General features: G+C 56.8%; 47 protein-coding genes, 3 tRNA genes and 1 pseudogene (2 of these 51 cut by a window edge). 17 read left to right on the forward strand and 34 right to left on the reverse strand.

From position 1 onward, the window contains the following. The 3 genes in view from der to THISIDRAFT_RS06970 are tightly spaced (at most 45 nt apart) and all read left to right on the forward strand, a layout consistent with a single transcriptional unit that may run on beyond the window. Nucleotides 1-1,176, forward strand: the 3' portion of a protein-coding gene (gene der, locus THISIDRAFT_RS06960) for a ribosome biogenesis GTPase Der (RefSeq protein ID WP_006786773.1). Its footprint begins 228 nt before the window's first position; the window shows 1,176 of its 1,404 coding nt (coding positions 229-1,404); the start codon falls outside the window, past its left edge; the stop codon is at nt 1,174-1,176. 45 nt (nt 1,177-1,221) lie between these two features. Beyond that, a complete protein-coding gene (locus tag THISIDRAFT_RS06965; RefSeq protein WP_006786774.1) occupies nt 1,222-1,770 on the forward strand; it encodes a lipocalin family protein in 549 nt (182 codons plus the stop codon). A gap of 37 nt (nt 1,771-1,807) precedes the next feature. Then, nucleotides 1,808-3,772 carry a diguanylate cyclase gene (locus THISIDRAFT_RS06970; RefSeq protein ID WP_006786775.1) on the forward strand — a complete coding sequence of 655 codons (1,965 nt, stop codon included), beginning with the start codon at nt 1,808-1,810 and terminating at the stop codon, nt 3,770-3,772. Between the two features lie 456 nt (nt 3,773-4,228). Here the strand turns inward: THISIDRAFT_RS06970 and THISIDRAFT_RS06975 are convergent. The 9 genes from THISIDRAFT_RS06975 to THISIDRAFT_RS07015 all read right to left on the reverse strand — a co-directional run bounded on the left by THISIDRAFT_RS06975 (nt 4,229) and on the right by THISIDRAFT_RS07015 (nt 11,564). Beyond that, nucleotides 4,229-4,305 (reverse strand) — tRNA-Asp (locus tag THISIDRAFT_RS06975). A gap of 17 nt (nt 4,306-4,322) precedes the next feature. After that, nucleotides 4,323-4,398 (reverse strand) — tRNA-Val (locus THISIDRAFT_RS06980). A 31-nt stretch (nt 4,399-4,429) separates the two neighbouring features. Then, nucleotides 4,430-4,744 (reverse strand): HU family DNA-binding protein, encoded by a 315-nt coding sequence (locus THISIDRAFT_RS06985; protein ID WP_006786777.1) that lies wholly within the window; start codon nt 4,742-4,744, stop codon nt 4,430-4,432. Nucleotides 4,745-4,750: 6 nt separating this feature from the next. Then, entirely contained in the window at nt 4,751-5,044 is a 294-nt protein-coding gene (locus tag THISIDRAFT_RS06990; RefSeq protein WP_040851725.1) for a hypothetical protein, read from the reverse strand. A 50-nt stretch (nt 5,045-5,094) separates the two neighbouring features. After that, nucleotides 5,095-7,545, reverse strand: a complete 2,451-nt coding sequence (gene lon / locus THISIDRAFT_RS06995; RefSeq protein ID WP_006786778.1) for an endopeptidase La — start codon at nt 7,543-7,545, stop codon at nt 5,095-5,097. A gap of 41 nt (nt 7,546-7,586) precedes the next feature. Continuing rightward, nucleotides 7,587-8,870: an ATP-dependent Clp protease ATP-binding subunit ClpX gene (clpX, locus tag THISIDRAFT_RS07000; RefSeq protein WP_006786779.1), complete on the reverse strand. Its 1,284-nt coding sequence runs from the start codon at nt 8,868-8,870 to the stop codon at nt 7,587-7,589. 233 nt (nt 8,871-9,103) lie between these two features. Further along, a complete protein-coding gene (clpP, locus tag THISIDRAFT_RS07005) occupies nt 9,104-9,748 on the reverse strand; it encodes an ATP-dependent Clp endopeptidase proteolytic subunit ClpP (protein WP_006786780.1) in 645 nt (214 codons plus the stop codon). Between the two features lie 273 nt (nt 9,749-10,021). Next, nucleotides 10,022-11,344: a trigger factor gene (gene tig / locus THISIDRAFT_RS07010; RefSeq protein ID WP_006786781.1), complete on the reverse strand. Its 1,323-nt coding sequence runs from the start codon at nt 11,342-11,344 to the stop codon at nt 10,022-10,024. 135 nt (nt 11,345-11,479) lie between these two features. Continuing rightward, nucleotides 11,480-11,564: transfer RNA gene (locus THISIDRAFT_RS07015), tRNA-Leu, on the reverse strand. 351 nt (nt 11,565-11,915) lie between these two features. Here THISIDRAFT_RS07015 and rpsO point away from each other — a divergent pair. The 4 genes from rpsO to THISIDRAFT_RS07035 all read left to right on the forward strand — a co-directional run bounded on the left by rpsO (nt 11,916) and on the right by THISIDRAFT_RS07035 (nt 16,390). Beyond that, a complete protein-coding gene (gene rpsO, locus THISIDRAFT_RS07020; RefSeq protein WP_006786782.1) occupies nt 11,916-12,185 on the forward strand; it encodes a 30S ribosomal protein S15 in 270 nt (89 codons plus the stop codon). A gap of 33 nt (nt 12,186-12,218) precedes the next feature. Further along, nucleotides 12,219-14,312, forward strand: a complete 2,094-nt coding sequence (gene pnp / locus THISIDRAFT_RS07025; RefSeq protein ID WP_006786783.1) for a polyribonucleotide nucleotidyltransferase — start codon at nt 12,219-12,221, stop codon at nt 14,310-14,312. 120 nt (nt 14,313-14,432) lie between these two features. Next, nucleotides 14,433-15,791 carry a magnesium transporter gene (mgtE, locus tag THISIDRAFT_RS07030; protein ID WP_006786784.1) on the forward strand — a complete coding sequence of 453 codons (1,359 nt, stop codon included), beginning with the start codon at nt 14,433-14,435 and terminating at the stop codon, nt 15,789-15,791. 35 nt (nt 15,792-15,826) lie between these two features. Then, the gene (locus THISIDRAFT_RS07035) at nt 15,827-16,390 is read left to right on the forward strand and encodes a hypothetical protein (RefSeq protein ID WP_006786785.1); all 564 of its coding nucleotides are present in this window, start codon (nt 15,827-15,829) and stop codon (nt 16,388-16,390) included. A 3-nt stretch (nt 16,391-16,393) separates the two neighbouring features. Here the strand turns inward: THISIDRAFT_RS07035 and THISIDRAFT_RS07040 are convergent, their stop codons facing one another. The 11 genes from THISIDRAFT_RS07040 to THISIDRAFT_RS07090 all read right to left on the reverse strand — a co-directional run bounded on the left by THISIDRAFT_RS07040 (nt 16,394) and on the right by THISIDRAFT_RS07090 (nt 28,337). Continuing rightward, entirely contained in the window at nt 16,394-18,901 is a 2,508-nt protein-coding gene (locus THISIDRAFT_RS07040) for an ABC transporter permease (RefSeq protein WP_006786786.1), read from the reverse strand. Continuing rightward, entirely contained in the window at nt 18,894-19,922 is a 1,029-nt protein-coding gene (locus THISIDRAFT_RS07045) for an FAD:protein FMN transferase (protein ID WP_006786787.1), read from the reverse strand. The genes THISIDRAFT_RS07040 and THISIDRAFT_RS07045 overlap by 8 nt, the downstream gene beginning before the upstream one ends. Continuing rightward, on the reverse strand, nt 19,919-20,884 hold the full coding sequence (gene gshB, locus THISIDRAFT_RS07050; RefSeq protein WP_040851728.1) for a glutathione synthase: 966 nt from the start codon (nt 20,882-20,884) through the stop codon (nt 19,919-19,921). The genes THISIDRAFT_RS07045 and gshB overlap by 4 nt, the downstream gene beginning before the upstream one ends. 133 nt (nt 20,885-21,017) lie before the next feature. After that, the gene (gene speE / locus THISIDRAFT_RS07055; RefSeq protein WP_006786789.1) at nt 21,018-21,866 is read right to left on the reverse strand and encodes a polyamine aminopropyltransferase; all 849 of its coding nucleotides are present in this window, start codon (nt 21,864-21,866) and stop codon (nt 21,018-21,020) included. Nucleotides 21,867-22,018: 152 nt separating this feature from the next. After that, nucleotides 22,019-22,918, reverse strand: a complete 900-nt coding sequence (locus THISIDRAFT_RS07060) for a ParB/RepB/Spo0J family partition protein (protein ID WP_006786790.1) — start codon at nt 22,916-22,918, stop codon at nt 22,019-22,021. 59 nt (nt 22,919-22,977) lie between these two features. Next, nucleotides 22,978-23,808: a ParA family protein gene (locus THISIDRAFT_RS07065; RefSeq protein ID WP_006786791.1), complete on the reverse strand. Its 831-nt coding sequence runs from the start codon at nt 23,806-23,808 to the stop codon at nt 22,978-22,980. Nucleotides 23,809-23,819: 11 nt separating this feature from the next. Beyond that, nucleotides 23,820-24,467 (reverse strand): 16S rRNA (guanine(527)-N(7))-methyltransferase RsmG, encoded by a 648-nt coding sequence (rsmG, locus tag THISIDRAFT_RS07070; protein ID WP_006786792.1) that lies wholly within the window; start codon nt 24,465-24,467, stop codon nt 23,820-23,822. 36 nt (nt 24,468-24,503) lie between these two features. Continuing rightward, a complete protein-coding gene (tal, locus tag THISIDRAFT_RS07075) occupies nt 24,504-25,625 on the reverse strand; it encodes a transaldolase (protein WP_006786793.1) in 1,122 nt (373 codons plus the stop codon). Nucleotides 25,626-25,911: 286 nt separating this feature from the next. Next, entirely contained in the window at nt 25,912-26,484 is a 573-nt protein-coding gene (locus THISIDRAFT_RS07080; protein ID WP_006786794.1) for an NnrU family protein, read from the reverse strand. Nucleotides 26,485-26,646: 162 nt separating this feature from the next. Further along, nucleotides 26,647-27,804 carry an MFS transporter gene (locus tag THISIDRAFT_RS07085; RefSeq protein WP_418896126.1) on the reverse strand — a complete coding sequence of 386 codons (1,158 nt, stop codon included), beginning with the start codon at nt 27,802-27,804 and terminating at the stop codon, nt 26,647-26,649. Between the two features lie 140 nt (nt 27,805-27,944). Next, entirely contained in the window at nt 27,945-28,337 is a 393-nt protein-coding gene (locus THISIDRAFT_RS07090; protein ID WP_006786796.1) for a type IV pilin protein, read from the reverse strand. 207 nt (nt 28,338-28,544) lie between these two features. On the opposite strand from THISIDRAFT_RS07090, the gene THISIDRAFT_RS07095 reads away from it, so the two are divergent. The 6 genes from THISIDRAFT_RS07095 (at nt 28,545) to THISIDRAFT_RS07120 (ending at nt 33,420) form a co-directional block, all read left to right on the forward strand. Next, nucleotides 28,545-29,075, forward strand: a complete 531-nt coding sequence (locus tag THISIDRAFT_RS07095; RefSeq protein WP_006786797.1) for a GspH/FimT family pseudopilin — start codon at nt 28,545-28,547, stop codon at nt 29,073-29,075. Between the two features lie 27 nt (nt 29,076-29,102). Then, the gene (locus tag THISIDRAFT_RS07100) at nt 29,103-29,933 is read left to right on the forward strand and encodes a PilW family protein (RefSeq protein WP_006786798.1); all 831 of its coding nucleotides are present in this window, start codon (nt 29,103-29,105) and stop codon (nt 29,931-29,933) included. 85 nt (nt 29,934-30,018) lie between these two features. After that, entirely contained in the window at nt 30,019-30,261 is a 243-nt protein-coding gene (locus THISIDRAFT_RS07105) for a DUF4351 domain-containing protein (RefSeq protein WP_006786799.1), read from the forward strand. A gap of 83 nt (nt 30,262-30,344) precedes the next feature. Further along, nucleotides 30,345-31,280 carry a PilX N-terminal domain-containing pilus assembly protein gene (locus THISIDRAFT_RS07110; RefSeq protein ID WP_006786800.1) on the forward strand — a complete coding sequence of 312 codons (936 nt, stop codon included), beginning with the start codon at nt 30,345-30,347 and terminating at the stop codon, nt 31,278-31,280. A gap of 92 nt (nt 31,281-31,372) precedes the next feature. Continuing rightward, nucleotides 31,373-31,618, forward strand: a complete 246-nt coding sequence (locus THISIDRAFT_RS07115) for a hypothetical protein (RefSeq protein WP_139063976.1) — start codon at nt 31,373-31,375, stop codon at nt 31,616-31,618. Nucleotides 31,619-31,632: 14 nt separating this feature from the next. Next, entirely contained in the window at nt 31,633-33,420 is a 1,788-nt protein-coding gene (locus THISIDRAFT_RS07120) for a prepilin-type N-terminal cleavage/methylation domain-containing protein (protein ID WP_006786802.1), read from the forward strand. Nucleotides 33,421-33,657: 237 nt separating this feature from the next. Here THISIDRAFT_RS07120 and rfbA read toward each other — a convergent pair whose 3' ends face one another. From rfbA to gltB, 10 genes are all read right to left on the reverse strand, one after another. Further along, nucleotides 33,658-34,524, reverse strand: coding sequence for a glucose-1-phosphate thymidylyltransferase RfbA (gene rfbA, locus THISIDRAFT_RS07125; RefSeq protein WP_040851755.1), 867 nt, complete (start codon nt 34,522-34,524; stop codon nt 33,658-33,660). Nucleotides 34,525-34,620: 96 nt separating this feature from the next. Further along, nucleotides 34,621-35,058, reverse strand: a complete 438-nt coding sequence (locus THISIDRAFT_RS07130; RefSeq protein WP_006786804.1) for a hypothetical protein — start codon at nt 35,056-35,058, stop codon at nt 34,621-34,623. Nucleotides 35,059-35,186: 128 nt separating this feature from the next. Next, nucleotides 35,187-36,887, reverse strand: coding sequence for an autotransporter assembly complex protein TamA (locus THISIDRAFT_RS07135; protein ID WP_246585346.1), 1,701 nt, complete (start codon nt 36,885-36,887; stop codon nt 35,187-35,189). Nucleotides 36,888-37,029: 142 nt separating this feature from the next. Continuing rightward, nucleotides 37,030-37,920: a prephenate dehydrogenase/arogenate dehydrogenase family protein gene (locus tag THISIDRAFT_RS07140; protein ID WP_006786806.1), complete on the reverse strand. Its 891-nt coding sequence runs from the start codon at nt 37,918-37,920 to the stop codon at nt 37,030-37,032. Between the two features lie 54 nt (nt 37,921-37,974). Next, the gene (hisC, locus tag THISIDRAFT_RS07145; protein WP_006786807.1) at nt 37,975-39,102 is read right to left on the reverse strand and encodes a histidinol-phosphate transaminase; all 1,128 of its coding nucleotides are present in this window, start codon (nt 39,100-39,102) and stop codon (nt 37,975-37,977) included. A 244-nt stretch (nt 39,103-39,346) separates the two neighbouring features. Beyond that, nucleotides 39,347-40,285 carry a DUF4351 domain-containing protein gene (locus THISIDRAFT_RS07150; RefSeq protein WP_221913973.1) on the reverse strand — a complete coding sequence of 313 codons (939 nt, stop codon included), beginning with the start codon at nt 40,283-40,285 and terminating at the stop codon, nt 39,347-39,349. 82 nt (nt 40,286-40,367) lie between these two features. Beyond that, on the reverse strand, nt 40,368-44,297 hold the full coding sequence (gene hrpA, locus THISIDRAFT_RS07155; RefSeq protein ID WP_040852454.1) for an ATP-dependent RNA helicase HrpA: 3,930 nt from the start codon (nt 44,295-44,297) through the stop codon (nt 40,368-40,370). A gap of 3 nt (nt 44,298-44,300) precedes the next feature. Then, complete coding sequence (dnaQ, locus tag THISIDRAFT_RS07160) at nt 44,301-45,023, reverse strand: DNA polymerase III subunit epsilon (protein ID WP_006787658.1); 723 nt, start codon at nt 45,021-45,023, stop codon at nt 44,301-44,303. A gap of 139 nt (nt 45,024-45,162) precedes the next feature. Next, nucleotides 45,163-46,629 carry a glutamate synthase subunit beta gene (locus THISIDRAFT_RS07165; protein ID WP_006787659.1) on the reverse strand — a complete coding sequence of 489 codons (1,467 nt, stop codon included), beginning with the start codon at nt 46,627-46,629 and terminating at the stop codon, nt 45,163-45,165. Further along, nucleotides 46,622-51,238 (reverse strand): glutamate synthase large subunit, encoded by a 4,617-nt coding sequence (gene gltB / locus THISIDRAFT_RS07170; protein WP_006787660.1) that lies wholly within the window; start codon nt 51,236-51,238, stop codon nt 46,622-46,624. Before gltB ends, THISIDRAFT_RS07165 begins: the two co-directional genes overlap by 8 nt. A gap of 394 nt (nt 51,239-51,632) precedes the next feature. Between gltB and ccoN the strand changes: the two genes are divergently transcribed. The 4 genes from ccoN to ccoP are packed head-to-tail and all read left to right on the forward strand — an operon-like array spanning nt 51,633 to nt 54,754. Next, complete coding sequence (gene ccoN / locus THISIDRAFT_RS07175) at nt 51,633-53,045, forward strand: cytochrome-c oxidase, cbb3-type subunit I (RefSeq protein ID WP_006787661.1); 1,413 nt, start codon at nt 51,633-51,635, stop codon at nt 53,043-53,045. Nucleotides 53,046-53,055: 10 nt separating this feature from the next. After that, on the forward strand, nt 53,056-53,664 hold the full coding sequence (ccoO, locus tag THISIDRAFT_RS07180; protein WP_006787662.1) for a cytochrome-c oxidase, cbb3-type subunit II: 609 nt from the start codon (nt 53,056-53,058) through the stop codon (nt 53,662-53,664). 6 nt (nt 53,665-53,670) lie between these two features. Beyond that, a complete protein-coding gene (locus THISIDRAFT_RS07185; protein ID WP_006787663.1) occupies nt 53,671-53,856 on the forward strand; it encodes a CcoQ/FixQ family Cbb3-type cytochrome c oxidase assembly chaperone in 186 nt (61 codons plus the stop codon). Then, entirely contained in the window at nt 53,849-54,754 is a 906-nt protein-coding gene (ccoP, locus tag THISIDRAFT_RS07190; RefSeq protein WP_006787664.1) for a cytochrome-c oxidase, cbb3-type subunit III, read from the forward strand. Before THISIDRAFT_RS07185 ends, ccoP begins: the two co-directional genes overlap by 8 nt. Nucleotides 54,755-55,016: 262 nt before the next feature. Here ccoP and THISIDRAFT_RS07195 read toward each other — a convergent pair. The 4 genes and pseudogenes from THISIDRAFT_RS07195 to THISIDRAFT_RS15350 form a co-directional block, all read right to left on the reverse strand. Next, a pseudogene (locus THISIDRAFT_RS07195) lies at nt 55,017-55,783 on the reverse strand (IS5 family transposase). A 143-nt stretch (nt 55,784-55,926) separates the two neighbouring features. Further along, a complete protein-coding gene (locus tag THISIDRAFT_RS07200) occupies nt 55,927-57,243 on the reverse strand; it encodes a transposase (RefSeq protein ID WP_006787666.1) in 1,317 nt (438 codons plus the stop codon). Further along, nucleotides 57,240-57,392 carry a hypothetical protein gene (locus tag THISIDRAFT_RS07205; protein WP_006787667.1) on the reverse strand — a complete coding sequence of 51 codons (153 nt, stop codon included), beginning with the start codon at nt 57,390-57,392 and terminating at the stop codon, nt 57,240-57,242. Before THISIDRAFT_RS07205 ends, THISIDRAFT_RS07200 begins: the two co-directional genes overlap by 4 nt. A gap of 7 nt (nt 57,393-57,399) precedes the next feature. Continuing rightward, nucleotides 57,400-57,671, reverse strand: partial view of an IS30 family transposase gene (locus THISIDRAFT_RS15350; RefSeq protein ID WP_139064032.1) — the 3' portion only. Its footprint extends 283 nt past the window's final position; 272 of the gene's 555 nt are visible here — the last part of the coding sequence; its start codon lies beyond the right edge, outside the window; its stop codon occupies nt 57,400-57,402.

Here is a 57,671-nt window from a genome sequence, read left to right on the forward strand (position 1 = left end):
CAGGCCATCGCCGAATCCGATCTGGTATTGCTGATGCTGGATACCCGTGAAGGGCTTAACAGCGTTGATGAAGCGATTGCCGAACAGTTGCGGCGCAGCGCCAAGCCGGTGCTGGTGGTGGCCAATAAAAGCGATGGTCTGGATGTCACCCAGGCCACGCTGGAATTTCACGCCCTGGGTTTTGGTGCGCCTTACGCCATTGCCGCAGTGCATGGACGCGGCATTGCCGGGCTGATGGCCGAGGTCAAACAGCGCCTGCCGCAGGCTGCGGTGGTATCCACCGAGTCGCAGGCGCTGGATATGGACTGGCCGGGGATTCGCATTGCCCTGGTCGGACGGCCCAATGTGGGTAAATCCACCCTGCTTAATCGCATCCTCGGCGAGGAGCGGGTGCTGGCCTGTGATCTGCCGGGTACCACCCGCGACAGCATTTTTGTACCCTTTGAGCGCGATGGCCAGGATTACACCCTGATTGATACCGCTGGTGTGCGGCGCCGCGCCCGGGTTCACGATGGCATTGAAAAATTCAGTGTGATCAAGACACTGCAAGCCATTGAAGCGGCGCATGTGGTGATCATGCTGGTGGATGCCCATCAGGGTATTGTGGAGCAGGATGCCCATCTGCTCGGGCTGATTCTGGAGGCCGGGCGGGCGGTGGTGGTGGCCATCAATAAATGGGATGGCCTAAGTCCTGATGCCCGCGAACGCCTGCGCGACGATCTGGGCCTGCGCTTAGGCTTTATGGACTTTGCCGAGCAGCGCTTTATTTCCGCTTTGCACGGCACCGGGGTGGGCGATTTGTTTGGGAGCGTACAGCGGGCCTATGCCAGCGCCCAGCTCAAAGTGTCCACCGCTGAGTTGACCCGGCTGCTGGAAATGGCCCTGGTGGAACATCAGCCTCCCTTGGTACGCGGGCGGCGCATCAAATTACGCTATGCCCATCAAGGCGGGCAAAATCCCCCCCTGATCGTGATTCACGGCAAACAGACCGAATCCCTGCCGGGGGCCTACAAACGCTATCTGAGCAATCACTTCCGTCAACAGCTGCGGCTGGTCGGTACCCCGCTTCGTTTGGAATTTCGCACCGGCGAGAATCCCTATGCCGGACGGCGCAATACCCTCACCCCGCGTCAGCAATACAAACGCAAGCGCATGTTGCGCCATCTGAAAAAATAGATCAGCCGCTTGCCTTATTTCCCCAAACGCCGTGACCTTTTTGCCATGAAACGCACCGTATACCGATTGATCTTGCTCTGCTGGTTTTCTGTGATATTAGGCGGCTGCGATGCCTTGATCACCCCCACTCCCCCGATGGCCACGGTGAGCACGGTGGATCTTGAGCGTTTTATGGGGGATTGGTATGTCATGGCGAATATCCCCAGCCTCTTTGACGAAGGCGCGTTTAATGCGATCAAGCGCTACCGTCTACGCGAGGATGGGAGCGTGGAGGTGTTGCTGAGCTTTCGTGAAGGCGGCGTTACGGGCATCCCCAAGCACCACAAGGCCCGCGCCTTTATTCAGGATGACAGTGGTGCGCAATGGCGGATTCGCCCGCTTTGGCCCAGCCGCTTTGAATACCTGTTGATCTACCTGAGCGACGACTATACCCACGCCGTCATTGGGCGCAGCAAACGCGACCATGTATGGATCCTCTCACGCAGGCCGGTCCTTGCCGACAACGAATATCAACGCATTCTGGCGATTCTCGATGAACACGGCTACGACACCCAGCAGGTTCAAAAAATCGGCCAAAGCTGGCCGGAACGCTAGCATGACCCCGCTCCCTTTCCTCCGATAAGCTGCCTCAATGCGCTTTCAGACCGTGGTGCGTTTGGCAAGCCTGGCCTTGTTATCCATTTTTTTGCTCATCGGCTGGGTCAGCGTACAATTCGGTCAGCGCCAATTGAACGCCGAGATTGAACAAGAAATCGTCCGCGCCCAGACGGCATATACCGTGTTGCAAAATGAGCTGGGGCAAATGCTGCTCTCCATTGCCGACCTGATCGCCTCTGATGCCCAGATCAAGCAATTGATCTGGGAAGGTCGTAAACACCTGCACGCTGAAGGTGGGGGACGGGGTGGGCCACAAACGGCCATGATCCGCGCCCTGCTGATTCAGCGCATGATTGCGCAATGGGAGCGCATGGAACGTGACATCGACTTGCGCCAGCTGCATTTTCATCTTGCCCCGGAAGGCGTGTCCTTTGTGCGCATGATTGCCCTGGAACATTTTGGTGATGATTTGCTGGGTGTGCGTCCACTGGTGGCTGATGTGCAACGCGATGGCATGGCGCGCACCGGCTTTGAAATTGGCCCCAGCTTTGCCGGATTGCGCGCCGTCGTCCCCATCCGGGCACCGGCCTACAGCCTTCAAGAAGCATTTGAAGTTGTCGGCTCCATCGAGGTTGGCCTGTCGATTGCTGGGCATATCAAGCGCCTGAGCGCATCTACCCAGATAGGCTACGGTGTATTGCTCAATACTGACAGTCGGGCAAGCAACATGCAGGAAGGCTATCAGCCGCCGCGCATTGGAGATCATTATCTTCTGGCCGCCTCGCGCCGGGAACTGCAGGACTGGCTACACCAGCAAAGCTTGCCGGAATATGCCCAGCGTTGGCAGCAGTTTCGTATCAGCCAAGAGAACCAGACCTTTGAAGTGGTGCGCTTTCCCTTATACGAATATACCGCGCACTCCAAAGCCAGCGGCTTGCCGGCCGGCTCGGTGATCTTGTGGATAGAAATCAGCCCCTATCTGCAAGAATTTCACACCTCGCGCCGCTACACCCTGGTTCTGGTTGCAGCGGGCTATCTAGTGACCCAGATCATGCTGTTTTTGCTGCTCAACCACTCGCGTCAAGAATGGCAGATACAACTGGATGAAAGCACCCAGGCCATCCGCCATTTATCACAGCAACACGCCTTGCTGCTCAATACCGTCGGTGAAGGGATCATCGGCCTGAATCGCCACGGCAAAGTCACCTTCGCCAATCCCAGCGCACTGTCTATCCTGAAATATGAGCACAGCGCGCTGCTTGGAAAAGATCATCGTCACACCTTCCACCGCCTGCACCCACCCCACGAATGTGCGATTTTGCAATCACTCGCCGATGGTCAGACACGTCAGGCGGAAGATCAGTTTATGACCGCAGATAGCTTAATGCTTTCCGTGCTGGTCACCGTGGCGCCGATGGAACAAGGCCACTGCCGTACCGGCGTGGCGCTGGTGTTTCGTGATATTAGCGAAATGAAGGCCAAAGAGGCCCGCTTGATTGAAATGGCCACGACCGATGCTTTAACCGGGGTCGCCAATCGACGCTGTTTTATGGATCAACTAAAAACGCAATACGAGCGCCTGATTCGCCTGCACGAACCCTGCGCCGTCATCATGGCCGACCTGGATTTCTTCAAACGCATCAACGACATCTACGGCCACGCAGCCGGTGATACCGTATTACAGCAATTTAGCCGCATCACCCAAAGCAACCTGCGCAAGATGGACCTGCTCGGACGCATCGGCGGCGAAGAATTTGCCATCCTCATGCCTGGCAAAACCGTCGAAGAAGCCCTCCCTGCCGCTCAGCGCATTCGCGACGCCGTCGAACAGGCACACATCCATGCCGACGGCCAACCGCAGCCCATCCAGATCACCGTCAGCATGGGAATCAGCGCCGTCAGCCCCCGCGATACCACCCTCGACGCCGTGCTCAAACGCGCCGATGATGCGCTCTACACCGCCAAGCAAAACGGACGCAACCGCATCGAATGCGCCTAAGGCTTAAACGGGGTGTTCGCAGTCGCAGGGTTCAGAACGGATGTTGTGAGGTGGCGAGGAGCAAAAAACAGTTCTTGATTTTTTCTTCATTCTTCATCAAAATTCCCTACTGTAGATAGGTTATCTACAAGCGCGAAGGTTTCGCGTTCCATGGTCGGGGTCGAAGTCGAATCGCAAAGTTGTTCTCTGTTCAGGATGAACGCCGAGGCCACTTTTATGGCGCAAGCTGGGTTTCGACGGCTGAAACCGCCCATGTTGCCGGTGTTGACCGGCCATTCGGTTGGGACTGCTCAACCAGGACTCCAGTTGCTCGCCCGCAAGGGTGTTATCAACGGAGAGCGAAGTGCCTAAAAATCGCATAAGCAACTTTGTTTAGGTTTTTAGGAGCAGGCATATCAGATACATCTGAAGATAAAGGCGAAAAAAAAGGTGCCGACGAGGGCACCTTTTTTAATTTGGCGGAGTGGACGGGACTCGAACCCGCGACCCCCGGCGTGACAGGCCGGTATTCTAACCAACTGAACTACCACTCCAGAAACTTTGATGCACTTGGTGGGTGCTGAGGGGATCGAACCCCCGACATTCGCCTTGTAAGGGCGACGCTCTACCAGCTGAGCTAAGCACCCAAGTTGCAGCTAGCGAATTAAGGCGCAAATATTACTTCTTTTTGGCGCCTTTGGCAAGCTTTTTTTCCTCCTGCTTGTTCACGGCATCCTTGATATTCTTGCCAGGCTTGAAGGCCGGGACTTTTTGCGCAGGGATGGTGATTTCTTCGCCAGTGCGGGGATTACGACCGGGGCGGGCCTCACGGCTGCGCACCAGGAAGGTGCCAAAGCCGACGATGGTGACCTGCTCACCTTTGGCCAGTTCTTCGGTAATGGCGCCAATCATGGCATCCAGGGCGCGGGCGGCAGCGGTTTTGGGCAGATCGGCGGAGGCGGCAATCGCTTCTACAAGTTCAGTTTTGTTCATCAATAGTTATCCTTGAGGTTTGGGTTTCAACGCACTGCGACCAATGGTGTCTGGCAACTTAAGGCGAAAAAGCGCAGCACTGAAAAGATACGATCCCTTTATCAGCGCCAAAGCAGCGGCGCGGGGCGTTGGTGTGCTTATGGTTTTTGCAAAACCGGCGAACCCATTGTACGCTGCTTTGTTGCTATGCCATAAAGCCCCTGAGATGTAAAAATCTCGGGCTACAGCCGTTTCCTGCGCTTTATACCAATTCAGTTCAAAAACTGTCAACAACTTCCTGACAATCAATTGCTCTAACATACGGTTTTTATTGAATCCCTCCCACCGCACACGCTGCGGGAGAGATTATTTCAATGATGGTGTACCCGGCTGCGGCGAGGTTTGGGGGGTTCTTTGGTGGTGCTGGCAGGCGCTTTTGCTGCACCGCCATCATCGACCGCCGGGCTGGCGGTTGGCATGGTAACCAGCGCAATTTCAAGCACTTGGTCAATCCAGCGCACCGGCTTGATGGTCAGTTTGCCCTTGATGTTTTTGGGGATTTCCGCCAGATCCTTTTCATTTTCTTGCGGGATAATCACCGTTGCGATGCCGCCGCGGTGCGCTGCCAATAATTTTTCTTTGAGACCGCCGATCGGCAGGACTTCGCCGCGCAAGGTGATCTCGCCGGTCATGGCGACATCTGAGCGGACCGCGATGCCGGTCAATGCCGAGACGATGGCAGTACACATGGCAATCCCGGCACTCGGGCCGTCTTTGGGGGTTGCGCCTTCCGGGACGTGGATATGAATGTCTTTGTTTTCATGAAAATCAGCTTGAATCCCTAAGACATGCGCCCGGCTGCGTACTACGGTGGCAGCGGCCTGAATGGATTCTTGCATGACATCACCGAGTTTGCCGGTTTGCAGGAATTTTCCTTTGCCGGAAACGACGGCGGATTCAATGGTTAACAGTTCGCCGCCCACTTCGGTCCAGGCAAGGCCAGTGACCTGGCCGATACGATCCTGTTCCTCGGCCACACCGTAGCGAAACCGGCGCACACCCAGGTATTTTTCCAGGGTTTGCGGGGTGATTTTGGTTTTGCTTTCGCTGTCTTTTAGCAGATGTTGCTTGACCACCTTGCGGCAGATTTTGGAAATCTCGCGCTCCAGATTACGCACCCCCGCCTCGCGGGTGTAATAGCGGATAATGTCGCGGGTGGTGGCCTCGCTAATGAGGATTTCTTCTTCCCGCAGGCCATTGTTTTTGATCTGTTTGGGGGTCAGATAATTTTGCGCGATGCTGGTTTTTTCATCCTCGGTATAGCCGGCCAGGCGGATGACTTCCATGCGGTCGAGCAAGGGGCCGGGGATGTTCATGCTGTTGGCGGTGGCGACAAACATGATCTCGGAGAGGTCAAAGTCCACCTCCAGATAGTGATCATTGAAGGTGTGGTTTTGTTCGGGATCCAGCACCTCCAGCAAGGCAGAGGCCGGGTCGCCGCGAAAATCCATCGCCATCTTGTCGATTTCATCAAGCAAAAACAGCGGGTTACGGGTGCCGACCTTGGCGAGATTTTGCACAATTTTGCCGGGCAGGGCGCCAATGTAGGTGCGCCGATGGCCGCGAATTTCGGCCTCATCACGCACCCCGCCTAGGGACATGCGGGTGAATTTGCGGTTAGTGGCCCGCGCAATGGAACGTCCCAGGGAGGTTTTGCCCACCCCTGGCGGGCCAACCAGGCATAGAATCGGGCCTTTGAGCTTGCGTACCCGCTGCTGTACGGCGAGATATTCGAGAATGCGCTCCTTGACTTTCTCCAGGCCATAATGGTCTTCATCGAGCACGGTCTGTGCCTTGGCAATATCGCTGCTGACCTTGGTGCGCTTTTTCCAGGGAACGCTGACCAGCCAGTCAACGTAGTTGCGCACGACGGTGGCCTCCGCCGACATCGGTGACATCATTTTCAGCTTGTTGAGTTCGGCAGTGGCTTTTTGTTTGGCGTCCTTGGGCATACCGGCTTTTTCGATCTTGCGCGCCAGTTCTTCGACCTCATTGGGCGCGTCTTCCAGATCGCCTAATTCCTTTTGGATCGCCTTCATCTGCTCGTTGAGATAATACTCGCGCTGGCTTTTTTCCATCTGCTGCTTGACGCGCCCACGGATGCGCTTTTCAATCTGCAGGATGTCGATCTCGCCTTCAATCAGGGAGAGCAGGTGTTCCAGGCGGGCCTGCACATCTTCAATTTCCAGCACCCGCTGTTTTTCATCCAGGCGCAGTGACATATGTGCGGCGATGGTATCTGCCAGCCGGGCAGGGTCTTCGATACCCGCCAGCGAGGTCAAAATCTCCGGCGGGATCTTTTTGTTGAGCTTGACGTATTGATCAAACAACCCCAGCACGGAGCGGGTCAGTACATCGACCTCACGCTCATCGAGCGATGGTGGCGGTTCTAAAAGCTGGATATGCGCGGCGAAATATTCCTGATCGCGGATCAGATCGACAATACGGGCACGCTCTACGCCTTCTACCAAAACCTTGATGGTACCGTCGGGCAGTTTCAGAAGCTGCAGGATGGTCGAGAGGGTACCGATCCTGTGCATCTGTGAGGAGTTAGGATCATCAACCTCGGCGCTTTGCTGGGCGACCAGCAGGATTTGCTTGTCGCTGGCCATCGCAGCATCCAGGGCACGCACGGATTTTTCCCGTCCGACAAACAGCGGGATCACCATGTGCGGATAGACCACGACATCACGCAATGGCAAAACCGGCACTGCTTGCATGGGTTGTTCAGTGGCAGGACGTTTTTTCTTGGGGGTATCCATTTAAGTGACCTTCAGCGGTTAGATGCCACGCAGGCACGATCTCAGGCTTGATCTGAGGCTGCACGTTGATAATCGGCGTTTTCATAGATCAGATAGGGTTTGGTATCTCCCATAATCACCGCCTCGTCGATGACCACCTTACTGACATTGTCAATGGAAGGCAGGTCATACATGGTATCCAGCAACACCTGTTCAAGGATGGTGCGCAGTCCTCGGGCACCGGTTTTGCGATCCATGGCCTTGCGCGATACGCAGCGTAAGGCGTCTTCACGAAACTCAATATCAACGCCTTCCATCTTGAACAATTTTTGATATTGCTTGGTCAGGGCGTTGCGTGGTTCGGTGAGAATCTGTACCAGGGCGGCTTCATCAAGCTCTTCGAGATTGGCCAGCACCGGCAGGCGTCCGACAAATTCCGGAATCAGGCCATATTTGACCAGATCCTCGGCCTCGATATGGTTCAGTAACGCCGCATCCGATAGGCTGCTGCGCTTGCTTTTCACCTCTGCCGAGAAACCGATGCCGCTTTTTTCGGTCCGATCGCGGATCACTTTTTCCAGACCGGCAAAGGCCCCGCCGCAGATAAACAGGATATTATGGGTATCCACCTGCAGAAATTCCTGCTGCGGGTGTTTGCGCCCACCCTGCGGCGGCACGGAGGCAATGGTGCCCTCAATCAGTTTCAACAGGGCCTGCTGTACGCCTTCGCCGGAGACATCGCGGGTAATCGAGGGGTTGTCGGATTTGCGCGAGATCTTGTCGATTTCGTCAATATACACAATCCCGGTCTGCGCTTTTTCAACGTCGTAATCACACTTTTGCAAGAGCTTCTGGATGATGTTTTCCACATCCTCGCCCACATAACCGGCCTCGGTTAAGGTGGTGGCATCGGCAATGGTAAAGGGCACATTGAGCAGGCGGGCCAGGGTTTCAGCGAGCAGGGTCTTGCCGGAGCCGGTCGGGCCAATCAGCAAGATATTGCTCTTGGCCAGCTCCACATCGTCTTTGGCGTGTACTGCCCCAGCCTCCAGGCGCTTGTAGTGGTTATACACCGCCACGGAAAGCACTTTTTTGGCGCGTTCCTGACCAATCACATACTCATCAAGGATTTTCTTGATTTCATGCGGCTTGGGCAGATGGCTGCCGGATGCAGACGGGGCGTCTTGCATCTCTTCGCGGATGATGTCGTTACACAGCTCGACACATTCATCACAGATAAATACGGAAGGCCCGGCAATCAGTTTGCGCACCTCATGCTGGCTTTTTCCACAAAACGAACAGTACAGAAGCTTGCCGCTATCCGCGTTTCTTTTGTTGTCGCTCATCAGCAGACTCCTTCGGTCTTTTTTCGCACCTTGCCTTGTTTTTAGGCAAGATGCAAGCACCTCGAATGCTTGGGTCTTAGGGATCGCTTAACGCGGTAAGTGAATGCGCCATCGCCCCGGTCATGAACCACTGGGAGAGGCTGCTTTTCCTGCGGCGGCAGTGTGGCCTATGCGCAACGCCGAGTGCAGGTTTCAACATGGGGTGCTTGCCAGGCTTATTCAAGGCTTAGGGCTTATTTTGATTTCTTCTCAGGCTCTGCCCGGCTGGTCAGAATCTGGTCAATCAGGCCGTAATCCAGGGCATCTTGCGGACTCATAAAACGATCCCGATCGGTGTCGTTTTCAATGCGCTCAATGGATTGCCCGGAATGCTTTGCCAAAATTTCATTGAGCTGCGCCCGGATTTTTAAAATCTCGCGGGCATGGATGTCAATATCACTGGCCTGTCCCTGAAAACCGCCCAGCGGCTGATGAATCATGACGCGGGAATGGGCCAGGCAATAGCGCTTGCCCTTGGCGCCGCCCGATAATAACACGGCGCCCATACTGGCCGCCTGACCGATGCACAGCGTGCTGACATCGGGCTTGATGAATTGCATGGTGTCATAAATCGCCAGTCCGGCGGTGACGGCCCCACCGGGCGAATTGATGTAAAGCGAAATGTCTTTGTCCGGATTTTCTGATTCAAGAAACAAAAGTTGTGCCACGATGAGATTGGCCATGTGGTCTTCTACCGGGCCTACCGCAAAGACCACACGCTCTTTGAGCAGGCGTGAGTAAATATCATAGGCACGTTCGCCGCGAGCCGTTTGTTCTACGACCATCGGGACAAGGTTCAGTGCCTGGGTTGCTAATGCACCGTGGTGTGTTGAGGTCATGGGTTTTCTCCACAAGCGCCTGTCGGGTTTGACAGGAGTTAAGACTGCAATCGGATCAGGAAACGCGGCAAGGCAGGGCTGGCGTATTGCCGCCAGTGGGGATAGGGTTAAAAGACGGAGTGTTTTAGCCTTTGCCCATGCCGGGCCAACATCTTTAAGACGATGGGCAAACAGGCATCGCCTCAAAATCAGGGATGGCGTATGCCGCAATAAGGCATACATACCCTGCCACCCGGTGATGTGATATGACCGGGTCAGCAGGGCCGCATCAACTCAGCGCATTTTTTCAATGACCTCATTGAAGGTGGTCGGCTCATCGACCACCTTGCAGTGCGTGAGCAACGTGTCTACAAAGATCCGCTTGGCCAGGCCTGCCTTGATATTTTCCAGGGTTTTTTGTTCATGACCGCTACGCACATGCTCAATAAAGCTTTGCGGGTCTTCGTATTCTTGCGCAAGCTTTTCCAGCTCCGCATCGACGGCCTCTTCCGTGACGGTGAGATCAAATTTTTCCGACAGTTTTTCACGAATCAGCTCATCTTTGAGTTGCTTGCGTGCCGTATCGGTAAACATTGACGCAGGCAGCCTATCTTCTCCCATGATCGCCTGCCCATCCAGTTTGAACATGCGCTGGAAATGCTTGAACATGCGCTCTGCTTCGTACTCAACCAATCCAGGCGGAACTTCAATCTCATGGGCATCACCCAAGGCCGCCTGCATCTGCTCATACATCAGCCGGTAGGACGCATCCTGTAAGGCCTTCTCCATGGTTTTACGCACCTCGGCGCGCAAGCCTTCTACAGTCTCATCCTTGAGGTTGAGGCTTTGCAGGAATTCGGGATCATCCAGGGCAGGCAATTTGGCCTCTGCCACAGCGTGAATACTCACCCGGGCAAACAGCTTGCGCCCCGACAGATCTTCAAGCTCAAAATCATCCGGATAGTCGATGCTGATTTCCTGATCCGCGCCCACACTCAAACCGAGCAGCTGTTTTTCGATTTCGGGCATCCAGTCGCTATCGCCAACAACCAGCATGGCGTCTTTGTTTTGATGCGCATCATCCAGGGGCTGATGCTGTTCATCCAGCAGCTGAAAGCTGAGCCTGACCTGATCGCCGTTCTGGATCGGACGCGCCACATCAAGCCACTGGGCGCGCTGTTTTTGTACAGTGTGCAGGGTCTGCTCCACGTCGGCATCGGTGACGCCGACCACCAGGCGCTTGACCTCAAGGGTGGACAGATCCGCCAGCTCAAACTCCGGCATCACCTCAAATTGAGCCGAATACTGCCAGGGTTGACCGGGGGTATACTCCTGCAAATCCAGGGTTGGGCGGCTTACCGCCAGCAGCTCCTGTTGTAGCAGGGCATCCTGGAAAGACTGCTTGAGTAACTCGTCAAGCACATCGCTTAAAACCTCATGGCCGTGCATTCTTCTGGCCATATTCAGCGGCACTTTGCCCGGACGGAAGCCTTTGATTTGCAAAGTTTTGAGCATTTTTTTCAGGCGTTTTTCAACCTCCGCCTCGACATGATCCGTCGGGACCTGAACAGTCATGCGACGTTCCAGGTTGCTCAAGACTTCAACAGACACTTGCATGGGGTAAAGACCTCTTTGGGGGCATGGGTTAGATAAACAGCGATGGCATCACCGACAGGGTATCGGGGAACAATGCAGCAGCGGATAAAAGCGTTAGATTTGTTTTCGCTGTATGAAGACACACGACATGGGATCTGGTGCGAAAGGAGAGACTCGAACTCTCACGGGTTACCCCACTGGAACCTAAATCCAGCGCGTCTACCAATTCCGCCACTTTCGCATCGGGTTAATCAAGAAAAAACACGATAGGCGCTGTACATATCCTGCATGGGCGCAGCAATTATTTTGCGCATAAAGACCCAGCGATACACAACACATCCGCCGCCGGATTCTACACGGATCAAGCGATTGCGGCAACCGTTACGCAAGGCTCAGCCGATGCACATTTTACGCCATAATGCGCCACCCGGGCCTATTCTCCACCGTTTGGCCCATGCGCCCATGAAGCTGTGCGCATCATACAGGACGCATAGGGAATGGCTGGCGCTGTTTTAAGTATCGTGCTCGTGATAGAATCACTCCCCTTAAACAGTGGTGCGTTTTCATTATTTTTATCAGGAGTCTGTTTGTCATGTCATTGAGTAGTGAAGTCAAGGCGAGCGTGGTCGAAAAATACCGTCGCGATCCCTCTGATACCGGTTCGCCGGAGGTTCAGGTGGCGCTGTTGTCAGCCCGTATTACGCATTTGATGGGGCATTTTGCCACCCATAAAAAGGACCATCATTCGCGTCGCGGACTGTTGAAGATGGTGAACCAGCGCCGTAAGTTACTGGATTATTTGAAGCGCATCGATCAGCAACGCTATCAGGATCTGATTGGTAGCCTTGGCCTGCGTCGTTAAGTTCACCGTTTTTGGCACCCATTTGGAGATAACGTGGCAGCTATCAGTCATTCCTTTCAGTACGGACACCATACCGTCACCCTTGAAACCGGCGAAATTGCCCGTCAGGCAAGCGGTGCGGTGCTGGTCAATATGGCACAGACGGTGGTGTTGGTTACCGCCGTAGCCCGCCCTGAGACGGTTGCAGGACGCGACTTTTTCCCATTGACGGTCAATTATCAGGAGCGTACCTATGCCGCAGGGCGCATTCCCGGTGGCTTTTTCAAACGCGAAGGACGTCCGTCAGAAAAAGAAACGCTGACCTCGCGTCTGATTGATCGTCCGCTGCGTCCGCTGTTTCCGGAAGGGTTCACCAATGAAGTGCAGGTGATTGCTACCGTTGTCTCCATCAACCCGGAAGTGGACCCGGATATTCCGGCCATTCTGGGGGCATCAGCGGCGCTGGCGTTATCCGGTGTGCCCTTTATGGGCCCGATTAGTGCGGCCCGCGTGGGCTATAAAGACGGCGCCTATCTGTTAAATCCCAGTCAGACCGAGATCAAGGAGTCCTTGCTGGATCTGGTGGTGGCCGGGACGCAAAACGCCGTGATCATGGTGGAATCTGAAGCCCAGGAATTGTCTGAGGACGTGATGCTCGGGGCGGTGAATTACGGCCATGCGCAGATGCAGGTGGCGATTGAGGCCATCAACCATCTGGTCAGTCTGGCCGGCAAACCGCGCTGGGATTGGGTTGCACCGGAACATGATGCAGCCTTGATGGCCCGCATCGAAAGCCACTGCCTGGAGTCTTTGACGCAGGCTTACCAGATTGCCGAAAAGCAGGCCAGAACCCTGCGCATCAACACCTTGCGCGATGAACTGGTAGCCGCCATTGCCAGCGGTGAAGAGGGTGCCCCCAGTGCGGATCTGGTAAAAGTGCTGTTTCATGACCTGGAAAAGCGCATCGTGCGTGCCCGCGTACTAGATGGCCTGCCGCGTATTGATGGCCGTGATACCCGCACCGTGCGCCCGATTACTGCCCGTGTCGGGGTGTTACCCCGCACGCATGGTTCAGCCCTGTTTACCCGTGGCGAAACCCAGGCTTTGGTGATTGCCACCCTGGGTACGGATCGTGATGCGCAACTGATTGACGCCATTGAAGGCGAGCGCAAGGAACGCTTCATGCTGCATTACAATTTTCCGCCCTACTGCACCGGGGAAACCGGCATGGTGGGCACGCCCAAGCGCCGCGAAATCGGCCATGGGCGCCTGGCCAAACGCGGCATTCAAGCGGTCATGCCGCCGGAGACGGATTTTCCCTATGTGTTGCGGGTGGTTTCCGAGATCACCGAATCCAACGGTTCGAGCTCCATGGCCAGCGTGTGCGGAACCAGCATGGCGCTGATGGATGCCGGGGTGCCGCTCAAGGCGCCAGTGGCCGGGATTGCCATGGGGTTGATCAAGGAAGGTGAACGCTTTGCCGTGATCAGCGATATCCTCGGTGATGAAGATCATCTGGGAGATATGGACTTCAAGGTTGCCGGTACCGTCAATGGGGTCACCGCCCTGCAGATGGACATCAAGATTGACGGCATCACCGCCGAGATCATGCAGCAGGCCTTAGAGCAGGCTTTGGCCGGGCGGCTGCATATTCTGGAGCGCATGACGCAGGCCATTGATAGCCCACGGGCCGAGATGTCCAGCTATGCCCCGCGCTTTATCACCTTGCGCATCAATCCCGAAAAAATCCGCGATGTCATCGGTAAAGGTGGTGCCACCATCCGTGCGCTGACAGAAGAAACCGGCGCAACCATTGATATTGACGACACCGGCATTATCAAGATCGCCTCGGTGGATAAAGAAGCCGGTGAAGAGGCCCGCCGCCGTATCGAAGAAATCACCGCTGATGTTGAAGTCGGTCGGGTGTATGAGGGGCGCGTGGTCAAGATCATGGACTTTGGCGCTTTTGTCAGCATCATGCCGGGTCGCGATGGGCTGGTGCATATCTCGCAGATCTCCGATGAGCGCGTCGCCAATGTGGCGGATCGTCTCAGCGAAGGTCAAAGTATCAAGGTCAAGGTGCTGGAAGTGGACAAGCAAGGCCGCATCCGCTTGAGTATCAAGGCGGTTGAGGCCGACCAAGCCTAAGATTTTTAGCGCTTTTTGATCTATTAGATGAAGACGCCCGTGGCTTACCCCTCGGGCGTTCTTTTGCCAGCAGGCTTGAGTTTCTTTCAAGCCATCTCCTCAGCAAACTGCAAACGCGCCATGGAATATCAATACGAACAGCATCTGTTGACCATCCAGGATTATCTCGAACGCGGCCAGTGGGAGCGTTTGCACGATATGCTGGACTTGATGCGCATTCAGGACGTTGCGCATGTGCTGATGGAACTGCCCGAAGAGCAGCTCGCCCAGGTGTTTGGTTCCTTGGCACGCGGGCGCAAGGTGGATGTCTTTGCCTACCTGGATGCCCCGTATCAATACCAGCTGTTGTTACAAACCCCGATTCAGGACGCCCGCCACATTCTCTCCGATCTGGGCCCTGACGATCTCACCGGCTTGCTTGAAGACCTGCCCAAAGACGAAGTGCGCAGGCTCTTGCGTCTGCTCCCCTTCCGGGCGATTCGCCGGGCACTGAATTTACTGGATTTTCCCCCCGACAGCGTCGGGCGCTTGATGACCCCGGAATGCGTCACCATTGAGGCCGAATGGACCATCACCGAGGCATTGGCCCATGTGCGCCTGCAAAGCGAGCAGGGCGAAACCGTCAATACCCTGTTTGTGATTGATGCCGAACGTCGCCCCATCAGCGCCATTCCCTTGATGAGTTTGATCAAAGGCCGCGCCAATGATCCGGTGGAGCGCCTGATCGACGGGCCGTTGATCACCATCAGCGCCTCCCAGGACCGCGAAGAGGCAGTGCAAAAGATCCAGCATTATGACCTGGAAGTGTTGCCGGTCACGGGTGAAGAGGGCGAGCTTTTGGGCATTGTCACGGTCGATGATGTCCTGGATGTGGTTGAGGAAGAAACCACCGAGGACTTTCACAAACTGGGCAGCGTCGGTGCCCTGACCTTAAGCCTGCGGGATGCCAGTCCTTGGCTTTTGTACCGCAAACGCATTGGCTGGCTGCTGGTGTTGGCGGTGGTGAATATTTTTGGGGGCGCGGCGATGGCGCAATTTGAAAACGTCATTGAAGCCATGATCGTGCTGGTGTTTTTCCTGCCCTTAGTGATTGCCAGTGGCGGTAATGCCGGGGCGCAGTCCTCCACGTTGATGGTGCGCGCCCTGGCCACTGGCGATGTGCAGGCCCGCGACTGGCTGATGCTCTGGGGCAAGGAGCTGGGGGTTTCAGCAGCCCTGGGTTTGACCATGGGACTGGCCGTGTCAGCCATTGGGTTTTGGCGCGGCGGCCCGGAGATTGCGCTGATTGTGGCCTTGGCGATGATACTGGTCGTCACGGTGGCCAGCCTGATGGGGATGCTTTTGCCCTTTGTGCTGACGCGCTTTAAGCTTGATCCGGCAACGGCCAGCGTACCGCTTGTGACTTCGGTGGCGGATATTGCCGGTATCCTGATTTATTTCTCGATTGCCGTAAGCCTGCTCAATCTGAATGCGACTTGAGCCTGGTATTAGCTGATTTATAAGGGGAATAATGGATGCTGCATGCAACCTCATTGACCATCGGCTTTAATGAAACGGAGGATCGCATTGTTGCGGTGTGCCGTGATCCGCATGGCAGCGGTGTGATTTTACTCTTGACCCGCCGTCTGGTGCGCCGTTTACTGCCCGCCTTAACCGCCTTGCTGGAGCATTCCAGTCTGGCTGCGAGCAAAGCGCCGATTCATCTGCGCTCGGAGGTCATTTTGATGGAACATCAGGCCGCGCTGTTTGCCGGCAAGCCCACCGGCCAAAGCGCTGCCAGCACTGGCGATAGCGAAACGCCCGCGCCGCACGGTGTCTCTGACGCCCGCCCCAGCCCGGTCAATCTGCACAATACCCTGGTGGTGGTCAGCAAGATTGATGTCACCACCCACGAAACTCATTTTTCCCTTATTTTTCAAGACACCGACGGACCGCAATTGTCGATGAACTTTGATCGCAGTGATTTACATCGCTGGGTTGATCTGCTGCTGCGCACCGCCAATACCGCCGACTGGGGCATTGACATCAAGGCCGACTGGGTCGCACCACAACACAGCAGCAAATTATCCGTCAGCTAAGCATCATGCGCTCTGGCGCAGGGTATAAAGCGGCGGTTTAAGCAACACCGAGCGCGCACCCAGCCACCCCGCAAAGCCCACGCCCAGCGCACCGCCCAGCGCACCGATCCACCAGATGTGTGGATTAAAGTAAAAGGGCAGATCAAAGATGTGCAGCGCCAGCACATAGCCAATCGCCGAGGCGCCGGCGGCTCCCAAAAGCCCGGCCAGCGCCCCCATGACGGTAAATTCGGCCAGCAGCCCGGCCAGCACCTGCGTGCGACTGGCGCCCAGGGTACGCAATACCGCCGTTTCATGCTGACGCAGGCTGCGAGTGGCCTGAATGGCGGCATACAGCACCGTCAGTCCAGCAGCCAGCGTGAACAAAAAGACATACTCCACCGCCAGCGAGGCGCGATCAATGATGTCGCGCACCTGCTCCATAATGGCGCGGATATCGAGGATGGTAATGCTGGGAAACTGGCGCACCGACTCGGTTAACAGCGCCGTACCACCGCCTTCACCATCACCATCCAAACGAAAGCTGGTAATGTAGGTGGCCGGATGCGTCTCCAGTAAGTGCGGTGGGGCAATCACAAAAAAATTGACGTTGAAGGAATCCCATTCCACCGTGCGCAAACTGGTGATGGGTGCCTCCACGGACTGACCGGCAATGTTAAATTGCAGCGTATCGCCCAATGCCAGATTCAGGGTTTGTGCCAGCCCTTCCTCCACAGAAAAACCGTGATGGCTGCGTTCATCGGACCACCAGCGCCCCGCAACAATCCGGTTATCGGCCTGTAATTCGTGGCTAAATGACAGATTGAACTCGCGGGCCACCAGACGCTCGGCGCGGGGTTCTTCAAACTGCGCGGGGATGACCTCCTTGCCATTGATATGTGTCAGACGGCCCCGCACCATTGGGTGATAGGTGGGCGCCTCAATGCCATAATCCACAAAGAGCGCCTGCAATGGCTGGACTTGCTCAGGCTGCACATTGATCATGAAATGATTGGGCGCCTCCGGGGAGAGATTGCTTTCCCAGGAAGAAAGCAAATCCACCCGCACCATCCCCAACAGCAGCAAGGCCATAATCCCCAGCCCAAACGCGGAGAGCTGCACCGCGCTCAGACTGCCCCGGCGGCTGAGATTGGCAATGCCAAAGCGCACAGTAATCCCACCCCGCGCCCGTATCGGGCGCAGCACAATCACCAACCCCCAGGCCAACAGCCACAACAACAGAACCGTAAAAAAGGCCCCGATTAACACCCATAAGGCCAGATAAGGATCTGCCGCCTGCCACAACAACAGCCCGCCCAAGGTGATCACAGCCAGCCCTAAAACCAGCCACATTGCCGGGGGTGGCGCATCCAGCTCACGGCGCAACACCCGCAGCGGCGGCACCTGCCCCAGGCGCAAAATCGCCGGCAAGGCAAAGCCCAGCGCCGTGACCAGGCCAATCGCCAACCCCGTGAGCACCGGCCACCACGAAATCCCCGGCAACATCATGGTAAACCACTGGGTGAGTAAAATAACCAGAATCTTCTGCGCCAGATAGCCCAGCAACACGCCAAGCAGACTGGCCACCAGCGCCAGCCAGAAAATCCGGAACATAAAGGTGCGCAAGACCAAGGCCCGCGAGGCCCCCAAACAGCGCATCACCGCACTGGTATCAGATTGACGGTCACTGTAATGACGGGCCGCCACGCCAATCGCCCCCCCCGCCAGCAACACCGCCACCAGGGCGGCCAGCCCTAAAAACTGCTCGGCGCGGGTAATCGCCTGACGCAGCGGTGGGCTGGCCTCACGCGCATCTTCCAGACGCTCATTGCTCGCCAGCAGTGGCTTGACCTCTTGGCGAAAGCGCTCAATATCGGTTTCATCGCCGGCGACCAGAAAACTGTGCCGCACCCGGCTGGCTGGCGTTATCAAACCGGTGGCGGGCAAATCCTCCCAATGCATCATTGCCCGTGGGGCCAACTGAAAAAATTCCCCGCCGCGATCAGGCTCATAGGTCAACACCCGACTGACCATCAGCGCCGCCTCGCCGACCTGCAAATAATCCCCCCGACCAATGTCGAGCTGCTGCATCAAGCGCGCTTCAAGCCAGATCTCGCCCTGCTCAGGGATACGCTCAATCACCCGTTCCGGGCCAAACAGCACATCACTGACGCGCAGCTGCCCGCGCAAGGGATAGCTTGCGGTCACCGCCTTGATTTCGGCCAGTTGCGTGGTCTGATCAAACAACACAATGCTGGGAAAACTCACAAACTGCGCCTGTAACAAATCCAGACGCGCCGCGACCATCTTGACCTCCTCGCTGACCTCCGTGCTGGAACGCAGCGCCAGATCGGCCCCCAATAACTCGCCGGCTTGCAGCGTCATCGCGCGCTGCACCCGATCTGTGAAAAAATTCACCGAACTGATCGCCGCCACGGCAATCACCAACGCGGCTGCCAGAATGCGCAACTCCCCGGCGCGCCATTCACGTACCAGTGAGCGCAGCGCATAGCCAACATGAAGCTTAGTCAATGATCACTACCTTTGTGGGTTCGCGGAGAAAATGCAGGCGTTGAGCCATCGCCTGCGTGAGATAGATCACCTCATCTTTATCAATCAGCATCACCGCGTCAACCCCCATCGCCCGTGCCACCTCCGGCCACTGCGCTGGCCCGGCGATAAATAACGCCGTACTGGCAGCATCGGCCAGCGCGCCCTGGCGATGCAGCACCGTCACCGAGCGCAGAGAATCAGCCGGATAGCCCGTGCGCGGGTCTAGCAGATGATGATAGCGTTGCCCCTGATATTCGTAAAAACGCTCATAATCCCCGGAGGTGAACACGCTCTCATCCCTGGCAATCTCCAGACCGGCAATCACCCCCTGTCCGCTGGGATGACGGATACCAATGCGCCAGGGACGCTGGCCGGGCTGACCGATAGCCCGCAAATCCCCACCGGCATTGACGATGGCATCGGCAATGCCCTCCGCCTGCAAGCGTTCAATAATCCGGTCAATCCCATAGCCCTTGATAAAGGCCCCTAAATCCAGCTGAATCGCGGGATTATCTGTGCGCACCTGCGTGGCCGTTAAATCCAGTTGCGCCATATTCGGCTGTTGCGCCAGCAGATGCACAATGGCCTCAGGTGCGGGCGGCGGCCCCTGCGGCTCATCCCCATGAAAGCCCCACATGGCAATCAAACGCCCCATCGCCGGATTAAACAGGCCCTGACTGTCCTGATAGAGCCGCTGCGCCTGCTGCAAGGGGGCATACATCTCCGCCCTCAGAGGCGCCGATTCACCACGCGCCAGCTGGGCATTGAGCGTTGCTAACGGCCCCGCTTCCCAGGCATGCCAGGTACGATGCAGCTCATCCAGCTCCTCGGCGATCACCGCAAACGCCCGCTGTGCCTGCGCCCGATCCGCCGTATACACACTGGCATCCACCAGCGTCCCCAGGGTGAAAAAGCGGCTGTGATGAATCTGCGCCCGTTCGCACCCGGCCAGCAAACCCCCGAGCAACAGCACCAGCCCGATCCAGCCAAGCCCCCTCATGCGCGCTGTGCCAGCTGACGCTCAATGGCGGCCACCAACTGCCCGCCGATATCCAGACCATACAGCGCATCCAGCTCACGAATACAGGTCGGACTGGTCACATTGATCTCGGTGAGATACTCACCAATTATATCCAGACCGACAAACAACAAACCTCGCGCCCGCAATGACGGCCCAACCTCGGCACAAATCGCCCGATCACGGGCAGTCAACGCCACTCCCTCACCGCGTCCCCCGGCGGCCAGATTCGCCCGCCCCTCACCGGCTGCGGGAATGCGCGCCAAGGCATAAGGCACCGGTTCACCATCAATCAACAGAATACGCTTATCCCCCTGCACATACTCCGGCAAAAACCGCTGCGCCATCACCGTGCGCCGCCCATGCTGAGTCATCGTCTCCAGAATCACCCCGGTATTGGGGTCCCCCAGACTCACCCGAAAAATCGACGCCCCGCCCATCCCATCCAGCGGCTTGACAATCATCGTCTGCTGGATCGCCAGAAAATCGCGCAAGCGCTGCATATCCCGGCTCACCAGCGTAGGCGGACAACAGGCGGGAAACCACGCAGTAAACAACTTCTCATTGGCATCCCGCAAACTGGCCGGACGATTGACCACCAGCACCCCCGCCGCCTCCGCCAACTCCAGCAGATACGTGGTATACAAATACTCCATATCAAAGGGCGGATCCTTACGCATCAACAGCACATCAAGCTGCGCCAGCGGCGCCTTCTCCCCCGCCTCTAGCGTAAACCAGCAAACCGGATCGTCATACACCACAAGCGGCCGTAAATACCCCCACACCTGCCCATCCTCAAGCCATAGATCCTGCGGCTCCAGATAAAACAGCGCATGCCCCCGCGCCTGCGCCGCCAGCAAAATCGCCAGCGTGGAATCCTTCTTGAAGTGAATCTGCTGGATCGGATCCATCACCACAGCAATACGACATTGAGCACTATGCATAGCTTTTAAAATCATCCGCGTACATGATCAAAATGGCATTGGGAGCGCGGAGCCCCGCTCCGCAAGCATGTGACGACATCTTCCAGATGCCGTTGCCAAAAAGCGACGGCTGCCTGCCGCGACATCAGCACGCTTATTTAAGCTTGCTGCGCATGAATGCCGGGGCTTGCTGTGCCGCCTGGTGGATGGCAGCCGTGTAGTAGTGGGTAACAAAGCTGGGGGTAGCCGCTTCTTCGGCGCGCACAAACGCGATGTCGCCCGCCTTGCAGGCCATGGTGGCGGTCCACCAGCCGGAGGGATAGGTGCATTGCGGGAAGTAGAGGGTTTGCGTGTTGGCAAAACCGGCGCGGCGCAGGCTGTCGTGCATCGGCTGGATAATGTGATCCGCATGGAGCAGCGGCGATTCGCTTTGCTGTACCAGCAGGCCCTGGGGCGCCAAGGCACGGACGCAATCCTGATAAAAGGCGGTGGAAAACAGCCCTTCTGCCGGGCCGACGGGGTCGGTACTGTCGATGATGATGATATCCAGCGAAGCAGCCGGCGCCTTTTTGACGTAGGCAATGCCATCATCAAACAGCAGGCGGGCGCGGGGGTCATGGTTGGCATCACACAGCTGGGGAAAATACTGCTCGGCCAGGCGGGTGACGCGCTCATCAATATCCACCTGAGTGGCATGACGCACGCAGCGGTGTTTAAGCACCTCGCGCAGGGTGCCGCAATCGCCGCCGCCGATGATCAACACCTGTTCCGGCTGGGGATGCGAAAACAGGACGGGATGAGACATCATCTCGTGATAGATGAAATTATCCCGATCCGTGAGCATGATGCAGCCATCAATGACCATCAGCTTGCCAAAGGCGACGGTATCGTAGATTTCGATTTTTTGAAATTGCGTCTTTTCTTCATGCAATTTGGCCTTAATCCGCAAGGAAAAGGCGGTGTCTTGGTGAATTTCTGTAAACCACTGTGCATCAAGAGTCATAAATACATCGCTTCCAGGGTTGATAAAATCGCTATGAGGTGGCTGTGATGGTGGCGTTTAGCCGTTTTTTATGAAGCAGCGCGGCTTTTTGCCGCTCTGGTGAGCGGCGTTCCCCGCGTTGTGTCGTTCTGATGAACGGCGTTCCACGGGCATCAGCGCAGGTGATTGAGAATACCATCCAGCTCATCCAGGCTATGGTATTGAATCACCAGCTTGCCGCCGCCCTTTTTGGCATTGTGATTGATATTCACCGGAGCGCCAAGACGCTCGGATAACTCACTTTCCAGATGACGGATATCGGTATCTTTTACCGGCGGGCTTTGCTTGGCGGATGGGGCGGCAGACGCTGTGTTGTGAGCTTGCACCAGGCGCTCAGTCTGGCGGACCGATAAGCCCTCCTCAGCCACCCGTTGCGCCAGCTGGATTTGCGCCTCTGGCGGCAAGGCCAGCAAGGCGCGGGCATGGCCCATTTCCAACCGTCCGGCATCCAGCAGCGCCTTGACTGGTTCGGCCAATTCCAGCAGACGCAGAAAATTAGTAACCCCTGCCCGCGAACGCCCTACCGCTTCGGCAACCGCTTGATGAGTCAAGCCAAACTCCTGAATCAGGCGGGCAAAGGCGTTAGCCTGTTCGAGGGGAGTTAAATCCTCTCGCTGGATGTTTTCAATCAAGGCGATGGCAGCGGCATCCTGGTCGGGAATGTCGCGCACAATGGCCGGGATTTCATGTAATCCGGCCAGTTGCGCCGCCCGCCAGCGACGTTCCCCGGCAATCAGCTCATAGTGACCGGCATCGACCATGCGCAGCACCACCGGCTGAATCATGCCCTGGGCGCGGATCGACTCGGCCAATTCCTGCAACGCCGCCTCGTCGGGCTTGCGGCGCGGCTGATATTGACCGCGTTGAATGCGCTCAATGGGAATCTGGCGCAGCTGCGCGTCCCCTGGGCTCATGGTCGCATCATCTGCGGGGGTGTCATCGCGTTGGCGGGCATGACTGGCGCTGCTGAGCAGTGCGCTTAGATTACGGCCAAGACCAGGTTTGATTGCCATCGTTTTTCCAAGACATCAAGACGCTACAGATCAAGACAGCGCCATAAATGATCGGAGATTTATGAGGGGCACAGGCTGCTTGCCTGCTCTGCAGATTCCGTAGCGGCCTTACGGCTTTTGTCACCCTGACGTTCCTGATGCAGCATCTCTGCTGCCAAGGCCAGATAGGCCAGGGAGCCGCGCGAGCCTTTATCATAATGCAAAATCGGCAGACCGTGGCTGGGGGCTTCCGCCAAACGCACATTGCGCGGGATCACCGCCCGATACACCTGCTCGCCGAAATGATTTAACAACTGCTCGGAGACATCGCGTGAGAGGTTATTGCGCGGGTCATACATGGTGCGCAACAGACCTTCAATGCGTAGCTGCGGGTTGACCGATTCACGCACACTCTCAATGGTCTGCACCAGTGCCGACAAGCCTTCCAGGGCAAAATACTCGCACTGCATCGGAATGATCACCCCCTGGGCAGCAACCAAGGCATTGACCGTCAACATATTCAGCGACGGCGGGCAGTCGATCAACAGATAATCATACTGCTCCCGAACGGGGCGCAGCACATCCTGCAGCCGGTATTCACGCCGCAGCGCGCTGATCAACTGCACCTCGGCAGCGGTCAGGTCAGCATTTGCCGGCATCAGATGATAGCCCAGCTCCGGCAATGGCATAATCGTCTCACTGGCCAGCCGCTGCTTCATCAGCACATCATAGGTGGTTTTGCTCAGATCATGCTTATCGACGCCGCTGCCCATGGTGGCATTGCCCTGGGGGTCCAGATCAAGCAATAACACGCGCTGATCAGCCGCCGCCAGAGTGGCCGCCAGATTCACACTGGTGGTGGTCTTGCCGACACCACCTTTTTGATTGGTTATGGCAATTATTCTACCCATACCGATTTCTTTTAAATCCTCTCAATGTGCAACAGATGTCTTTGGGCATCCAGCGTAGGCACGTTCAGTGGCCATGTGCGGGTGATCTGCCAGCCCGGCGGCAGCATTGGCGGTGGTGTTGCCAGGCGCCCCAGCATGGCCAACACACGCCCCTCGGGGGCACACAGATGGCCTGCCAACTGTACATACTGTGCTGGATCCGCAAAGGCACGACTGATCACGCCATCAAAGGGCTGCGCCGGATGATAGGCCTCGACCCGCGCCTTGATGACATCCACCTGAGAACCCAGCCCCAGATGAATCACCGCCTGGCGCAAAAAGCGCACCTTCTTGCTGTTACTATCCAGCAGCGTTACCTCAAGCCCTGGGCAGGCAATGGCCAGCGGAATCCCCGGCAAGCCCGCGCCACTGCCGACATCCACTAAGCGCGTGGCCTGAATGTGTGGCATCACCGCCAGGCTGTCAAGCAGATGCAGCGTGATCATCTCGTTTATATCACGCACCGCCGTCAGATTATAGACCTGATTCCAGCGATGCAGCAGCAGCAGGTAGCGACTCAAGGGCGCATGTAGCGAGGCAGGCAGATCCAAGGCCTGCAAACCCGAGGATAAACGGGCCGCCTGCACAGGGCTGAGGGCCGAGGGCGTACTATCGCTCATGCTGCCATCCCGGAACGCGGGGCGTGTGTCGCGGGCTCACGCCGCCAAGCGTTCGCGCTTAGCCTGCAAACCGGCCAGCAAATGCGCAAAGGCATCCGCAAAGGCCTGCACACCTTCCTCTTCCAAACGGGTGGTGATCGGCTCCAGCGCAATCCCCACCGCCGTCAGCTGCGCCAGTGCCTGCGCGGCGGCGTCCAGACCCTCGCCCAGCGTAGCGGCGGGCTGGCCATGATCCTTGAACGCCGCATAGGTTGCCGGAGGCACCGTGTTCACCGTATGCTCTCCGATCAAGGTCTCCACATACAACACATCCGAATAAGCGGGATTTTTGGTGCCGGTACTGGCCCACAGCAGGCGCTGAGGACGTGCCCCGGCCTGATTCAACGCGGCATGACGTGCGCTATGATAGGTCGCCAGAAAGTGCGCATAAGCACACTTGGCATTGGCAATGGCGATCTTGCCGCGCAAGGCCTGCGCAGCGGCGCTATCCGTGCTGGCATCCAAGGCCTCATCAACAGCGCTATCCACCCGACTGACAAAGAAACTGGCAACCGAGGCAATGCGCGCAATCGGCAAGCCCTGGCGGCTACGCGCCTCCAGACCGCGCAGATAGGCCTCCAGTACGGCCTGATAACGTGCCACCGAAAACAGCAAAGTCACGTTGACATTGATCCCCTGGGCGATGAGCTGCTCAATCGCCGGAATCCCCGCCACCGTCGCCGGAACCTTGATCATCAGATTCGGACGATCAACCCGCTGCCACAGCGCCACCGCCTCATCAATCGTGCCTTGGGTATCATGCGCCAGCGTGGGCGAGACCTCCAGACTCACATAACCATCTGCGCCATCCGTTGCCTGATACACCGGCAAAAAGGCCTCGGCGGCGCCTTGCACATCCGCCACCGCGAGTTCGTAAAACAACGCTGTGGGCGTGATGGCCGGATGCGCCCGAACCGCCTGCGCAATCGCTGCATCATATAAATCACTGCCGGTAATCGCCTTGTCAAAAATACTCGGATTGGATGTCAGCCCCCCAAGCCGATCCTCGGCAATCAAAGCCTGCAGCGCCCCGGACTCGACAAAATCCTTGCGGATATAGTCATACCAGATGCTCTGACCGAAATCGCGCAGCGCGCAAAGGGGGTTAGGGTGTGCCATAGTGTCAATTACCTCGTGGTTTTTTCGCAATTGCACAATTATAGCGCGAACCCGCCCCAAATAGGCTTCATGAGCAGACGTGGCGGACGCATCCTGCGTTCGCTGGTTTTAAAGCGACACCTGGAAGGTGTCGCCACGACGCGGCAAAGACTCTCCCCCCTGTTAAGGGGGAGTCCCGCCGCAGGCGGGGAGGGGGTCAGAAGTCTCTTTTAACCACCCCGGCGCTACGCGCCACCCCTCCTTGAAAAGGAGGGGAGTTTTTGACAGGGCGCGCTCCTTGGGCGGGTTATTTGAGCAGGGGAATGCCAAACATCCAGCCGTGGAGCCAGAAGATGAAGGCGGTATATACCAACAGCCCCAAAACGATGGCGATGAGGTCGTTGTATTTGGACGGGGGGGCGCCGTTGACCGGGGTTGCCGGGCGATATTTCAGGGAGATGCGGTCTGCCACGGCCCAGATGAGGAATGCGCCAAAGAGGATGACATCGGCCAGGTTGCCGTTAGACAGCAAGTGGGCAAAGGCCCAGATTTTGACGGCGGCCAACATCGGGTGCTTGGCGGCGGCCTGGATGCGTCCGGGCAGGTAGGCGGCAAAGAACAAAGGGAAAACCGGCAGCATCAAAAGCCAGGCGGAATGCATCAGCCACATTGGCGGGGTATACAAAAGCACCGGCTCTTGACGGGCCAGCCCATAGCCCCAGATGAGCAGGATAAAGCCGACCAAGGCTATCAGGGAATGCACCCCTTGAAAGGCTTTGTCACCGACCTTGGCGACCATCCGGGTGCGCCAACCGTAGGCAAGCATGGAAACCGAGTGACTGCCCAGAAAAAGGATTAAACCGATAATAAGAAGGATCACGAGATGATATGCTCCTGTAGTCATCCAGCGCCTGCCAGCAGGCAGGGCATTGCATGAGTTGATGGTAAAACACGCGCCTTATGTTGAGGATAGAAGCTGCCATTCAAAGGTGCAGCCAAGTCTATTGTATGTTAGCTGTTTGCGCTATCGCTACAACTGCACTCAAGGTACGCGCTGGGCGCGACGTTGGTATAGGCCCATCATGAGCACACCCGCTGCGGCCAGCCCGGCGGCCATGAAATAAACGCTTTGGGCGCCGTGCGCCTCCCACAGATACCCCGCCAGCAGGCTTCCCGTTGCGCCGCCCAGACCAAAGCCCAGCGAGGTGTACAGCGCCTGTCCGCGCCCTTGCAAGCGTCCGGGGAACAGTGCATGAATCAGCGAAATGGCGGCCGCATGAAACAGCCCGTAGCTGGCCGCATGGAGCACCTGCACAAACAGCAGCACGGGGAAAATATCCGGCCACAGGGCCAGCAAGCCCCAGCGCAGACTGGTCAATATCAAGGCCAGCGCCAATAAACGCCCGGCACTGAAACGCACCAGCAAGCGGTGCGCCACCAAAAACACCGCCACCTCGGCAAGCACCGCAAGCCCCCAGAGTTGACCAATCAGGCTGCGCGCATAGCCGTGCTGCTCCAGATAAAGGGTAAAAAAGGCATAGTAAGGGCCGTGGCTGGCCTGGATCAGAAAACACGCGCTCAGCAGGCTCAACACCCGAGGATCGCGCAATGTAGCGCGCAGCGAGGGGGCCGTGCTTGTTGGCGCCACCGCCGGGGCCTCGCGCACGCTCAGCGTGGTTAGCCACAAGGCACCCAGCAATAGCACCACCAGCCAGGGCAAGCGCGCGATATCCAGATATTCCAGAGCAGCGCCCAGCGCCATGACCGCCACGACAAAGCCCACCGACCCCCACAGGCGAATATGCGCATAGCGGTGCGTATGTTGCCCCAGGCTATTGAGGGTGGTGACCTCAAATTGTGGCAAGGCTGCGTTCCAAAAAAAGCTAAACAGCGCCATGACCACCGCCAGCCACCAATACCCCGAGTTTAGCAACACCCCACTAAAACACAGCAGGGCCAGCAAGGCCGCAATGCGAATCACCCGCATCCGCTGCCCCGTGTGATCGGCAATCCAGCCCCAGATATTGGGCGCAATGATTTTGGTCGCCAGCACAATCGCCATCAACTCGCCGATTTGCGCAGGCGTCAAGCCCTGACCTTGAAGATACAATCCCCAGAAAGGGATGAAGGCACCGATGCTGGCGAAATAGAAAAAATAAAAGCTGGAGAGCTTCCAGTAAAATTGTGTCACAGTCACCAATACACTAAGCCATCGTTCAAAACAGATAACGCGCTGATTTTTTCACTCTCCTTTGTCTATGCCCCTAAATGCGCAAAACTTCCCTCTTGATTGAGTTCAGATTTAGGCTCGCTGCCTCCGAAAATGATGCGTTAAACTCATTACCAGCACGTCGCCGGGGTGCGGGTTTCGCCGCTGGCGTTGAGCGTTAGGACAATCCCGGTGCAACCGGTGTCATTGGCCTGAGATGTACCTGCTTTAGCATTGGCTGTTGCAGTGTAGCCGGTGGCGCTGGTATTGGTAATGGTTAGTGTGTAATAACCCTCTGGCGAGTTTTCACTCACGCCGATATTCACCAAGGTTCCATAACTAGCATTATTCGCCCGCCATTTTTCCTGTTCCAACTGAATGCGCAGCAACGCCGTGTGGGCATCGGCGCGCTTGGACTTGCGCACATAATTGGCATAACTGGGAATGGCAATGGCCGCGATAATGGCAATCACCGCCACTGCAATCATTAACTCAATCAGGGTAAAGCCTTTTTTGCTGCGCATCACCGCATCTCCTCTATCAATAAAAATCAGTATCGTTGGCCGTTTGCCACGGCTATTCCAACATAGTTTTAGACCGCATGACCGAACTTTCCGACGAACGGTCGTTATTTACCACTGAACGGTCATGTGCCACCGTTCCAAATCCCCAAAACAGGACTATACTTCATTTAAACCCACCATCCACCCATTAACCGAAGGATCGCGCTCATGCACACGCTTACCCGACAGACCGGCGTCACTTTGGTGGAGCTGATGATCACCATCACGGTGCTGGCCATTTTGGCCAGTATTGCCAGCCCGGCCATGAATATTATGGATAACCGGCGCCTGACAGCGGCTTCTCAGTCCTTATATGAAAACCTGCAGCTGGCCCGCACCGAGGCAATTAAACAGTCCCGCGATATGTTTTTTGTAGTTGATCCGGGTGATGGCAGCGGTTGGTGTATTGGCATCAGCGACACTACCGGATGTGATTGTCAGCAAACCGCAGTGGCAGAAGAAGACGCCTGCACCATCATTGCGGCGGTGGAAAGCGGCAACGCCACGCGCGTGTTGCGTCGTGTCAGTGGAAATGATTTCCGCAACATCACCCTGACCGCACCTGCCGCAGCGAGCGAAGTACGCTTTAACTTTGTACGCGGTACTGCTGATCAAACGCTAACCCTCAGCGTACAAACGCCCAAAAATCAGCAACGCAGCGTCACTGTCAATCTGGCCGGGCGCATTGCCTTGAATTAGCTCACCGTTTGCCTGGAGATCAATACCATGCGCACCCTTTATTTACAGCGGCACAGCGCCTTCAAGCCCATCGCGCGCGCACGCGGTTTCACCCTGGTTGAGCTGATGATCGGCTTGGTGATTGGGCTCATTGTTCTGGGAATTGTCGGCAGCATTTATATGAGCGTATTGGATGGTTCTGGCTATGCCCTGCGTTCGGCGCGTCTTAATCAGGAGGTGCGGGTGGCCATGAATTTTATGACCGACGACATCCGACGGGCGGGCTTTTGGAGCGAGGCACAGGCGGGCACACCAGAGAATCAATTACCTGTGAATCCCTTTACCCGCCGTGATGGGGCTGTGCGTGATGTTCATATCCTGAACAGTGGTAATTGCATCCTGTTTGCTTATGATGCCGATTTTGCGGGCGCGGGCGGGCAGGAGGTTTTTGGGTATCGTCTAAACGGAAATACCGTAGAAATGTTGATGGGGAATGCCAATCCTCCAACCAATAATTGTGCGCCGCAAAATGCCATCTGGACACCGCTGACAGACAAAACCGCTGTTGTGGTAACGGCGCTAAGCTTTGACACCGTCGGCTCACGCTGCTTTAACACCACGCAAAATGTGGGGTGGACTGTCACGGCTGAAATCACTGAACCTGCCTGCTTGGCCGATGAGGCCGATGTGATCGTTGACGATCTTGATGGAGATGGAACGCCGGATGATTATGTAGAGCCCGATTCAGGCGATCTGATGGTAGAAAGCCGCCTGATCAATATTACCCTGGCGGGCAACCATGCCAACGATGCAAACCTTCGGGTTAACCTGCAAGAGACGGTCAAGATACGCAATAACCGCATCTTCCTTGTGCCGTGAGCCTCTATGAAAGCGGATTCGCGGGTTGTTCAGTCAATGCTACCCTCATGTAGATATTAACAAACAGCTACTGGAGGACAATACAGTGCCTTATGCAAGTGTACTGATCAAACACTGGGAATCCAAAGGCGAACGGCGTGGTAGACAGAAAGGTTTGCGAGAAGGTGAAAAAGCGCTGCTTAGACGCCAGTTATTATGCCGTTTTGGTGCCTTGCCTGAAGAACTTGAACAACGCCTGGAGCAGGCTGAACCTGAAGAAATCGAATACTGGGCAGAACGTATTCTGGATGCGCCGGATTTAGCCGCTGTCTTTGCGGAAGCGGGTTAAGTCGGCGTATCGGCAAGCAGTAAATAAACAGCCGAGTGCAACTCGGCGCTCCATTGACACCACCCACCGCAGGAGTCCGTATCATGCATAGACACCCTCCCCCGGTAGCGCTTCGGCCTGAAGGCAGGCCGTCAACGCGATACCGCCATACAAGCCGCCCCCGACCGTTGCCGCATCGCCAACGCGGCGCGATTGCCCTGTTTATGACCGTGATCATTCTGCTGGCGGTGACGCTCACGGTCATTTTCACCGCCCGTACTGCCTCGATGGAACAGCGCATGTCTGCCAATGAGGTACGCGCCAAGCAAGCCGCCAATGCCGCGCAGGCGGGGTTGGAGCGGGCTGTGGCGTATGTGCAGGGCGGTGGCATTGATGTAAATCAATTATTTTTAGCCGATTTGGATGCAAATGGAGCTGGAATGATCTATCGCGCACGCTTATGGGATCCTGATCCCAATGCTGCCCCGCCGCAATGCCCTGAAAATCCCGCAGCGATGGGGACTAATAATCCAGACAGCACACGCAGCACCTTAATCTACTCCTGCGGTTGGAGTGACGATCTTTCCGCCCGAAAGGTTGCTATGATTCGCACAGAAGCAGGGCCATCTTTAGGATTTCCACCAACAAATCCTGTTATATCCAAAGGCTCAACATTGGTCAATGGTAATGCAAGGGTATTCAACCTGTTTAATAACCTAACTGTCTGGGCAGGCGGAGAATTAGATTTAAACGGAAATCCGGGTAATACCTTTGTTCGCGCTCCAGAATACCCTGTGCCTTCATTAGAGAATCTAACCGACCTAGATCTATTACCAGGAAAACCTGCTAATTGTCAGGCCACCGGAAAGTACATTTGCACTTCAAATAAATCAGTGATAGGGCATGATATTATCGATTATGATCTATCGCTTAGCTCATTATCTGGCCAAGATTTTTTCAGAAATTTTATGGGAATGAATCCGACAGATTATAAAAAAATGTTGCTACTATTATACAGACAGATACAACTATTAATCTAAGTAATGTCGCGGGACAGGTTGTATGGGTTGATGTTGCAGCAGGAAGCTATGCGGATCTCTCTGGCACGATAGGTTCACGGGAGAATCCTGTGGTGTTGGTAATCAATGGAAATGCCCGCGCAACGGGGACAATGAATAAATTTTATGGAGTTCTTTTTATTACAGGAGATTTTAGAAGCGTTGGAAATCCAGAGTTTTATGGTTCATCAATTATTCAAGGGGAAATTGAGAAGGCAGCTGGAACTCCTTATTTCATCTACGATCCCGTCTCAGCTTCAAATGCGGGAAGCTTGGGACGCAGAAGTCCTGTTTCTGGTACTTGGCGTGACTGGTTATAGAGAGGTAAATCATTATGTACACATATTTAAAACAGCTTCGAGGTATAACCCTTATTGAGTCACTGATTGCCCTGGTGATTGTCTCCATTGGTCTACTTGCGGTTGCTCGCCTGCATGGCGATTTGATTGCGGGTAGCAGTCTATCGAAAGCTCGTACAGAAGCAGTGCAACTGGCAAATGCACAACTGGAGGAAATGCGAACCCGTGTTATGGAAGCGGATTGCACGGCATTGGCCAGTTTTCAGGGCGCCACAACAAGCATCACAGGCACCAATGCAGCAATGACACGGACAATAGCGCTCACGCATACCGCAAATCCCGACAGACTAGGTCTTGTGGTTTCAGTTGCCTGGACGGATGCAAAAAGTGATTCGCATACCGTTTCTGTACAATCCGAGGTGGTCTGTGATGACCCACTAGCTGCTGGTAGCGTAGCCAAAGGTGTTTTGCCGGGTGGCGGTATCATTGACTCTCCAACGGGTAGAGCAAGAATGGGAGAAGGAACAGTTGATCCAGAAACTCTTCGCGTCGAAGATCAAAATTTAGTGCCTTCAAATAGCGGAGATATACATGATGGAACATATACCTATATTGATGGGGATGAGGTAAAGCTCGTAGGAGAAGATGGTTATGTGATTATGACTATGTATGGATCAACACCAGAAGAAGGCTTTAGCACCATCAATGGCCGAGTTTACTTTGATGATGACATGAAAGCAAAAGATGTTGATCCAGAAAATATGCTCGTTATATCTTCAGACGCCTCTCATTGCACTCGAATATTTTCTGATGGTTCAGATTATGGTTCTGGACATACCGGGGGTAACGATTTTAAATATACATTATTTTCTGATGAAGGTTTTGATTACTTCATTTATCAGTGTTATGTCGGTGAAGGTTGGTATGGTAACATCGGTATTCATCGACTAGGCAGCGCCCCCGGAAGTGATCGCATCTGTGTAGGCCGCTCCGGCTCGACTGTTCCGGCTGAAGGTTCTGTCGTTGCTTGGGAAAACACTTTTCCTGCTTTGAGCACTCGTCGTCAATATCGCAGCTACGAAAAAATTGGTAGTGTATATAGAGCGGTGGGGATCGGTGTTGATCCTGCTTACGGTGACAATGGAAATGGTGACCGATACGAAGCAGAACACTATGAAGACCATCATTTTCTTTTAGCTGAAATAAAAGGAAAAGCTGTTGATAAAAAATGCGAAGATCCTCTAGATGAAAAATCTGCACTATTTGCAAGTAATTCAGGTAGGCATTTTTGCATGAATAAAGATGATCGACGTAAAAGTTTAGTTTGTGCTGACACGACTGAAATCAGCGAAGGTGGAAAGCCTATTTTAAGTATTAAAGGAAGGATAACGCTTGGCGGCAACCAGCATAATCCTTTGCTAGTTACTGAATTGAATATTGATGGAATTCCCTGCGCGGTTGGAAGCAGAGCAGTTGTCACGGGTAGCGTCAGATATGATTACATATGTGAATTATCTAATGTGGATGGCTATACAGCAGATAGCTGGGAAGGTAATTTAAGTATTAGCTACAGCGAAGCCGGCAAAATATGCCATATAGTCCCTAGCACCGCTTCAGGCTATCTCAAAGTTGGCAATCGCTTTGAAAATGGGCTTGATGGTGATTTAAAGAGCAGGATCAATTTCAGCGGATTACCTTTGGCTGATGTAGGTGGAGAGGCGGAGGAATCAGAAGAGGGCGCGTACCATGATGGATTTAATTTTACGATTCATCAAAAAGGGTCTAACTGCCCTAACTGTGGCACAAATATTTGTACGCCATAATCTTTAAATAGCTGCGATAGAAGAAGATTAAGTTAAATTATTTTAAATGCGCCTTAATGGTTAGTCCATTGAGGCGCATTTTTTAACGTCAGTATCCCATAATACCTCCAAAATCTTACCGTAAGACCAGCCTTCTCAAGATACACAATCAGATGAGTTCCTTAGACCAGCGGTATTTAAGGTAAGCCCTCCGGCATTACACCTGCATGATTCTGAAGTCAACAGCCGATCGTTTCCTCAGTAAATCGTTTCCTCAAGCATACGCAATAAATACTGGCCGTAAGGGCTTTTGCGTATGGGTTCGGCGAGCTGTTGCACTTGGGCTGCGTTGATAAATCCCTGGCGGTAGGCGGTTTCCTCGGGACAGGCGATTTTCAGCCCCTGGCGGCGTTCGATGGTTTCAATAAAGCTGGAAGCCTCCAGCAGTGCATCATGGGTGCCGGTATCCAGCCAGGCCATGCCGCGCCCGAAAATCTCCACCTGTAATGTCCCCTGCGCTAAATAGTGGCGGTTGACATCGGTGATCTCCAGTTCACCCCGCGCTGAGGGGCGCACGGCTTTGGCAATCTCAATCACCGTGGGATCATAAAAATACAGGCCGGTGACCGCGTAGCGGGATTTGGGGCGCTGGGGTTTTTCTTCCAGATGAATGGCTTTGCGCTGGGCGTCAAATTCCACGACGCCATATCGCTGTGGATCGTTGACCGCATAGGCAAAGACGGTGGCGCCCTCGCGCTGTGCGCTGGCGGCCTGTAGTTGTTTGCGCAGGTCGTGTCCGTAAAAAAGATTGTCGCCCAGAATGAGGGTGACATGATCCTGCCCGATGAAGGATTCTCCCAGTAAAAACGCCTGCGCCAGCCCATCGGGCGAGGGCTGTTCGATATAAGACAGGGCAATGCCCCACTGGGAACCATCCCCCAGCAGGGCCTGAAAACGCGGCAAATCCTGGGGGGTGGAAATCAGCAAGATGTCTTGAATCCCTGCCAGCATGAGCGTGGACAGGGGGTAGTAGATCATCGGTTTGTCGTATACCGGCAGCAATTGTTTGGAAATCGCCTGTGTCACCGGATAGAGGCGGGTCCCTGAGCCACCGGCAAGGATGATGCCTTTGCGTCGGAGCGGGGGATGGGATGGGGTTGATGCGACACCTGGACGGTGCCGCCGCGATGAATGTATCAAAATGCGTACCTGTGCGGGCGCTTAACGTAGGCCATTGTCTAACAGCGGGCCGGTGACTTCACCGCCGCGTTCATCCTGCAAAAACAGCACCGGCCCATCGCGGGCAGTACGCAGACCTAAGCGAATTTCACCGCGCACGTCATTGATGCCAAGGAAGGTGGAGTAGCGATCAGTGCGCCGTCCGATACGAATCTCGCTGTGTTCGTCGCGCAGCAGTAAGGTGGGCTCGTTGTCGATCATTCCCAAACGTCCGCGTATGTTGCCGCGTTCATCGACCAAAACAAACTGCTGGGCGCGCACTTCATGCAGCGGGGGCTGATCCGCGCCGGGTGAGCTATAGCCCTGGGTCAACAGGCCCAGCGTGAGTATCAAAAGCAGTACGCTAAGCGTCCAGCGATGGCGCCGCTTGCTTGCTGCCAGTTCTTTTTCTAATTGGCTTAAACGCTGTTCAATGTTCATGAGTTTCTCCGCAAAAATCCCGCCAGCGGGTGTGGCTGGACGCTGGAACATAGCGCGAATTTAGAGCGGCATCAAGATGATGCTGCCCCGTTTGACCACCTGAAACACCTGCCCGGCACGGCTCACGCTCAAAGATCAGCGCCCATACTGAGATGCAAACGGAAGTGGTCTGTGCTGTCGGTGGGATGGGCGATATCGATGCGAATCGGGCCAATGGGCGAGCGCCAGCGGATGCCTGCACCGACGCCATAGCGGGCATCAAATTCGTCCAGGCGTTCAAAGGCATTGCCGCCATCGACAAACACCGCTGCGCTGAAATCCTTCACCAGTGGGTATTCGTATTCCAGGCTACCGGCGAGGAGATGGCGGCCTCCGATGATACGCCCGTCTTTGTTGCTGGGCCCGAGGCTTTGATAGGCATAGCCGCGCACGCTGGTATCACCCCCGGCGAAAAAGCGCACCGAGCCGGGCAGTTCGCTGAATTCATCCACCCAGGTGGTGCCGGAATCCAGGCGGGCAATCACGCGCCCTGGGCCGAGCGGTTCGATCACTTTTGCCCGTCCCTGCCACTGTAAAAACGACACCGAGGAAACCACTTCTTCGCTGGCGCCGCGCACGCTGGTATTCACGCGCCAACCACGGGAGGGAAACACTGGATGATCGGAGCGGGTGCGTTGCAATCCCAGCACGGGCATGAGCAGATCGGTGCGCCGGGTAAGGCCGCCGATGGTGAAGTCTTCGCGCTCAAAGCTTAAGGCCTGGGTCTTGATCCAGCCAGAGGGATATTCACGCACATGCGCGGCGCCAAACTGCCATAAGTCACTTTTGCTGGTATCGGTATCCTCGGTTTTGAAGCGGGCGCTGAGATTGATGCGCTCACGGCGTGGATCGTCCATCGGAATCTCATAATTCAGACCCAGCGAGGAGCGCACCGGCGAGAGTTCCAGATCAGTTTCGTAGCGATGCCCGGCGCGGTTGGCGCGGCGATTTTCCAGCCCTAAACGCAGCCGAGGACCGGTATCGGTGGATGCCCCCACGCCGGCCAGATACACCCAGCGCGGGCGTGGGGTAAATTCCACCACCACGGGGATGACGCGGTTTTCTGCGCTCTGTGGATCAGCATTGACCCGCACCGTGTCAAAATAGCCGCTGTCCAATAAGCCTTGCTGCAAGGCGATGAGGTCGCGGCTGTCATAGGCATCGCCCGGCTTGAAGGGGATAAATTTACCCGCCAGCTCAGGCCGTAGGCTGTCTTGCTGGAGTTCGATTTCGCCAAATTGATAGCGCGCGCCGGTGTCAAAGTGCAACACGATATCCGCCGTCAACGCCTGTCGATCTACCCGCAGACTTTGCTCGATAAAGCGGGCATCAAAATAGCCCCGCGTATTGGCAATGCGGGTCATGGCGGATTTCAGCGCCTCGTATTGATCATGACGCAAGACATCGCCGGTGCGCATCGGTAGATTGGCCAGCAGTTCGCGAAAGGGCGCCTCCTGTACCCCGGCGCCAGTAATCTGCACCGTCTCACGCAGACTGCGAATCCGCACCGGCGGCCCCGGCTGAATGTGCAGATGCAGCGACCAGCATGTTTCCTCCGTGCGCCATTGAAGGTCGATCTCCGGCTGATAATGCCCCAGGGCACGCAAGGCATCGTGTACTTCATTATGAGCGCGACGCTGCGCCAGGCGGCTTTGCGTCTCCGTTAAGGTACAGCCCAGACGATCCAGGGACAGATAGGCGCGGATATTGGCCTCCTGTGCCTCGCTCACGCCCTCGATGGTGATCACTGGCGTAGGCTCTGCGGCCAGCAGGGTGCTTGCACCAAACACGCACAGCACAACAGATGCCCAAACCAGGGAGATTGTCCGGAATGCAGATTGGCAAGAAAAGCGCATAGAATCAAACCAGAACGCGAGGGCTGAGTGAATTGAGCGACGGCGAGACGCCGCCGCTACGATTAAACACAATGGATTATTCCGGGCCCATCTCTGGGGATGTGGCCACGATGTCGCAAAAGCGGTCACGCGCCACCTTGGCCCGCTGGAAACAGGCCAGCAACTGATGTCCATCTTCATTGCGCACCGCCTGCTTGATGGCGTGCAGATCGGCCTCGAAATGCGCCAAGGCCTGCAAGATGGCCTCTCGATTGGCCAGACAAATATCTCGCCACATCACCGGATCACTGGAAGCGATGCGGGTAAAATCACGAAAGCCGCCCGCCGCATAGCGAAAGATTTCCTCGCGTTCGCCCTGCTGCGCCAGGCTATCGACCAGGCCAAAGGCCAGCAGATGCGGCAAATGACTGGTGGCCGCCAGAACCTCGTCGTGATGCGTCACCGTGGTTTCTTCCACCACCGCGCCGGTCAACTCCCACATCATGCGCACCCGCGCCAAGGCCTGCGGTGCCGTTTCGGGCAAGGGCGTGAGGATCACCCGCCGTTTTTCATACAGCGTGGCAAAAGCGGCTGTGGCGCCGCTTTTTTCGGTGCCGGCAATGGGATGACCAGGGACAAACTGCGTCGGCAATGTCCCGAAGGCCGCCCGCACATCCTCAACCACGCTTCCCTTGGCGCTGCCCACATCGGTCAATACCGCATCCGCGGCCAAATGATCGCGAATCGCCACACAGACGCTGTGCATCGCCCCCAATGGCACGGCCAGCAAAACCATATCAGCGCCACGCACCGCCTGCGCCGGATCCTGCTCATAGCGATCCAGAATCCCGCAGCTCAGCGCTTCTTCCAGATTGGCCCTGGAACGGCCACAGCCGACCACTTCGCCCACCTGTCCCGCACGTCGCAAGGCCAGCGCCAGTGAGCCGCCCATCAGGCCCACGCCAAAAATACATAAACGGTTAATCATCATTATTTCATCTGCGTGAATCGTCCCAGCGCGCTGGCGGGGCGCGAGTGGCGTCTAGGCACGCGCCAACACGCGATCCAAAGCGTCAATAAATCGCTGGTTATCGTTTGAGGTTCCAATGGTAACACGCAAATGCTGCGGCATGCCGTAACCGCCAATCGGACGCACAATGACGCCCTCACGCAACAAGGCGTCATACACCGGCCCAGCCGGACGGCCGACATCAATACTGAGGAAATTGCCCACCGAGGGAATAAACGCCAGCCCCCGCGCCTGACAGGCCTCGCTTAGCTGCAATAATCCCGCCTGATTAAGCTGCACGCTGGCGGCAACGTGGGCCTGATCATCCAGCGCCGCCACCGCTGCAAGCTGGGCCAGGGTGCTGGTATTGAAAGGCTGGCGCACCCGGTTGAGCACATCCGCCACCGCTGGATGCGACAGCGCATAGCCGATGCGCAAACCGGCCAGCCCATAAATCTTGGAAAACGTACGGGTCACTAACAGATTGGGAAACGCCTCAAGCCACTCGCTGCAATCCGGATAATCAGCCTCCTGCACATATTCCTGATACGCCTCATCGACCACCACCAGCGTCTGCGGTGAGACTTCGCGCAAAAAGCTATACACTGCATCACGAGGCAGCCACGTCCCCGTAGGATTATTCGGATTGGCGATAAACACCACCCGCACCGTCTCATCCAGCAGCGCCCGCATGGCGTCCAGATCGTGACCATACGGCATGGTCGGATGATCCGCCGGATAGGCCTTGGCGACCTTGGCCGTTGCGCCGCAGGCTTGCGTCACCAACGGATACACCGCAAAGGCATGGGCCGCAAACACCGCCGCCCGCCCTGGGCCAAGATACGCCCGCCCGATCAGCTCCAGCACATCATTGGAACCATTGCCCAGCGTGATACATTCCACCCCAAGCTGATGCTGCTGGGCCAACCGCGCCTTCAGCGCAAAGCCATTCCCGTCAGGATACAGCGCCAGGCCACTAAGCTGATCTTTAATGGCCTGCAAGGCCTTGGGGCTGGGGCCCAGCGGATTTTCATTTGAAGCCAGCTTGATACTGTGGGAAATACCCAGCTCGCGCTCCAACTCCTCAATTGGCTTACCCGGTTGATACGGGTGCAAATCACGCACACCGTCAAGCGCCAAGGCCAAATAATCAATCGACATACTCACCATTCTCCAAAAAAATCAGGGGTTGCACCGCAGAGGCAGGAGGCATGCGCCTTACCTGTGAAAACAATCAGGTCATTTTGATCAATTTTACAGATGAATTGAATGTTTTTTTATTAGGCTTTGTAAATCAAAGAGTTAATTTTTGAACACGCGTATGAGCGCGCCGAGCCCCAGCTTGGCATAAAAACGTGGCGGATGCATCTTGCGTTCGCCACGGAGCGCTCCCATGAGCGGTTGATCATGGCGTCTCGCGAAACACATCATCAAGTGTTTGTGCCTCGACGAATTGCTCACCCCAGCGTTCCAGCTGCTCAATACTGGCCCCGCGCAGCCGCGCTTGCGTCGCTTCATCCAGCGTACCGAATCGCTTGTGTAATTGGCGTGTCAGCAGTGCACTCTCGCCTTCGATGCGTCCACGATCAATGCCCTGCTCAATGCCCTGCTCAATGCCCTGCTCAATGCCCTGCTCAATCCCCTGCTTCAAAAACCGTTGGGCAAAGCCGCTGACGGTGGTGGCATCGTTAGCATAGTGTTGTTGGTAAGTCATACGTTCGTCCTCACTTAAATGAGCGTAGATGTCGATAAAGTCGAGGTATTTTAGCTGGCGGTCGCGGTCGGGTTCCAAGCTGAGCAGGCCACGCACCGCGTGCGCATAGACTTCGACCCGCTGTGACGGCGAATAGCGCATATTGGGCAGATTCAGCCGGGCAATGAGGTTGTCACTGGTATAGTGATCCTCGGCGCGTTGCCCACGAAAAGCATACGCGAGATAGCGAAACCAGAGATACTCGCCCGCATCACCGCTGAGGGTGAAGGGTTGTGGGCGTGCTTTACCCTGCAGAAAAATCACCACGGGTACCAGTCGCTGGATGTTGAGCAACTCGCTGATGTCAACGCAGTAGTGAATCAGGCGGTGCACGGAAAAGCGCCGTGCCTGGGTGTCTTCCTCAAATAAAAACAGCAGTGCTTCGCGCCGCTGGTCGGGCCATTCCACCAGCAAGGGCGTGTCCAGTTCACGAAAACGCTCGCCAAGGCGTTCCTTGAGCTGTTCCTCACGCACCGGCAGGATGCGCACTGCGGGATCGCGCAGCCCCTCGGCCTCCTCGGGTGCGAACAGCTCAATGGCTTGTTGGGGATAGTCGAGGATCAGGTTTTTGAAGTTTTGATCGTGGCTCATAGGGTGATTTAGAACCTGTTCAAAGACCAGCCGAGTAAAACTCGGCGCTCCATAATGCCAGCGCTCCCGCCACAGGCTACCTCTATGAGGGGGTTTCGTGTAGCTGTTGGGCGAGGCGTTTGACCGAGATTTTGGCGGTGGTGCCTAATTCCTGGGCAAACAGCGATACCCGCAGTTCTTCAAACAGCCAGCGCGGGTCGTGTGCCAGCACCTCTGCCGGGAGTGCCGGGTCGTATGGGCGACGCTGGGCAAGACGTGCTTTGCACTGTTCCCACAGCGGCAATAATTCCACGCGGATGCGCCGGTCTTTGTCGGGGGCCTGATCGACCCGCGCCAGGCGGCGTTCAATCGCCCGCAGGTAGCGCGGCAACTGGCTTAGCCACGACGCTGGGGTTTGCCAGATAAAGCCGGGATAGAGCAGATATTGCAGCTGATCTTCAATATCGGCACAGGCCTCAATCCACGACAAGGGCAGATTACCCCGGGTTTGTTTCAGGCGCGCCCGGTATTGATCGAGAATCTCGCCGACCAAGAGGGTCAATTCAGTTGCCGTGGCTACCAGTTGAGCACGCCCAATTTCTAATCTGTGGGCAAACTGTGCTGCATCGGTGGGCCAGGGATGCACCAGAAAACAGCGCTGGATGCTGGCCTTGAGCAGATCGTCTTTGAGGGCCTCGCAGCTGTCGATGGCGGTGTATTTCAGGCACAGATCTTCGATGCCGGGGAGCTGGCGTCGCAGATATTTGAGGGTATCGCCACACTGCAACATAAACAGGCGTCCCAGGCCGTGCTGATGCAGAATGCGGGCACCCAGCGGGGTATCACACAGCACCAGATCGACACAATCCCCTTGATCCTGCAGCGCTGGATAGCCGCGCAGCGACATCCCATGCTGCACAAAATCCACAGATTCTGGCAGCGGGCCAAAATCCCACTGTGTCAGGCGGGTGCGCTCAAAGCCTTGGGGACGGGCGGCGGCGTGGGCCTGCTGGGCCACGGCCTGTAAATTTTGGCGCAGGGTAGCCAGATCGCGCTCTGCCGCAACGGTGTTGCCATCGGCGTCGAGGATGCGATAACGCATTCGCAGATGCGCGTCCAGCAGCTCCACGCGCCAGGCATCCGGGGGAATCACCACCCCGGTGATCTGCTGCAAGGCACTGGCAAAGGGCGCCAATAATGGCCCTTCGCGGCTTTCCAGGCGCTCTAGCGCGGCGCGGGCAAAATCCGGGGCGGGGACAAAATGCCGCCGCAAGGCTTTGGGCAGGCTTTTAATCAGGGCGGTGAGTTTTTCTTCCAGCAGGCCGGGGACCAGCCATTCGCCCAGCCAGTCTTCCACGGTGTTCAGCGCCGCAGCTGGCAGGGTCAGGGTCACGCCATCGTCGGGCTGTCCGGGTTCAAAGCGATAGGTGAGCGGCAGGCGCAGGCCGTGGTGTTCCAGCCAGTCGGGGAACTGCTCCGGCCCCAGCAGCGCCGGGGATTGCTGCAACACCTGTTCACGGGTGAGCCGCAAGCACTGCGGCTGTTTGCGGCTAGCCTGGCGATACCAGTGTTCCAGACTGGGGCCATCGCAGACCTGTGGCGGCAACTGTTGCGCATAAAAATCATAAATCACCTGTTCATCGGCCAGCCAGTCACGCCGCCGTCCCTTGGCTTCCAGGGCCTCAATCTCGGCAATCAATGCCTGATTATGCGCCAGAAAGGGCGCCCGGGTACGCAGTCGGGCATTGACCAGACCTTCACGGATAAACAGTTCACGCGCTGCCTGCGGATGGCTCTGGGCATAGTTGACGCGCTTTTTGGGGTTAATGATCAGACCATGCAGACTGACTTGCGCATAGGCCCCCACCCGCCCGCTACGTTCCTGAAAATGTGGCTCATAGAGATGTTCTTTGAGCAGGTGTGCGGTCACCTCCTCAACCCATTCAGGGGCAATGGCGGCACATTCACGCGCAAATACCCGCGTGGTTTCGGTGATCTCGGCGGCCAACACCCAGCGCGGTGGCTTGCGGGCCAGTGCCGAGGCCGGATGCAGCAAAAAGCGCCGCTGGCGGGTGCCCAGATAATCGCCTTTTTCCGTGCGCTGGCCAATGCTGCTGGGCAGTCCTGCCAATAAGGCGCGGTGCAGGCCCACGGTATTGATCTCAGCGGGCGGCGGCGCGGGTGACACTGAAGGCGGGCGGTGCTTGGCGGGCGTGGGCGCTGGCGTTGCAGACTGCGCCCCGGTGCGCGGCAATTCGCTCAGGGCGGCACGCAGTTGACCGTGTAATTCGTGCCATTCGCGCATCCGCAGATAGGAGAGAAAATGGGTCTTGCACCAGGCGCGTAATTGATTGCGCGACAGATGCCGGGCCTGCTCGTGATACTGATCCCAGAGATTGAGAATACCGAGAAAATCCGAGCGCGTATCACGAAAGATAGCATGCGCCTGATCGGCGGCCTGACGCGCTTGGGCGGGCCGTTCACGCGGGTCTTGCAGGGCTAGAAAACTGGCCACAATCAACACCTCCGGCAAAGCTCCCTCACGTTCAGCCGCCAGCAGCATGGCGCCCAATTGCGGGTCCAGCGGCAGGCGCGCCAGCTGTGCCCCCAGCGCGGTGATCTGGCTCTGGGCATCCACCGCCTTGAGTTCGGTCAATAGCTGGTAGCCGTCTTTGATCTGGCGGGTATCCGGTGGATCAATGAAAGGGAAATCCGCCGGATCGCCCAGCCCCAGACTCGCCATCTGCAAAATCACTGCCGCCAGATGGGTGCGCAGAATTTCCGGATCGGTGAAGGCCGGACGCGTGGCAAAATCCTCTTCGCTGTATAGCCGTATACAAATCCCCGGCCCCAGGCGGCCACAGCGGCCACTGCGCTGCTGGGCAGAGGCTTGCGAAATTGCCTCCAGCGACAGCCGCTGCAGGCGCGAACGCGGGCTGTAACGGGCAATCCGTGCCAGCCCGGTATCAATGACATAGCGAATCCCCGGCACCGTCAATGCGGTTTCCGCCACATTCGTGGCCAGAATGATGCGCCGTCCACGATGCGGCTGAAAGGCGCGCTGCTGCTCGGCGGCGGACAGACGTGCATACAGCGGCAAAATCTCGGTATGCTTGGGGTGATGCTGACGCAGGGCCTCGTTGGCCTCGCGAATCTCGCGCTCCCCTGGCAAAAAGATCAGGATATCTCCCGGCCCCTCACGCGCCAGCTCATCCACCGCGTCAGTGATCGCCGTGTACAGATCGCGCTCGCGTTCGTCCTCATCCTCCCCTGCCACCGGGCGGTAGCGAACCTCCACCGGATAGGTGCGCCCCGGCACGGTATACATCGGCGCCTTACCAAAATGGGCGGCAATGCGCTCAGGATCGAGCGTCGCTGAGGTGATAATCAGTTTTAAATCGGGGCGTTGCGGGAGAATATGGCGCAAATAACCCAGCAGAAAATCAATATTGAGACTGCGCTCATGCGCCTCATCAATGATCAAGGTATCGTACTGGCGCAGCAGCGGATCGTGACGCAACTCCGCCAGCAAAATGCCATCGGTCATCAACTTGATATAACTTTGCGGGCGCGTCTGATCGGCAAAACGCACCTTAAAGCCCACGGCCTGACCCAAGGGGCTGCCCAGCTCCTCGGCAATGCGCATCGCCACCGTGCGGGCAGCAATGCGGCGCGGCTGGGTATGTCCAATCAGACCGCGTACCCCGCGTCCCGCCGCCAGACACAGCTGTGGCAATTGCGTGGTCTTACCAGAACCGGTTTCGCCACACACCACCAAAACCTGATGTTGCTGCAACAACGCCAGAATCTCAGCACGGTGCTGGTTCACCGGCAAATCCTGGGCAAAACGCGGCACCGGCACACCGGCCACCCGCTGCGCCACCTTGGCCATCGACTCAGCCACGGCCTGCTCCAGGGCATGTGCCAAACGATCTGCCGGTTTTGCCTGCGCCTGACGCTGTGATAAACGGCGCAGCCGGTTTTGTAACAAAGGCACATCCTGCGCCATACACTGTGCAAAAGAATCAATCATGGGCTAAGCGTCGGCGCCTGGCCAGGGGCATGGGCTGCCGCTGCTTTTTCTCAGTTGCTGTAAAAACTGGGCGTGAGCGTGTTGTTCGGCGGCGCTGGCGCGCACGATTTTTAAGCTGGGGCGAGGGTCTGTCAGGCGGCGCTGCTGTGGTGCGGTGTCGGCGGCGCTGCTGCTGTCTTGTGCGCTGGCTAACAGCAAGGTGACCTGGCCACCGGTCATTGCCAGATAGACCTCGGCCAGGATGCGCGCATCCAGCAAGGCGCCGTGCAGTTCGCGGTTGGTGTTGTCTACGCCATAGCGTTTGCACAGGGCGTCCAGGCTGACGCGGGAGCCGGGATGCAGGCGCCTGGCCATGACCAAGGTGTCGGTGATGTGGCAGCGGCTGCCGAGTTTGCCGGGATGGGGGGTAAGCCGCGCCAGTTCCGCATCAATGAAGCCCACATCGAAGGGGGCGTTGTGGATGATCAGTTCCGCCCCGCTGACAAAGGCGAGAAATTCATCGGCTATCTGGGCAAAGCGCGGTTTGTCGGCGAGAAATTCGTTGCTGATACCGTGGACGGCGCGGGCTTCTTCATCAATCTCGCGATCAGGTTGCAGGTAGTGATGGAAGTGCTGGCCAGTGAGACGCCGCTCAATCAGCTCCACCGCACCGATTTCGATGATGCGGTGTCCCTGGGCGGGTTCAAGGCCGGTGGTTTCGGTATCGAGAATAATCTGGCGTTGCATGACAGTCTCATTGGCGTGGGGAAAAACTCTCCCCCTGCCAAGGGGGAGTCTCGCCGCAGGCGGGGAGGGGGTCAGGTGTAAAAACTAACCACCCCGCCCTTCGGGTACCCCTCCTTGAAATAAGGAGGGGGGTGCTTGCTTATCTGGGCAAGTCAGAGCTGCCCATCAGCCAGCAGTCCACGGCCCGGGCACATTGGCGACCTTCGCGGATGGCCCAGACCACCAGCGATTGGCCGCGTCGCATATCACCGGCGGCGAAGATGCCTTGGCTGCTGGTGTGATAGGCGGTGTCGCCTTCGGTGGGGGCGGCGATGTTGCCGCGTCCGTCCAGCGCAAGCCCGGCCTGCTCCTGAAGTTGAGCCAGCATGCCTTCCTGCACCGGATGCACAAAGCCCATTGCCAGCAAGACCAGGTCGGCCTTGATCACGCCTTCGCTGCCGGGGATTTCGTGCATGGTAAAACGCCCTTGGGCATCTTTTTCCCAGCGCACCTTGATGTATTCCACCGCCTTGACCCGGCCATGGTCATCGCCCACAAAGCGTTTGGTGGCGATATTCCACATCCGCGTGCAGCCTTCCTCCTGTGAACTGGAGGTGCGCATCCGGTTGGGCCAGTTGGGCCAGGTCAGGGCCTTGTTTTCCTTTTCCGGGGGTTGGTCGAGGATTTCAATCTGGGTGACAGAATGTGCCCCGTGGCGGTTGGAGGTGCCGATGCAGTCTGAGCCAGTGTCGCCACCGCCGATTACCAAGACATCACGGCCCTCGGCGCTGATGAAGTCCTCATCGGGCACAAATACGCCTTGCACGCGCTTGCTGTTGCGGGCCAGAAAGTCCATCGCAAAGTGAATGCCGCTGAGTTCGCGTCCCGCTGCGGGCAAGTCGCGGGGTTTTTCCGCCCCGCCAGCCAGTACCAGCGCATCGTAATCACGGCGCAGTTGCGCTACAGAGACATCGACCCCGACGTGGGTGTTGGTGTGAAACTCCACGCCTTCGGTGCGCATCTGGGACACGCGCCGATCAATCAACCTCTTGTCGAGTTTGAAATCGGGGATGCCATAGCGCAGCAGGCCGCCGACCTTATCGGCCTTTTCAAACACCGCGACATAATGCCCGGCGCGGGCCAGTTGCTGGGCACAGGCCAGGCCCGCCGGACCAGAGCCGACCACGGCAATGCGTTTGCTGGTGCGCCGCTGGGCTACCTGTGGCTTGATCCAGCCCTCAGCCCAGGCGCGATCAATGATGGCGCATTCCAGGGTCTTGATGGTGACCGGGACATCATCAATGTTGAGGGTGCAGGCAGCCTCGCACGGTGCCGGACAAATGCGCCCGGTGAACTCGGGGAAATTGTTGGTGGAGTGCAGGACTTCGATGGCCTGACGCCAGTCGTTGCGATAGACCAGATCATTGAAATCCGGGATGATATTGTTGATCGGACAGCCCTGATGACAAAAGGGGATGCCGCAATCCATGCAGCGGGCGCCCTGTTGTTTGAGTTCATCGGCAGGCAGTGGCAGGACGAACTCCTGATAATGTACCACGCGCTTGGCAACCGCATCATAGCGGCGGTCGCGGCGTTGATATTCCATAAATCCGGTTGGCTTACCCATAGACGGCAATCCCCTTGAGCGGCTTGTTAACATGTGGTGGGCGGCTTTGCTTGGCCTTGATCTGTTCCAGTGCATTGCGGTAATCCACCGGCATGATCTTGACAAAACGCGGCAGACTTTGCGCCCAGTTTTCGAGCAGATGGCGGGCCAGCGCCGAATCGGTGTAGTGCAGATGACGACGGATCAACAGCTGCAAGCGGGCGGCGTCATAGCGCGTGGCATCACCCAGAATCGCGGCCTCATCGACGCCTTCGCTGTCTTCAGCGGCGCTGATGGGCAACAGCTCAACCATCGCCTGGTTGCAGCGCTGGGAAAAATCCCCATCCTCGTCATAGACATAGGCAATACCGCCTGACATCCCGGCAGCAAAATTGCGCCCGGTTTGCCCCAGACACACTACGATACCGCCGGTCATGTATTCACAGCCATGATCGCCCAGCCCCTCGACCACCGCATAGGCGCCGGAATTGCGCACCGCAAAGCGCTCACCGGCCACACCACGGAAATAGCATTCGCCATTGATGGCCCCATACAGCACGGTATTGCCGACGATGATATTGTCCTCAGCCCGGGCAATGGCGGCCTGTTTGGGCGGATAAATCACGATGCGCCCGCCGGATAAGCCTTTGCCCACATAGTCATTGGCCTCGCCTTCCAGTTCTACCGTGACCCCACGCGCCAGCCATGCCCCAAAGGACTGCCCGCCGATGCCTTGAGCCTTGATGTAGATGGTGTCATCGGGCAAACCGGCATGACCATAGCGTTGCGCGACCCGTCCGGAGAGCATGGCGCCAACGGTGCGGTTGTAATTTTTCACGGTGGTGTTGATGCGCACCGGTTCACCGCGTAGCAGCGCTGCTTCGGCCTGGGCGATCAGGGTATGATCCAGCGCATGTTCCAGCCCGTGCTGTTGCTGTTCGCAGTGATGAACGGCGACTTCGGCAGGCATCTGCGGTTTTTGCAAAAGTCTGGAGAAATCCAGCCCCTGGGCCTTCCAGTGCTCGATGGCACGGCGCATTTGCAGGCGATCCGATTGACCGATCATCTCCTTGAAGGTGCGGAAACCCAGTTTCGCCATCAGCTGGCGCACCTCTTCGGCCACAAAGAAGAAGTAATTGATGACATGCTCCGGCTGACCGGTAAAGCGCTTGCGCAATTCCGGGTCCTGGGTGGCAACCCCAACCGGGCAGGTATTCAAGTGGCATTTGCGCATCATGATGCAGCCACTGACAATCAAGGGCGCGGTGGCAAAGCCAAATTCATCCGCGCCCAGCAGCGCCCCAATCACCACATCGCGCCCGGTGCGCAGACCTCCATCGGTTTGCACCACAATGCGCCCGCGCAGGCGGTTGAGCACCAGCGTCTGATGGGTTTCGGCCAGACCGATTTCCCACGGACTGCCGGCATGTTTAATCGAGGTCAGCGGACTGGCCCCGGTGCCGCCTTCATAGCCGGAAATGGTGACATGATCGGCATGCGCCTTAGACACTCCGGCAGCCACCGTACCCACGCCGATTTCAGACACCAGCTTGACGGAGATGCGCGCCTCGGGGTTGACGTTTTTCAGGTCATGAATCAGTTGCGCCAGGTCTTCAATGGAATAAATATCATGATGCGGCGGCGGCGAAATCAGCCCCACGCCAGGGGTGGAATGACGCACCCGCGCAATTTGGGCATTGACCTTGTGACCGGGTAGTTGCCCGCCCTCGCCGGGCTTGGCCCCTTGGGCGATTTTGATCTGAATCTCATCGCCATTGACCAGATATTCCGTCGTCACCCCAAAGCGCCCGGAGGCTACCTGCTTGATCGCAGAACGCTCTGGATTGGCGCGTCCATCGGGCAGCGGGGTAAAGCGTTCGGGTTCTTCGCCACCCTCGCCGGTGTTGGATTTGCCGCCGAGTGCATTCATCGCTTTGGCCAGATTGGAATGCGCCTCGTAGGAGATGGACCCAAAGGACATCGCCCCGGTGGCAAAGCGCTTGACAATCTCGCTGGCCGGTTCGACCTCTTCCAGCGGAATCGGCGTGGGGGCAAAATCAAAGTCCATCAGACCGCGCAAGGTCAGCAGGCGCTCGTTTTGCTCGTTGATCCGGTGCGCATATTCTTCATAGGTCTTGGCATCATTGGCGCGGGTGGCGTGCTGTAATTTGGCGATGGTATCCGGCGTCCAGACATGATCCTCGCCGCGAATGCGGAAGGCATAATCCCCGCCCACGTCCAGTTGACGCCGATAAATATGCTCGCCGCCATAGGCCTGGGTATGCAGACGCACCGCCTCACGCGCCACCTCAGACAGGCCAATGCCTTCGATGCGGCCATGTGTGCCGGTGAAATATTTTTCAATGAAGGTGCTATGCAACCCGACCGCATCGAAAATCTGCGCGCCGCAATAAGATTCCAGGGTGGAGATGCCCATTTTCGACATCACCTTCAATAAGCCCTTGCCAATCGCCTTGATATAGCGCTTCTGCGCCTCCTCAAAGCTCAAAGACGCTCCCAGCGAGGGCAACAGGGACTCAATGGTATCAAAGGCCAGATAGGGGTTAATCGCCTCAGCCCCATAGCCTGACAGGGTGGCAAAATGATGTACTTCCAGGGCTGCGCCGGTTTCCACCACAATCCCTGAGCTGGTACGCAGCCCCCGGCGGATCAGGTGATGATGCACTGCCGCCGTGGCCAGCAGGGCCGGAATCGGGATGTGGTTATAGTTGGTGTTGCGATCCGAGAGAATCAGGATATTGTAGCCATCCAGCACCGCCTGCTCGGCTTGCTGACACAGCTGCGCCAGTGCCGCCTCCATGCCCTGCGCCCCTTCGCTGGCGGGATAGACCATATCCAGGGTGCGCGTGCGGAAGGTCCCAGCGAGGCTGTATTCAATATGGCGGATGCGCTCCAGATCCTGATTGGTCAACACCGGCTGGGCGGTTTCCAGACGCCAGTGCTTGCCGGCATCGTGAATGCCCAACAGATTCGGACGCGGGCCAATGATGCACACCAGCGACATCACCAATTCCTCGCGGATGGGATCAATCGGTGGATTGGTGACCTGGGCAAAATTCTGTTTGAAATAGGTGGAGAGATGTTTGGAACGGCTGGAGAGTACGGATACCGGATTGTCAGCCCCCATCGAGCCAACCGCCTCGGCGCCATCGCGCACCATCGGCGTGAGCAGGAATTTCAGATCCTCCTGGGTATAGCCAAAGGCCTGCTGCATATCCAGCAAGGTGGCATCATCGGGTGACATCGGCCCCACGCTGGTGGGCAATTCTTCCAGACGGATCTGGGTTTTTTTCAGCCATTCGCCATAGGGCTTGGCCTGTGCAAGCTGGGTTTTGATCTCCTGATCATCAATGATGCGCCCCTGCTCCAGATCAATCAGCAGCATCTTGCCCGGTTGCAGGCGCCATTTCTTGATGATGCGCTCCTGGGCAATATCCAAAACGCCCATCTCCGAGGCCATCATCACGATGTCATCATTGGTCACCAGATAGCGCGCCGGCCGCAAGCCATTGCGATCCAGGGTGGCACCGATCTGGCGGCCATCGGTAAAGGCCATCGCCGCCGGGCCATCCCACGGCTCCATCAGCGCCATGTGGTATTCATAAAAGGCCCGCCGCTGCTCATCCATCAATACATTGCCAGACCAGGCCTCGGGAATCAGGATCATCATCGCATGGGCCAGCGAATAACCGCCCATCACCAGCAATTCCAGCGCATTATCAAAGCAGGCCGAATCCGACTGCCCCTCAGGAATCAGCGGCCAGATGGAATCCAGATCATCGCCCAACACCTCAGAGCGCATGGTATGTCGGCGTGCGGCCATCCAGTTCACATTACCGCGCAGGGTGTTGATCTCGCCGTTATGGCAGACCATACGAAATGGCTGCGCCAGGTCCCAGGTCGGAAAGGTATTGGTGGAAAAACGCTGATGCACCAAAGCCAGGGCACTGGTGAAGCGCTCATCCTGCAAATCCAGATAATATTTGCCCACCTGATCTGCCAGCAGCATCCCCTTATAATTCACCGTGCGTGAAGACATTGAGCACACATAATAGGCGCTTTGTCCCAGCTCACGAATCGCATTATCCATGCGTTTCCTGATCACAAACAGCTTGCGTTCGAAACTGTCCTGGTCGGCACAATTTGCCCCACGCTCGATAAATACCTGACGCACCACCGGCTCGGAGGGCAACACACTCACCCCCAGGTCACGGTTATCCACCGGCACATCACGCCAGCCCAGCAGGCGTTGTCCGCCTTCGTCGATATAGCGGGCAATGGTCTGCTCCAATTGTGCCCGCAGCGCGCCATCTTGCGGCAAAAACACCATGCCGATGCCATAATGCCCCACGGCTGGCAGGGTAAAATCCAGCACCGCCCGGAAAAAAGCGTCCGGAATCTGCACCAGAATGCCCGCACCATCACCCGCCTTCGGATCAGCACCCACTGCACCGCGATGCGCCAGACGCTCCAGAATTTCCAGACCCTGGGCGACAATGGCATGACTTTTTTGATTTTTGATATGGCAGATGAACCCAACGCCACAGGCGTCGTGTTCAAGCGCAGGGTCATAAAGTCCCTGCGCGGGGGGAAGGGCACGAAGGCTCATGGAAGTTACTCTCGCGTGTAAAAAACATAAAAATATAAGGAAAACTAAAGATGAGTCCGGGTAGGATCGACACATTATAAACGCGAAAGCGCCTCACACGACACCCGCCCTGTAAATTGGCGGCGTTTTTTATCAAGCTACCGCGCCTGGAACGCCGCATCTGGGATCGCCGAGTACCCGCCTGGCACGCAGTGGCGTTGGCTATATAGCGTGGCGGCACCTTCCCGGTGTCGCTTTTAATTGATGCAAGTTAGTAGAAGTTTATGCCATCTTTGCTATGCTTTACGGTATATGCCGGGCGGTGATGGTTACCATTGGCTGGTGTCCGGCGAGGTATGGTGGGCGCGTGTGCGCCTGCCATCGTGATTGACTTTATCCACGGAAGCAAAGACTCATGCAGCAGACCTACAATTACAAGGTGGTGCGTCAGTTTGCCTTCATGACCCTGGTATGGGGCATTGTGGGCATGTTGGTCGGGGTGATCCTGGCCGCACAGCTGGTTTGGCCACAGCTGAATTTTGAGATTAGTTGGCTCAGCTATGGTCGGCTGCGCCCCTTGCATACCAATGCGGTGATCTTTGCCTTTGGGGGGTCGGCGCTATTTGCGGCCTCTTATTACATTGTGCAGCGCACCTGTCAGACGCGGCTGTTTAGTGATGGCCTGGCGGCCTTTACTTTCTGGGGCTGGCAGGTGGTGATTGTGCTGGCGGCGATTACCCTGCCGCTGGGGATGACCACCAGTAAGGAATATGCTGAGCTGGAATGGCCCATCGGGATTTTGATTGCCATTGTCTGGGTGGCCTATGCCATCGTGTTTTTCGGCACCATTGCCAAGCGGCGGGTGCGGCATATCTATGTCGCCAACTGGTTTTTCGGGGCCTTTATTGTGGTGATTGCGATTTTGCATATCGTCAACAATATGGCCATTCCGGTGAGTCTGTTTAAGTCCTATTCGATCTATCCGGGCACCATGGATGCGATGGTGCAGTGGTGGTATGGGCATAATGCGGTGGGCTTTTTCCTCACGGCGGCCTTTCTGGGCATGATGTATTACTTTGTGCCCAAACAGGCCGGGCGTCCGATTTATTCTTATCGTCTGTCGGTGGTGCATTTTTGGGCCTTGGTGTCTTTGTATATGTGGGCCGGGCCGCATCATCTGCATTACACCGCGCTGCCCGATTGGGTGCAGACGCTGGGGATGGTGTTTTCGCTGATGTTGTTGGCACCTTCCTGGGGGGGGATGATTAACGGCATCATGACCTTATCCGGGGCCTGGCATAAGCTGCGCACCGATCCGATTCTGCGTTTCTTGATTGTCTCGCTGTCGTTTTACGGGATGGCCACTTTTGAAGGGCCGATGATGTCGATCAAGACGGTCAATGCACTGTCGCACTATACCGAGTGGACCATCGGCCATGTCCACGGCGGGGCCTTGGGCTGGGTGGCAATGATCTCGATCGGTTCTTTGTATGCGCTGTTTCCGGCCTTGTTTGGCAAGGAGCGGATGTATTCCATCAAGGCCATTGAGTGGCATTTCTGGCTGTCTACCATCGGGGTGGTGCTGTATATCGTCTCGATGTGGATTGCCGGGGTCATGCAGGGGCTGATGTGGCGTTCGGTCAACGAAGACGGCACGCTGACCTACAGCTTTATGGAATCACTGGTGCAGATGTATCCTTATTATCTGGTGCGCTTTATCGGCGGTCTGTTGTTCCTGCTGGGCATGTTCATTATGGTGTGGAATGTCTGGAAGACCGTCGCCAACAGTACGCCGACGGTGCATCCTGTTCCGCAAACCGCGCATTGAGGATTCTGCGATGAGTCATGAAATCGTTGAGAAAAACCTGTTTTTGATGATCACGCTGATTGTGCTGGTGGTCAGCGTGGCGGGGCTGGTGCAGATTCTGCCGCTGTTTTTCCTTAAAAGCACCACCGAGCCGATTGCCGGGATGCAGCCCTACACCGCCTTGCAGCTGGAAGGGCGAGATGTATATATCCGCGAGGGCTGCGTGGGGTGTCATTCGCAGATGGTGCGCCCCTTTCGGGCCGAGACGGAACGCTATGGGCATTATTCGTTAGCCGGGGAGTTTGTCTGGGATCATCCCTTCTTGTGGGGTTCCAAGCGCACCGGGCCGGATCTGGCGCGGGTGGGCGGACGTTACAGCGATGAGTGGCATCGTCTGCATCTGATTGATCCGCGCTCGGTGGTGCCCGAATCCAATATGCCGGCCTATCCGTGGCTGGAGCGACGGCTGATCAACGCTGAACTGACCCCGCGCAAATTGCGGGCCATGCGGCGGCTGGGCGTACCCTATACGGATGCAGACATTGCCGCCAGCCGTGCGGCGGTGGACGGTAAAACCGAGATGGATGCCCTGATCGCCTATTTACAGGTGCTGGGCACCGCCATTTCTCATCAGAGGTAAGCGGGCATGGTCTATGGCTTGATTCACGGCATTATCACCCTGATGCTGATGCTGATTTTCGCGGGCATTGTGTGGTGGGCCTACAGCAAAAAACAAAAGCCGCGCTTTGATGAGGCTGCCAATCTGCCCTTTGCCGATGAGCCGGTCCTCAAAAAACAGCCGCCGCAGCAAGGAGGAGATCATCATGACTGAACACGATATGAGCAGTTTCTGGCACGTTTGGGTCATTGGTTTGACCCTGCTAAATATCGCCGGGATGGTGTGGCTGCTGTGGTGGACCAGCAAGCGCCGTCCCGGTGAGGTGGCGCAAGGCGAGCAGACCGGTCATGTCTGGGATGGTGATTTATCCGAATATAACAATCCCCTGCCGCGCTGGTGGCTGTGGATGTTTTATCTCACCATCGCCTTCTCTGTGATTTATCTGCTGCTGTATCCGGGGCTTGGGCGCTTTGCCGGGTTTCTCGGTTGGTCATCGGTGGGGCAATTTGAGCAGGAGATGGAACGTGCCGAGGCGCGTTTTGGCCCCATCTTTGCTGAATATGCCGCTCGCCCCATTCCCGAACTGGCGCAAGATCCCCAGGCTCGACTGACCGGGCAGCGGCTGTATCTGAATTATTGCGCGACCTGCCACGGCACAGATGCACGCGGTGCCCCCGGCTTTCCTGATCTGGCTGATGCCCACTGGCAATGGGGCGGCACCCCGGAGGCGATCAAGGCCAGCATTCTGGATGGACGCCAGGGCATTATGCCAGCCATGGGCCTGGCTCTGGGCGAGGCGGGTGTGGCACAGGTGGTGCATTATGTGCTGTCTTTATCAGAGCGTGCGGATGCCGATCCGAGTCTTGCTGAACAGGGCCAGCCCGTGTTTGCGATGATGTGTGCGGCCTGTCATGGTGCTAGTGGTGAAGGTATGAGTGCCATGGGCGCGCCCGACCTGACCCGCAACACCTGGCTGTATGGCGGCTCGGTGCGGGCCATAACACACACCATCAACGAAGGCCGTCATGGCATCATGCCACCGTTTCGGGATTTTCTGGGCGAAGACCGGGTGCATGTGCTGGCAGCCTATCTCTACGGCCTTAATCAATGAGCTTTCGCATAGCGCCTGATTTGAACACAAAAGTTAGCGAAAGTTAATAAACGTAGGCAGGGCTTAAAGTTACCAAACGCCCTGCCGATCAATCTTTAAGACTTTACCAAGCATGTGCTATCTAGATAGCGTCGTTAGAACCTGTTCAAAGTCTTCTAAAAATAGCCGATAATAGCAAGATGAGACATACCTATCCGAGTGACCTCCGTCGAGAGCCGTTCGAGCAGATTCGTGCCTTAGAAGCTGCTTGGAAACTACCGCTTCAAACCAAGCGGTTAGCCATCAGTCGAATCATTGCGAGATAAATCCAGGCTTCGCTGCTCGACATCAAGCGCTCGTAGTCCTTGCTCAGACGGCGTGAGTGGTTCAGCCAGCCAAAGGTCCGCTCAACAACCCAGCGTCGCGGCAACAAAACAAACCCTCGGCGCTCCTTGGGACGCAAGACCCCCGTCAAGACGAAACGAAAGCGCTGGGCAACCCAGTCAACCAGGCGTCCACTGTAGCCGCCGTCAACCCAGATTTTGCGCAGCTTTTTGCAATGACCGGGGAGATGGCGCAGGAGTTGGCGCGCCCCATCACGGTCTTGCACGCTGGCGGCGGTGACAACGACGGCCAGCACCAGCCCCAGGGTATCGACCAGAAGATGGCGTTTGCGGTCCTTGATCTTCTTGCCGGCGTCATAGCCGCGCTCACCAGGGATCGACGCTTTGGCTGTCCAGACACCCGGCGCTTGGATGCTTGTGACGCCCGTGGCGTTGCTGTAGCCGAGCGCGTAGCCTGTCATGAAGACGCTGCCAGGTTCCATCGCGCCGCCAGCGATTGAAGTCATAGTACACTGCCGACCAGGCAGGAAAGTCGTGCGGCAGCTGACGCCACTGGCAGCCCGTCTGCAGGACATAGAAGATCGCATTGATGACTTGGCGCATGCTGAGCTTACGAGGGCGCCCGACCGGGGCGCTCGGCAACAGCGGCTTGATCGCCTTCCAGGCGCCCTCGCTGAGGTGACTCGGGTAGCGTTTTTTTGCGAATCTTCTTGCTGCATTTCTAGGGCATGTGGGCCACTTCCTAGAAAAAATCGTAGGTTAAGCCATTACGCGATTAATTTCCAAACAGCCTCTTAGGGAAGTCGTGGCGTATCAGTCTATTGACTTGCTCATTAGCGCCCAGGGCTTTCAAGGTGACTTCTTCTCCCTTGCTGCCAGCAGGCGAGCGACAGAGACGTGCGGCTTGGTTCGATCGTGGGATCGCTGCGGTGCAGGTTTCTTCGGACCCCGCTTCGCCTTGTGGTAGCGGCTCAGTTTGGTCCGCTCGGCCTGCGCTAGGAGCCAGGCAGCGAAGTCCACAACGGCCAAGGTGTGGAAGACCGTCCAGTCCTCTGAATCGACAATCTCACAGAGGCTCTCTGCCGTATTGCTGATGTGTCTGGCCATGTAGTAGCCAGAAAGGTTGTCAGCCTCCTCGCCGTGCGCTACACGCAACGCCGCCTTGGCCACGGAGAGCACATTGTAGGTAATGACTGCGCAGGCGAACGCGAAGAGTGCTGCCGGCGGATGGGCCAAGGTGTCGACCTCGCAGCGTAACGCCTTGGTTAAATGCAGGAAGGCGGTCTCAACGCACCAACGTTCGAGGTACAGGTCCGCCAGGTAGACGGCATCGGCGCTCTGCGCCGGGACGGTGGTGAAGAGGTCAATTCGATCATCACCGTCGCGCGTCGGCTCGTTCAAGCGGATCCGAATCCGCCGCAACCGGACTCTGCGACCCTCTTTGCCGGTCAACTCCACCCACTGCTCGGCCACCGATCCAGTCTCGGTTTGACCAATTTCTCTCATCGGCTCGAGGGGGTCGAAGCGTACCTGCTCGTGGGCACGGATCAAGAAATAACCACCTCGGTCGGCCACCCCCCGGAGAAAGCCATGGGTGCAGAAGTTGCGATCCGCCAACCACAGATCATCGGGCTCCACATCCGCTAGCCCCGCGCCTAGTAGTGCCCGCTCCTGCGTGTAGGCATCTTCGCAAGGATAGAGCGCAATGATCAGTTCCTTGGCCGGATCGAAGACGGCTAAAGTCTTGCCCGGCAGCGGGGCAGCCTTGTGGTGGCGAGTCTCTTTGAGCCGGTGCTCACGGGCGCCCAGACAGTTGCCGTCGAGTACTTTGACACGAAAGCCCGGTAGGAGCGGCTCACGGGCACCATCCAACTCATCGATCAGCGCACTGGCCTGCTCGGCGCCGTAGGTCACCCACTGGGCCGACGTCTCTATGCTCAGTCCATTCAACTTGTTGTAGACTGAGGTCACTGAAACGGGGATCGACTCTTTGTCCGCTGGGTAGGCGGCATATATTGATGTCTGTTGCCGCAGCACCACTTTGGTCATCAGTCTAAAAAGACTAGAAAACAGCAAGTTGCGAGTATATTGCTGCTCTGAGTTGGCATCAAACCACGCATCAAGCTTGACCGGGTCAAGGCAGCGCTCGAATAGGGCGCGGATCATGACGGGGAACGCTCGGCGAAGCGGCGCAAAATCGGGGAGAGTTCGATCATGGGAAGCAGGCCCTCGTTGGCGGTCACATCGACATCCAGCCCTCTCTGCGGATGCGGCGGAGCTGCTGCATCTTCCGGTGTGACGATCTCAGTGGGCATGCGCGTCCTACGACATGCTGTAGCGCCAACCGCCATCATCCAGCATAGATCCTAACCCGGAAGCACTGGTGCCTGCGAGTTGAACGTCTAGCTTTGATTTTATTTCACCTTGAAAGGCTTGCTCATTAGCGCCCCGCTGCCAAGGGGCATGGGGGTAGGCAAAGTAGACGTCCATCCCCTTGGGGCGACAGAAGTCGGCGTGCGCCGCTCTCTCGGTGCCATTGTCCCGGGTTGCCGTCTGGCAGAGACTCTCTGGCACCCCGCCAAAGAGGTGTTGTG

Source organism: Thiorhodospira sibirica ATCC 700588, assembly GCF_000227725.2.
Classification (GTDB): Bacteria; Pseudomonadota; Gammaproteobacteria; order Ectothiorhodospirales; family Ectothiorhodospiraceae; genus Thiorhodospira; species Thiorhodospira sibirica.

Excerpts from the sequence above, each read along its gene's own strand:
- THISIDRAFT_RS06965 (WP_006786774.1), top strand. The coding sequence starts at position 1,222 with ATGAAACGCACCGTATACCGATTGATCTTGCTCTGCTGGTTTTCTGTG.
- THISIDRAFT_RS06970 (WP_006786775.1), top strand. The coding sequence starts at position 1,808 with ATGCGCTTTCAGACCGTGGTGCGTTTGGCAAGCCTGGCCTTGTTATCC.
- THISIDRAFT_RS06985 (WP_006786777.1), bottom strand. The coding sequence starts at position 4,744 with ATGAACAAAACTGAACTTGTAGAAGCGATTGCCGCCTCCGCCGATCTG.
- THISIDRAFT_RS06990 (WP_040851725.1), bottom strand. The coding sequence starts at position 5,044 with ATGTTAGAGCAATTGATTGTCAGGAAGTTGTTGACAGTTTTTGAACTG.
- lon (WP_006786778.1), bottom strand. The coding sequence starts at position 7,545 with ATGGATACCCCCAAGAAAAAACGTCCTGCCACTGAACAACCCATGCAA.
- clpX (WP_006786779.1), bottom strand. The coding sequence starts at position 8,870 with ATGAGCGACAACAAAAGAAACGCGGATAGCGGCAAGCTTCTGTACTGT.
- clpP (WP_006786780.1), bottom strand. The coding sequence starts at position 9,748 with ATGACCTCAACACACCACGGTGCATTAGCAACCCAGGCACTGAACCTT.
- tig (WP_006786781.1), bottom strand. The coding sequence starts at position 11,344 with ATGCAAGTGTCTGTTGAAGTCTTGAGCAACCTGGAACGTCGCATGACT.
- rpsO (WP_006786782.1), top strand. The coding sequence starts at position 11,916 with ATGTCATTGAGTAGTGAAGTCAAGGCGAGCGTGGTCGAAAAATACCGT.
- mgtE (WP_006786784.1), top strand. The coding sequence starts at position 14,433 with ATGGAATATCAATACGAACAGCATCTGTTGACCATCCAGGATTATCTC.
- THISIDRAFT_RS07035 (WP_006786785.1), top strand. The coding sequence starts at position 15,827 with ATGCTGCATGCAACCTCATTGACCATCGGCTTTAATGAAACGGAGGAT.
- THISIDRAFT_RS07045 (WP_006786787.1), bottom strand. The coding sequence starts at position 19,922 with ATGAGGGGGCTTGGCTGGATCGGGCTGGTGCTGTTGCTCGGGGGTTTG.
- gshB (WP_040851728.1), bottom strand. The coding sequence starts at position 20,884 with ATGCATAGTGCTCAATGTCGTATTGCTGTGGTGATGGATCCGATCCAG.
- speE (WP_006786789.1), bottom strand. The coding sequence starts at position 21,866 with ATGACTCTTGATGCACAGTGGTTTACAGAAATTCACCAAGACACCGCC.
- THISIDRAFT_RS07060 (WP_006786790.1), bottom strand. The coding sequence starts at position 22,918 with ATGGCAATCAAACCTGGTCTTGGCCGTAATCTAAGCGCACTGCTCAGC.
- THISIDRAFT_RS07065 (WP_006786791.1), bottom strand. The coding sequence starts at position 23,808 with ATGGGTAGAATAATTGCCATAACCAATCAAAAAGGTGGTGTCGGCAAG.
- rsmG (WP_006786792.1), bottom strand. The coding sequence starts at position 24,467 with ATGAGCGATAGTACGCCCTCGGCCCTCAGCCCTGTGCAGGCGGCCCGT.
- tal (WP_006786793.1), bottom strand. The coding sequence starts at position 25,625 with ATGGCACACCCTAACCCCCTTTGCGCGCTGCGCGATTTCGGTCAGAGC.
- THISIDRAFT_RS07090 (WP_006786796.1), bottom strand. The coding sequence starts at position 28,337 with ATGCGCAGCAAAAAAGGCTTTACCCTGATTGAGTTAATGATTGCAGTG.
- THISIDRAFT_RS07095 (WP_006786797.1), top strand. The coding sequence starts at position 28,545 with ATGCACACGCTTACCCGACAGACCGGCGTCACTTTGGTGGAGCTGATG.
- THISIDRAFT_RS07100 (WP_006786798.1), top strand. The coding sequence starts at position 29,103 with ATGCGCACCCTTTATTTACAGCGGCACAGCGCCTTCAAGCCCATCGCG.
- THISIDRAFT_RS07110 (WP_006786800.1), top strand. The coding sequence starts at position 30,345 with ATGCATAGACACCCTCCCCCGGTAGCGCTTCGGCCTGAAGGCAGGCCG.
- THISIDRAFT_RS07120 (WP_006786802.1), top strand. The coding sequence starts at position 31,633 with ATGTACACATATTTAAAACAGCTTCGAGGTATAACCCTTATTGAGTCA.
- THISIDRAFT_RS07130 (WP_006786804.1), bottom strand. The coding sequence starts at position 35,058 with ATGAACATTGAACAGCGTTTAAGCCAATTAGAAAAAGAACTGGCAGCA.
- THISIDRAFT_RS07140 (WP_006786806.1), bottom strand. The coding sequence starts at position 37,920 with ATGATTAACCGTTTATGTATTTTTGGCGTGGGCCTGATGGGCGGCTCA.
- hisC (WP_006786807.1), bottom strand. The coding sequence starts at position 39,102 with ATGTCGATTGATTATTTGGCCTTGGCGCTTGACGGTGTGCGTGATTTG.
- THISIDRAFT_RS07150 (WP_221913973.1), bottom strand. The coding sequence starts at position 40,285 with ATGAGCCACGATCAAAACTTCAAAAACCTGATCCTCGACTATCCCCAA.
- hrpA (WP_040852454.1), bottom strand. The coding sequence starts at position 44,297 with ATGATTGATTCTTTTGCACAGTGTATGGCGCAGGATGTGCCTTTGTTA.
- dnaQ (WP_006787658.1), bottom strand. The coding sequence starts at position 45,023 with ATGCAACGCCAGATTATTCTCGATACCGAAACCACCGGCCTTGAACCC.
- THISIDRAFT_RS07165 (WP_006787659.1), bottom strand. The coding sequence starts at position 46,629 with ATGGGTAAGCCAACCGGATTTATGGAATATCAACGCCGCGACCGCCGC.
- gltB (WP_006787660.1), bottom strand. The coding sequence starts at position 51,238 with ATGAGCCTTCGTGCCCTTCCCCCCGCGCAGGGACTTTATGACCCTGCG.
- ccoN (WP_006787661.1), top strand. The coding sequence starts at position 51,633 with ATGCAGCAGACCTACAATTACAAGGTGGTGCGTCAGTTTGCCTTCATG.
- ccoO (WP_006787662.1), top strand. The coding sequence starts at position 53,056 with ATGAGTCATGAAATCGTTGAGAAAAACCTGTTTTTGATGATCACGCTG.
- THISIDRAFT_RS07185 (WP_006787663.1), top strand. The coding sequence starts at position 53,671 with ATGGTCTATGGCTTGATTCACGGCATTATCACCCTGATGCTGATGCTG.
- ccoP (WP_006787664.1), top strand. The coding sequence starts at position 53,849 with ATGACTGAACACGATATGAGCAGTTTCTGGCACGTTTGGGTCATTGGT.
- THISIDRAFT_RS07200 (WP_006787666.1), bottom strand. The coding sequence starts at position 57,243 with ATGATCCGCGCCCTATTCGAGCGCTGCCTTGACCCGGTCAAGCTTGAT.
- THISIDRAFT_RS07205 (WP_006787667.1), bottom strand. The coding sequence starts at position 57,392 with ATGCCCACTGAGATCGTCACACCGGAAGATGCAGCAGCTCCGCCGCAT.